Source organism: Pseudonocardia xishanensis (assembly GCF_039541715.1).
GTDB lineage: Bacteria > Actinomycetota > Actinomycetes > Mycobacteriales > Pseudonocardiaceae > Pseudonocardia > Pseudonocardia xishanensis.
Map to the genome: position 1 here is coordinate 55,444 of NZ_BAABGT010000003.1, position 55,340 is coordinate 110,783.

Consider the following 55,340-nt stretch of genomic DNA (forward strand, 5'->3'; position numbering starts at 1 on the left):
CGAGGCAGAGCCGGGAGGGTGTGGCGGAGGATCGACGCGGGGCTAGTGGCCCGGACACGTCCCGCCGTTGATCCGACAGAGGTCGATGTGCCTGCGGCTGGTCAGCCTCATCGCATCGCCCGCAGGGTCTCGTAACCGGAGCGGCCGTCCGTCAGTCGCCACGAGCGCATCCAGGCGTAGGTCTCGGTGAAGCGGCGCTCCGTGAACGGCACCAGGTGCGTGTAGCGGTGGTAGTCCGGGCGCAGCAGGGCCGGCTCGAGGCCGGCCTCGGCGGCGATCGTGGGGGCCCAGCGGGCCCGGTCGCCGTTGATCAGGTCCACGGCCTTGTCGACGGCGCCCCGGTACGCCTCCTGCTGCGCGGCGGTGAGGTGCGGCGCCACGACCTGCGAGCCCCGGTAGGTGTAGGTGCCCAGCACGTGCGCCCCGCGGCTCAGCGCGAGGGACAGGAAGGGCTCCATCAGCATCGTGGCCCGCGAGTCGCCCCCGAGGAGCCGCTCGAGGCGCTGGGCGGGCGGACCGGCGTGCACGAGCGTGATCCGCTCGCGCGGGACCGTCCCCTCCAGCAGGTGCAGGGCCGTGTAGTGCGAGCCGGTGTAGAGGTTCACCGCGAGCGGCACGTCGGCCAGGTCGTGCGGCTCGTTGAGCTCCGGGTCGATGCTGACCAGGGCCTGCGCCACGACGGCCGCGCGCAGGTGCCCGATCCGGCCGCCGCGGGTGTCCCGCTCCAGCCGGTCGATCCCGCCCCACTCACAGACGTTGTAGACATCCGCCTGCGCGGCGGTGAACTGCGACTCCTTGTGCCGGGCCGCGGGGTTGCGCTCGTGGTCGGCCGAACGGTCCGTGGCGTCCGCGAAGCGCACCGCGAGCCCGGCCGCCTCGAACAGCCCCTCGTGCACGGCGACGATCTCGGGGAGGTCGAAGACGACATGGTTCGGCGACACGACGATCTCGTCCGTGCCCATGGTCCTCGCCTCCTCCCGCTCGGGTCGCTCCGAGGTTAGGCATCGCGTTCCGCTGCGGTCAACGGGTCTTTGCAGGATGCGGGAATTTGTTGCGCATCGCGGAATGTCCGGTCAGGAGCTGGGCGAAGCGGCAAATGTCCGGTCAGAAGTCGCTGAACGCGAGGGACACCGGCAGGCCCTCCAGGGCGTCGGCAGCGGCGCGCACGACCGACCCCAGCGCGTCCAGCCGCTCGTCCGGGAGCCTGCTGGTCGGGCCCTGGATCTCGACCCCCATCCGGACGTGCTCGCTCGCCCCGACGACGGGGGCGGCCACGGCCCGCAACGCGGGGTCGTGGGGATCGTCGAGCACCGCGTAGCCCCGGAACTGGGTGGCCAGCAGGTCGACCTCCGCGGCCCACGATTCGGGACCGGCGGCGCCGGCGCGGGAGAGTACCTCCGCGGCCTGCTGCACGGGATCACTGCCGAACGCGACGATCGCGCAGCCGATCGCGGACTCGAGCAGCGGGACCCGCGCCCCCGGGCGCCCGATGTAGCGCAGCGCGCGGGTGGACGGGACGGACAACAGCACGAGGACCTCGTCCCCGCGGCGCATCCCGATGCTCGCGGTCTCCCCGGTCCGGTCGGCGAGCTCCTTGAGCACGTCCGCGGCCTCGGGCACCCCGCTCGCGCCGAGGGCCTTGCGGGCCAGGCGCAGCAGCAGCGGGCCGGGCAGGAAGCGCTCGGCGTCCCGGCAGAGCAGGTTGCCCGCGACCAGGGTATGCGCCAACCGGTGCACGGTGCTCACCGTCAGCCCGGTGGCCTTGGCGATCTCGGTGGTCGTGAGGCCGTCGCCGCTGTCGACGACGACGCCCAGCACCGCCGAGGCCCGCGCCACCGACTGGATCTCCGGCCCGCGGGAGGCCTTCGCCCCCACATCCTGCGCCATGGACAGAACGGTAGCCCGCCTCAGTTCAGGTGGGCGAGGAGCGCGGCCGCCTGGTGGCGGAGGTGGCGGGCGACCTCCGGTGGGTGGTCGCCGCCGTCGAGGAAGGTCGAGATCAGGCGGGCGCCCTCGTCCCAGCGGGCCTGCTCGCCGAGGACCTCGCCCAGCTCGGTGAGGGCGGCGGCGTCGGGGCGCAGGGCGAGGCGCATCCGCAGCACCCACTCCCGGTCCGCGGGCCCACCCCGGTGGCGCTGCACCGTGCGCAGGTTCTCCAGCATCCGCAGCAGGATGTCCCGGGTGGACGCGCGCGGCAGCAGGTGCGCGCCGAAGGGTGCGTCCGAGCCCGTCGCGGCCCGGAACAGCGCCTCGCAGGCCGCGCGGTCCAGCCGCCTGCCGTGGTCGAAGACGTCCAGGTGGTGGCCGGTGTAGGGCACGCGCACGAGGAAGTGGCCCGGCATCCCGACGCCCTCCAGCGCGATGCCCGCCCGCCTGCCGACCTCGATGCACACCACGGCCAGCGTGATCGGGATGCCGGTGCGGCGGGTCAGCACGTCCGGCAGCAGCGAGTTGCGCGGATCGGAGTAGTCGCCGCTGTTGCCGGTGAAGCCCTCCTCCACGAAGAGCCTGCGGACCAGGGCGGGCAGCGAGTCCACGCCCGCGGCGAGCCGGTCCAGCTCCGCGAGCCACGGGGCGGGATCGAGGTCGGGGGCGGCGCCTGCGGCCAGGGCGAGGGCGGCCTCGTCCAGCGGGGGCTCCGGTCCGCGGACCAGGGCCACGAAGCGCGCGACCGCCTCACTCACCGCTGTCGACGAAGAGTCGGACGGTGGTGCCGGTCTCGTCGCTCCACACCTGCAGCACGTCGGTCAGCTCGGAGGCGAGCCAGAGCCCGCGCCCGCGCTCCCCGGACGGGGGTGGCGGGACCATGCCCGGGAACGGCACGTCCATCGACCCGACGTCGAACACCTCCGCGACGGTGCTCGGCCCGCCCCAGATCCGCAGCTCGCCCGCGCCCGGGCCGTGCTCGACGCTGTTGGTGGCGATCTCGTTGACCGCCAGCACGAGATCGGCGGTGTGCTCGGGGTCCAGCCCGGTCCGCGGGCCGGTCTCGGCGACCAGCCTGCGGACGGCCGCCAGGGTGTCGAGGGTGAACGACAGCGCGGCCAACGGCGGCCCGAGGTCGGCCGGGGGCGGCGGCGGGAACTCGGCGACCAGCTCCACCGGGTCCCGCAGCGGGCCCGCGGGCAGGCTCGAGCCCCCCATCCGCAGGGTGGGGTGCGTGGCACGCAGCAGGTCCAGGTCGCCGGTCTCGTGACAGGCGCAGAGCATCGTGATCGGGAGATCGGCGAGCGCGACCGTCAGACCCGCGTCCAGCCGCGCCCAGTGCCCGCGGTCCACCCCGGGCAGCTCGGTGTGCTGGGCGACGACGGTGGTGCGCTGCTCGGGCCGGGCCGCGCGGCGGGTCAGCCGGGCCCAGCGCATCGCCACGGTGAACGCGGGCACCCGGTGCACCTCGACCATGTCCAGCCACTCGACGTCCACGGCGGCGGAGCCCAGCGCCGCGGACAGGGCGGCGCGGTTCTCCGGGTCCAGCACCGCGATGACGGACTCGCCCGCCTCCAGGGCCCGGCCCAGCGGGGCGGCCAGCTCGGCGGCCAACCGGTCCGGTGAGGCGTACGGGACGCCCTCGTGGACCGTGCCCGGGGGCGTCGCGGGAGCCGCCGCCTCCTGGTCCATCCCCTGCTCCACCCCCGCTCAGACCGCCAGCCGCACGATAGTGGGCGTGCCCCGGCAACGCCGAACGGAGCAGCGCCGTCGCGGACGGCGGTCGCTCAGCGGCGCACGCGGCCTGCGGAACGGACGAGCGCGAGGCCGCCGACCACCACGACCAGCCCGGCCGCGAGCCAGAGGGCCGTCGGGTGGCGCCGACCGGTCGGACCCGTGTCCCGGGCCGACGCCGCGGTCTCGACGGCGGGGGCGAGGGTGAACAGGAAGGTCCCGGAGCGGAGGCTCCCGTCCGGGTCCCGCAGCCGCCAGTCGACCGTGTAGCTGCCCGCGGCCAACCCGGGGGTGAGGTCCACCGCCCCGACGGGCCCGTGGACCGCCGGAGCACCGACGTCTCGCCGGACGCCCGCCGCGTCGGTGACGAGGATCTGCAGGTCGGTGACCCGCTCCTCGACGGCGATCTGCACCCGCGCGGGCGCGCTGGTGAGCAGGGCTCCGGGCTCGGGGGTGGACACGGGGGCGGCGGCGGCGACCCCGACCGGCCACAGCAGTGCCACGAGCACGAGCACCGCCAGCCTGATCCACACGCCGCGACTCTAGGAAATCCCCATTTCCCCGGCGTTACGAAACGTGGGGAGATCCGCCGACGAAATGCGAATCCGCAGATTGACCGGAAAGCGGGTGGATCGTGGCACGTTGGGGTGAGAACTGTGATCCAGCAGACGGAGCCCCTGGTGACGACGGGACCCGAACCCGGAACGGGGTCGCCCCTTTCGGGTGGCGGACCCCTCGGCGTCGTCACCGGCTGCGGTCGTGTCCGTGTTTCTCGGCGGGCTGCCGAAAAACCAGCGACCGGGGCCGTCGTTGTCCGTTCCGGGGCGCATGGCGCCCTGTCCGCAGGACGACACGGCCGAGGAGGTGGCGATGACGGCGGAGCTCACCGACCCTCGTTCGCCCGATCCCGGGGCCGCGGCGGTCCACCTGCTCGACGCGCCCGCCGCGAGCGCGGTCGTCCGGCGGCCGCGGGTCGCGGACCTCACCGCCCCCGTCGGCTGGGGGGTGCTCGTGCTGCCCGTCTTCGGGGCGGACCCGGAGCTGAGCGTGGAGTTCTCGGAGCCCGCGGGCGAGGCCGGCGGTCCCGCCGGACCGCGGTGGCTCGCCTGCGCGGACCTGCGTCGGATCCGGCACGACGTCGTCGCCGTCCGGGGGCTGCTGCGCGCAGGCCCCGCGCTGACCCCCGACGAGGAGTCCGGTCCGGAGCCGCCCGAGGGGGCCGCGCACCGCGTCCAGGGGGTGTTCCGGATGCGACCGCTCCCCGGCCGTCGGATCCAGATCGTGCTGCACGCGGTGATCGCCGCGCCCGGCGCGGCCGAGTCGCGAGGGGGTCCGGTCCGGCTGGAGTTCACCGGCGCGTTCGTGCGCTGACCGAACACCTCGTTAGCCGGCCCACGACCGCCCCGCCCGCCCTGTTCGTTGTGGCAGTGTGGCCCCGGACCGACGGCAGTGGGGAAAGGGTGGGTATGCGCGTCTTCAACGGTGTGGACGAGATCAGCGGGCTCGTGGGGGAGCACCTCGGCACCTCCGAGTGGGTGACGGTGGAGCAGTCCCACATCGACCAGTTCGCCGAGGCGACCGGCGACCACCAGTGGATCCACGTGGACGCGGAGCGCGCGGCGCAGGGCCCCTTCGGCACCACGATCGCCCACGGCTTCCTCACGCTGTCCCTGCTGCCCGTGCTCGTCGCGCAGGTCTACCGGATCGACGGCGTGCGGATGGGCATCAACTACGGCCTGAACAAGGTGCGGTTCACCGCGCCCGTTCCGGTGGGCAGCAAGGTGCGCGGCAGCGTCGTGCTGGCCGGGGCCGAGCGGACCAAGGACGGTGCGGTGCAGCTCACCACGACGGTCACCGTCGAGCTGGAGGGCTCCGAGCGTCCCGCCGTCGTGGCCGAGTGGCTGACCCGCCAGTACGTGTGACGAGAGAGGGACAGACATGCGCGACGCGGTGATCTGCGAGCCGCTGCGGACGCCGGTGGGCGGCTTCGGCGGTTCGCTGAAGGCGGTCCAGGCCCACGAGCTGGCGGCGACGGTGATCAAGGCGCTGCTCGAGCGGACCGGCCTGGCCCCGGAGTCGGTGAACGACGTGGTGCTCGGCAACTGCTACCCCACCATGGAGGCCCCCGCGATCGGCCGGGTCGCCGCGCTGGACGCCGGGTTGCCGGTCACCGCGGGCGGCATCCAGATCGACCGTCGTTGCGGATCGGGCCTGCAGGCCGTGCTCTACGCGGCGATGCAGGTCCGGACCGGTGCCTCGGACGTCGTCCTCGCCGGCGGCGCGGAGTCGATGTCGAACGCGCCCTTCTACTCCACCGCCATGCGCTGGGGGGTCAAGGGCGGCCCGGGTGTGCTGCTCAACGACGCGCTGGCGCGCGGGCGGGTCACCGCGGGCGGGAAGAACTTCCCGGTCCCCGGCGGCATGATCGAGACCGCCGAGAACCTCCGGGCGGAGTACAAGATCCCGCGCGAGGAGCAGGACGAGTACGCGGTCCGCTCCCACCAGCGGGCGGCGGCGGCGCAGGCCGAGGGCCGGTTCGCGGACGAGATCGTCCCGGTCACGGTGAAGGGCCGCAAGGGCGACACCGTCGTGGACGCCGACGAGCACATCCGGCCCGACTCGTCCGTGGAGACCCTGGCGGCGCTGCGCCCGATCATGGGCGGGCAGGACCCGGAGGCCACGGTGACCGCGGGCAACGCCTCGGGCCAGAACGACGGCGCCGCGATCGCGGTCGTGACCACCCCGGAGAAGGCCGCCGAGCTGGGGCTGCGGCCCCTGGTCAAGCTGGTGTCCTGGGGGTTGGGCGGGGTCGCCCCGAAGACGATGGGCATCGGCCCGGTCCCGGCCGTCGCGAGCGCGTTGGACCAGGCCGAGGTGGCACTCAAGGACGTCGACCTGATCGAGCTGAACGAGGCCTTCGCCTCCCAGGTGCTGGCCTGCACGCGGGAGTGGGGCTTCACCCCGTCGGACTTCGAGCGGACGAACGTCAACGGCTCGGGGATCTCGCTGGGGCACCCGGTCGGCGCCACCGGCGGCCGGATCCTGGCCACCCTCGCGCGGGAGATGGTCCGCCGGGACGCCCGCTACGGCCTCGAGACGATGTGTATCGGCGGCGGCCAGGGACTCGCCGCACTCTTCGAACGAGTGTGAACGACTACACGACGGACCAGGCGGACGAGCTGGGGACCCAGCTCGCCCGCCTGATCCGGCTGTTCGACCGGATGCAGGCCCAGCAGCTGGCCGAGAACCCCGACGCCGTGGAGCGGGCGGCCTACCTGCTGCTCGTCCACCTCGTGAAGGACGGGCCGCGCAGGCCGGGCGCACTGGCCGAGGCCGTGCACTCCGATCCCTCGACCGTCAGCAGGCAGATCGCGCAGCTCGGCAGGCTCGGGTTCGTGGCCCGCACCCCGGACCCGGGGGACGGCCGCGCCTCGCTGATCGCCGCGACGGACGAGGGCCGCCGCGTGTTCGCGGAGAACCGCAGGCTGCGCAACGAGCGGCTGGTCGCCCTGCTCGCCGACTGGCCGACCGAGGACCGGGACGCGCTGACCCGGCTGCTGGGCCGCTTCACCACCGCGATGGAGGAGGCCTGGACCGCCTGACACCGTGCGCGGGGAGGGTGCCGGAGCACCCACCCACCGCGCACGAGCACGTCAGTGCTGGGACTCCTCCGCCTCGGCCTCGGCGGCCAGGCGGTCCTGCTCGCGCTTGCGGGAGTTCATGATCTCGCGCTCGGCGTCCGCGCGGCCGACCCAGGAGGCGCCCTCGACGCTCTTGCCCGGCTCGAGGGTCTTGTAGATCTCGAAGAAGTGCTGGATCTCCGCCCGGTCGAACTCGGGCAGGTGGTGGATGTCGCGCAGGTGCTCCTGGCGCGGGTCGTCCGCCGGGACGCAGAGGACCTTGTCGTCCCCGCCCTTCTCGTCCTTCATCCGGAACATCCCGATCGCGCGGGAGCGCACGAGGCAGCCGGGGAAGGTGGGCTCCTGGATGAGCACCAGCGCGTCGAGCGGATCGCCGTCCTCGCCGAGGGTGTCCTCGATGAAGCCGTAGTCCGCGGGGTACTGGGTCGCGGTGAACAGAGTGCGGTCCAGACGGAGCCTGCCCGTCTTGTGGTCCACCTCGTACTTGTTGCGGCCGCCCTTGGGGATCTCGATGAGAACGTCGAAGTCCACGGGTGCTCCTCTGGTCGGTGCCTTGCGGTCAGCGATGGTGCATGCACAGGCCGTGCCCTCGGGCCCGGCGCCTACCTCTAGTGTGGGGGACCGCGTCCGGCCGGTCGTGACCGGCCGGTTGGTCCGTGCGCGATCGGGAGAGGGCGGTGGGTGGCGTGGGACTCGGCCGCCGGATCGGCGACACCCTGCGGTTGCCCACGCGCCCGGGTCGCGTCGTCCTCGTCGTGCTGGTGGTGCTCGCCCTGGCCGCCGCCGGGGGCGGTGCCGTCGCCCTGCAGGCCCCGAATGTGTTGTCGGACTTGGGTTTGCGCGCTGCGGCCGTGCCCGAGAAGACGCTCGACGTGCCTGCTCCGGACCTCGTCGCGCTGCCCGCCGCGGCGCCCACACCGAGCTCCGCGGGACTCGGTTCGGTGCTGGACCCGCTGGCCGGATCGACCGCCCTCGGCGAGTTCTCCGGCATCGTCGTGGACCCCGCGGCGCCGCGCGGTGCCGCTCCACTGTGGCAGCAATCACCGGCGCGACCTCTCGTTCCGGGCAGCACGGGCAAGCTGCTGACCGCCGCGGCGACGCTGCTGACCCTCGATCCCACGGACCGGCTGGCCACCCGCGCGGTCGCGGGCGCCGAGCCCGGGCAGGTCGTCCTCGTCGGCGGCGGGGACCCCACGCTCACCGCGCTGCCCGAGGGCCGGACCGGCACCTACCCCGATCCCGCCCGGCTGGACGAGCTGGTCGCCGAGGTGAAGCAGGCGCTGCCGGGCCAGGCGATCACCTCGGTCGTGGTGGACACCAGCGCGTGGACCGGCCCGGAGCTCGCCGAGGGCTGGGATTCGGCGGACGTCGCGGGCGGGTTCGTCGCGCCCATGACCCCGCTCATGCTCGACGGCGGCCGCCGCGACACCGGCGTGCAGGACACTCCGCGGGTCGCCGACCCGGCGCGGGCGGCGGGGCAGGCGTTCGCGGACAAGCTGGGCGCCGCCCGGGTGACCGAGGGCACCGCCCCGCCGAACGCCAAGGAGCTCGGCCGGGTCGTGTCGGCGCCGGTGTCCATCCTCGTCGAGCACCTCATGACCACCTCGGACAACGTCCTCGCCGAGAGCCTCGCGCGCACGGTCGCGCTGAACCGACAGGCCGATCCGTCGTTCACCGGGTCGGCCGAGGCGGTGCTCGCCGCCCTCGCTCAGTCCGGGTTCGACGTCTCCGGCGCCCGGATGGTGGACGGCTCCGGGCTCTCCACCGCGGACGCCGTGCCCGCCACGCTGCTCGCCTCGGTGCTGCAGTCCGCGGCGGCGCCGTCGGGGCCGGACCAGGGGCCGGAGTTCCTGCGGCCGATCGTCACCGGGCTCCCGGTGGCGGGCGGGGACGGCACGCTGGACGACCGCTTCGGCACCGGCGCGGCCGCAGCGGGCCGCGGGGTGGTCCGGGCCAAGACCGGCACGCTGACCGGGGTGAGCAGCCTCGCCGGGGTGGTCACGGACGTCGACGGCAGGCTGCTCGTCTTCGCCCTGATGTCCAACGGGCAGTCCCCGGCCACCGTCCGCCCGCGACTGGACACCATCGCCGCGACCCTGAGCCGCTGCGGCTGCCGGTAGTCGGTGGGTAGCCTCGCGGGGGTGACTGTCCTCGCGGAGACCGACACCCTGCCCGGCCTGCCCGTCAACTGGGCCCTGGCCCGGCGGACGGCCGCGCGGCTGGTGCCCGCGGGGCCCCCGGTCTCGGCCGGGGTGGCCACCGAGCTCGTCGAACGGCTGCGCGCGGACGCCGCCGTCGCCGAGGGGCACGTGCGTGCCGTGACCGGGCTGGGCGGGGGACTACCGCTGCTGCCCGCGGACGTCGTGGACCGGCCGACCTGGGCCGCCGCCGCGATCGACGGGATGGCCGAGCTGACCGCGGGCGCGCGGCTGCCGAGGACGGCCAGGGCGGCCCGCGCGGTCACCGCGACCACCTCGGGGCTTCAGCTCGGCGGGGTGCTGGCCTTCGTCGGCTCCCGCGTGCTGGGCCAGTACGACCCCTTCGGGGGGTCGGACTCCGAGGGCAGGCTGCTGCTGGTCGCGCCGAACGTCTACGCGGCCCAGCAGGCGCTCGACGTGCCCGCCGAGGACTTCGGGCTGTGGGTCTGCCTGCACGAGGCCACGCACCGGCTGCAGTTCACCGCGGTGCCCTGGCTGCGGGACCACTTCGCCGCCGAGGTGTCGGAGTTCCTGTCGATCAGCACCGCGAACGGCGGCGCGATGATCGAGCGGCTGCCCGAGGCGCTCAAGGCGCTCAGGGAGTCCAAGGGTGACTCGCTGGCGCTGGTGGAGCTGCTGCAGGGGCCCGAACAGAAGGCGGTGCTGGACCGGCTGCTCGCGCTGACCACCCTGCTGGAGGGGCACGCGGACCACGTGATGGACGCCGCCGGTCCCGAGGTGGTGCCGAGCGTGGCCACGATCCGAAGGCGCTTCACCGCACGCCGCCGCGGCGGCGGCCTGGTGGACCGGGTGCTGCGCGCGCTGCTGGGGGTGGAGGCGAAGGTCAAGCAGTACGCCGTGGGCGCGGCCTTCACCGACCACGTGGTGCGGGAGGTGGGGATGGCGGACTTCAACGCGGTCTGGCAGTCCCCGGACTCCCTGCCCACCCGCACGGAGCTCGCCCACCCCGAGCAGTGGCTGACCCGGGTCGCCTGAGGGTCGAGGGCGCCGTCCGGGCGGCGCTCTCGCGGCTGCCCGCGGCGGTGCGGGCCGCGCCGCCGGTGGTGGCGTGCTCCGGTGGGGCGGACTCGCTGGCCCTGCTGCTCGCCACGCGCGCCCTGCGCCCGGAAGCCTGCGCCGTGATCGTCGACCACGGGTTGCAGGAGGGGTCGGCGGAGCGGTCCGCGGAGCTGGCCGCCACCCTGCGGGGCCGCGGGATCGCGGCCGAGGTGCGGACCGTCGTCGTCGGGGCGGACGGGGGGCCGGAGGCCGCCGCGCGGCAGGCCCGCTACGCCGCGCTGGCCGCCGCCCGGCCGTCCGCGGACTCGCCGGTGCTGCTCGGCCACACCCTGGACGACCAGGCGGAGACCGTGCTGCTCGGCCTCGGGCGGGGATCGGGCGCCCGGTCGATCGCCGGCATGCGCGAGTGGACGGCGCCCTGGCTGCGCCCGCTGCTCGGCGTCCGGCGCGCGGACACCCGGGCCGCCTGCGCGGACCTCGTGCCCTGGGAGGACCCGCACAACGCCGATCCCCGGTTCACCCGCGTCCGGCTCCGCCACGAGGTCCTGCCGCTGCTCGAGGCGGCCCTGGGCGGCGGCGTCGCGGGGGCCCTCGCGCGCACCGCCGCACAGCTCCGGGAGGACGACGAGGCTCTCACCGCCTGGGCGGACCGGGTGCGGGCCGAGGCGGCGGAGGGGTCCGCGCTGCGGGCGTCGGTGCTCGCCGCGGTCCCCGCCGCGGTCCGCAGGCGCGTGCTGCGGGACTGGCTCGCCGCTGCGGGCGCCCCCGCCCCGACCGACGCCCACCTGCGCGCGGCGGACGCACTCGTCGCCGAGTGGCGCGGGCAGGGCGGGCCCCGCCTGCCGGGCGGGTTGGACGTGGTCCGGCGAGATGGCAGGCTGACGGTGCAAGGCGCCATCTAGGGAAGGGCCGAACCCCGTGTACGACGGCGACATCGCATCCGTGCTGGTCACCGAGGAACAGATCGGGGAGAAGACCACCGAGCTCGCCGAGCGGATCGGCAAGGACTACGCCGACCGCTGCACCGACGGCGGGGACCTGCTCCTCGTCGGGGTGCTCAAGGGTGCCGTGATGTTCATGACGGACTTCGCCCGGGCCCTGCCGTTGCCCGTGCAGCTGGAGTTCATGGCGGTCAGCTCGTACGGGTCGTCGACCTCGTCGAGCGGCGTGGTGCGGATCCTCAAGGACCTCGACCGCGACATCGCGGGGCGGCACGTGCTCATCGTCGAGGACATCATCGACTCGGGCCTCACGCTGTCCTGGCTGCTCAAGAACCTGGAGTCGCGGGGGCCCGCCTCGCTCGAGGTGGTCACCCTGCTGCGCAAGCCGGACGCGATCAAGGTGGACGTGCCGGTCGCCTACGTGGGCTTCGACATCCCGAACGAGTTCGTGGTCGGGTACGGCCTGGACTACGGCGAGCGCTACCGGGACCTGCCCTACATCGGCACCCTGGACCCGAAGGTCTACGCCTGAGCGGTCGTCAGGAGCCTGCGCCCACCGGCGGGCCCGCGGGCGGGGCGACGTCCTGCAGCGGGATCCCCGGCGGGGTCGGGGTGAAGGGCGCGGTGCCGTCGACCAGCCCGATCGGGCCCAGCCCACCGTGCAGGTTGGCGTAGGCGAGGGCTTTGGCCAGGTCGGTGACGCCGTTGCTGACCGGCAGCGGGGCGAGGTTCAGCGTGGACAGCAGTCCGAGGGCGCGCCCCGAGGCGTCCAGGAAGGCGCTGCCGGAGTCCCCGGGGACCCCCGGCGAGACCGTGTAGACCTGGTGCGACCAGCCGCTCGCCATGTCGCCCGCGCTGATGCCCGCCTTCGGGCTGAGCGCCGCCGCCCCGCCCCGGGTGGGCGAGTTGCCGTAGGTGAAGGTCTGCGCCCCCTCCGGGAGCCCGGTCGTGTTGACCCCCGTGGGTCCGCCGAAGAAGGGGACGGTCGGGTTGGTGACGGGGGCGGCGTCCGCAGGCAGCTGGACGAGCGCGAAGTCGTTGTAGCCGCAGGCCACCCGATCGGCCTCGGCCCGCTGCTGCATGGTGATCCACGAGCTGTAGACCATGCGCCCGGTCGTGGTGAAGCCCCGCTCGCCGCGCACGGTGACCGGCGTGCCCAGCGGCATGGTCGACGACGTGCAGCCGTCCGTCTCGGTCACCTGGCCGGTGCCCGCGCAATGCGCGGCCTGGCCGAGGAAGAGCGTGCCGTCCCCGCCGCGGAAGACGAAGTTGCTGGTGCAGGAGCCGCCGCCCTGCGTCACGGTGGTGACCCCCGGGTGCACGCCCGCCGTCTCGCGGGGGGCCCACGCGGGAGCGGGCGCAGCCGCGGGCGCCGGGGCCACCGCGGCCGCCGGTCGGGCGTTCGCGGTGGAGGGCAGGACCACGATCACCGCGGCGAGCGCCGCGACCGTCGCCGCGGGCAGCACGCTCCGCCTCGACCGGACGCCGCTCCACCGGATGCGCATCCGCACCCCACCCCCGCACCCGCTCGCCCACCGCTGACACCCTCATCGGGCCAACGACTCCCGGGGGTGCGGGGATACCCCACCATCCCCGCGAGGTTCGGGGCGAGCCGGGTCACCGGTTCGGTGCGGGGCCGAGACCGGATCGTGAGCGCAGCCGGGAACTCCGGTGCCCGGGCCGCGCGTTGAGCCGGACGGAACACCCCGCCACCGGCCCCGTGAGGCGGTTGGCGCGTGACCGGCCTCCGGCGGCTATCCTGGCGGATCAGGCCGGTCGGCGCGTCGCCGCCCGCGCGGTACCGGCGAAGCTCATCTCGGGAAGGTGAAGGCCACCAGGCCGAAGCTGCATGGACCGCAAGCGCCTGCTCCGTAACCCACTGATCTGGATCCTCGTCGTGGTCCTGGTCTACTTCGGGTTCTCCGTGCTCTTCGACGACACCCGTGGCTACACCCAGGTCCCGACGTCGGTCGGCATCCAGCAGATCGACTCGGGGAACGTGGCACAGGCCACGATCGAGGACAAGGAGCAGCGGCTCCGCCTCGACCTGACCAACCCGGTCGACGGCAGCACGAAGATCATCACCCAGTACCCCGCCGCGTCCGCCAACGGTGTCTTCACCAAGCTGCAGGACTCCGGGGTCGCGAACTTCAACACCGTGGTGCGCCAGGACTCGTTCCTGACGACCATGCTCATCTACCTGATCCCGCTCGGCCTGGTGCTCCTCGTCCTGTTCTGGATGATGAACAACGCCCAGGGCGGCGGGAACCGGGTCATGTCCTTCGGCAAGTCGAAGGCCAAGCAGCTCAACAAGGACATGCCGAAGACCACCTTCGGAGACGTCGCGGGCGCCGACGAGGCGGTCGAGGAGCTGTACGAGATCAAGGACTTCCTGCAGAACCCGGGCCGCTACCAGGCCCTGGGCGCGAAGATCCCCAAGGGCGTGCTGCTCTACGGCCCGCCCGGAACCGGCAAGACCCTGCTGGCGCGGGCCGTCGCGGGCGAGGCGGGCGTGCCGTTCTACACGATCTCCGGTTCGGACTTCGTCGAGATGTTCGTCGGTGTCGGCGCCTCGCGCGTGCGGGACCTGTTCGAGCAGGCCAAGCAGAACAGCCCCTGCATCATCTTCGTGGACGAGATCGACGCCGTCGGCCGCCAGCGCGGCGCGGGCCTCGGCGGCGGGCACGACGAGCGCGAGCAGACGCTGAACCAGCTCCTCGTCGAGATGGACGGGTTCGACGCGCGCGGCGGGATCATCCTCATCGCCGCGACCAACCGGCCGGACATCCTGGACCCGGCACTGCTGCGCCCGGGCCGCTTCGACCGGCAGATCCCCGTCGGCGCCCCGGACCTGGCGGGCCGCAAGGCGATCCTGTCCGTGCACTCCAAGGGCAAGCCCTTCGCGAACGACGTCGACTTCGACGGGCTGGCCAAGCGCACCGTGGGGATGTCCGGCGCCGACCTGGCCAACGTGATCAACGAGGCCGCGCTGCTCACCGCCCGCGAGAACGGGACGCTGATCAACGGCGCCGCGCTCGAGGAGTCGGTCGACCGCGTGGTCGGCGGGCCCCGGCGCAAGGGCAAGATCATCTCCGAGCAGGAGAAGAAGATCACCGCCTACCACGAGGGCGGGCACGCGCTGGCCGCGTGGGCGATGCCGGACCTCGAGCCGGTGTACAAGCTCACGATCCTGCCGCGCGGGCGTACCGGTGGGCACGCGCTCGTCGTCCCCGAGGACGACAAGGGCCTGATGACGCGCTCGGAGATGATCGGGCGCCTCGTGTTCGCGATGGGCGGCCGCTCGGCCGAGGAGCTCGTGTTCCACGAGCCGACGACGGGCGCGTCCAGCGACATCGACCAGGCCACGAAGATCGCCCGCGCGATGGTCACCGAGTACGGCATGAGCGCCAAGCTCGGCGCCGTGCGGTACGGCCGCGAGCAGGGCGACCCCTTCCTCGGCCGCTCGATGGGCAACCAGGCCGACTACTCGCTCGAGGTCGCCCACGAGATCGACGAGGAGGTCCGCAAGCTCATCGAGGCCGCCCACACCGAGGCGTGGGAGATCCTCAACACCTACCGGGACGTGCTGGACGACCTGGTGGTGGAGCTGCTGGAGAAGGAGACGCTCACCCGCAGGGACCTGGAGCGGATCTTCGGCTCGGTGGAGAAGCGGCCGCGGATCACCGCGTTCAACGACTTCGGGGAGCGCACGCCCTCGGACAAGCCGCCGATCAAGACCAAGGCGGAGCTGGCGCGCGAGCGCGGCGAGGTCTGGCCGCCCGAGGTGGAGCGCGAGCCCGCACCGGTCGGCTCGTACCCGGGTGGTGGCGGCGGGGAGGTCCCCGCCCCCGGCCCGAACGGTGGCCCCGGCCCACTGCCCGGCCCACTGCCCGGCCCCGGTCCGAACGGCGGCTACCCCGGTGGCTTCCCCACGGAGCGCAACGGCAACGGCCACGCCCCGAACGGCAACGGCCACGCCCAGCCGCAGCCGGGCGCCCATGCCGCGCCGCAGCCGTCGAACGGCGGCTACCAGGGCCCGCAGCCGCCGAACGCGGTGGCGCCCAACTACGGGGCGCCCGCGGACTGGCGGCCCGCCACCACGCCGGCCGGGCAGACCTGGCCGCCGCCGAACTGGGCCCGGCCCCAGCAGGCGCAGCAGGGCCCGTCGTCCGAGCAGCCCACCCGGGCCCTCGGGCAGGAGCCTCCCGCGCCGCGTCCGGCGCCCGAGGAGCCGCAGGGCCCCGAGTCAGGGAGTTCGCACTGAGCACCGGAACCACCGAGGGCGCTGCCGTGAACGGCCGCGCGGCGCCCACCGGAGTGGATCACGCGCGCGCCGAGGCGGCCGTCCGCGAGCTGCTGCTGGCGGTCGGGGAGGACCCGGACCGCGAGGGGCTGCGGGACACCCCGGCCCGGGTGGCGCGGGCCTACGAGGAGCTGTTCGCCGGGCTCTACACGGACCCGTCCGCGGTGCTGGAGAAGACCTTCGACGAGGGACACGGCGAGCTCGTCCTGGTCAAGGACGTGCCGCTGTACTCCACCTGCGAGCACCACCTCGTGCCCTTCCACGGGGTGGCGCACGTGGGGTACATCCCGTCGGTGGAGGGCAAGGTCACCGGGCTGTCGAAGATCGCCCGGGTGGTCGACCTGTACTCCAAGCGCCCGCAGGTGCAGGAGCGGCTGACCGGTCAGGTCGCGGACGCGCTGGTGCGCAAGCTCAACCCGCGCGGCGTCATCGTGGTGATCGACGCCGAGCACCTCTGCATGGCCATGCGCGGCATCCGCAAGCCGGGGTCGCGCACGACCACCTCCGCCGTCCGGGGGCTGTTCCAGACCTCCCCGTCGTCGCGCGCGGAGGCGTTGTCGCTGATCCGGGGCACCTGATGGCCGTCCCGGTCCCCCATCCGGGCCGGTGCGTCGTGCTCGGGATCCTCAACGTCACGCCGGACTCGTTCTCCGACGGCGGCCGGTACCTCGACCGTGAGCACGCCGTCGCGCACGGGGTCGCCATGCGCGATGCCGGCGCGGATCTCGTGGACGTCGGCGGGGAGTCCACCCGGCCCGGTGCCGTGCGGGTGGACGCGGAGAGCGAGCGGGCGCGCGTCGTCCCGGTGGTCCGCGACCTGGTCGCCGAGGGCGTGCGGGTCAGCGTGGACACCACCCGCGCGTCCGTGGCCGAGGCCGCGGTCGAGGCCGGCGCGAGCGTGGTCAACGACGTGTCCGGGGGGCTGGCGGATCCGCACATGGCGGTCGCCGTCGCGGGCTTGCGGGTGCCCTGGATCCTCATGCACTGGCGCGGGCACAGCGACCGGATGCACGAGCTGGCGTCCTACGAGGACGTCGTCGGCGAGGTGCGCCACGAGCTGGTCGCGCGGGTGGACGCCGCTGTGATGGCAGGCGTCGACCCGGACCGGCTGATCCTCGATCCCGGGCTGGGCTTCGCCAAGACCGCCGCGCACAACTGGGCCCTGCTGCGCAGGCTGGACGTGCTGCTCGCGCTGGGCTTCCCGGTGCTGGTCGGGGCCTCGCGCAAGCGGTTCCTCGGGCAGCTCCTGGCGGACGCCGAGGGCCGGGTCCGCCCTCCCGCGGGCCGGGACGGCGCCACGGCCGCGATCAGCGCGCTCGCCGCGGAGGCGGGGGCGTGGGGTGTGCGGGTGCACGCCGTCGAGCCCACGATGGACGCCATCGCGGTGTCCACGGCCTACCGGCTCGGCGCGTCCCGGGCCCGGACGGAGTCGGGGGACCAGTGACCGATCGCATCGAGCTGACGGGTCTCCGGGTGCGCGGGCACCACGGGGTGTTCGCGCACGAGAAACGGGACGGGCAGGACTTCGTCGTCGACATCACGCTGTGGATCGACCTCGTCGAGGCCGCCGCCACGGACGACCTCACCAAGACGGTGCACTACGGCGAGCTGGCCGAGCTGGCCGCGGGAATCATCGCCGGGCCCCCACGGGACCTGATCGAGACGGTCTCCGCCGAGATCGCCGACGAGGTGATGAAGGACGACCGCGTGCACGCCGTCGAGGTCACCCTGCACAAGCCGCACGCACCGATCCCGCTGGACTTCGCGGACGTCGCGGTGGTGGCACGGCGCTCCCGAGGGGCGGGCCGCGGGCGGATCGTCCCGGCATGAGACACCACCGACCGCACGAACGGCACTCTTGTGCGGACCTAGCGCACAAGAGTGCCGTTCGTGCGGTTCGGGGGGTGCGCTGATGACGCGTGCGCTGCTGTCCCTCGGGTCCAATCTCGGAGACCGGGCCGGGTATCTGCGGCTCGCGGTCGCCGGGTTCCGGGACGTGCTGGTCGCGGCCTCGCCGGTCTACGAGACCCCGGCGTGGGGCGGGGTCGAGCAGCCGGACTTCCTCAACGCCCTGCTCCTCGTCGAGGACCCGGACACCGACCACTGGGGCTGGCTGCGCCGCGCCCAGGAGCTGGAGAAGGCGGCCGAGCGTGTGCGCGAGGTGCGGTGGGGGCCGCGGACCCTGGACGTGGACGTCGTCACCGTCGACTCCGCCGACGGCCCCGTGACCAGCGACGACCCGGAGCTGCTGCTGCCCCATCCCGGCACCCCGGAGCGGGCGACCGTGCTCGTCCCGTGGCTGGACCTCGACCCCGACGCGGTGCTCCCCGGACACGGCAGGGTGGCGGACCTGCTGGCCGCGCTCCCGCAGGCCGAGGTCGCGGGGCTGCGCCGGACGGAGCTGAGGTTGCGGTGACCACGACCCGTCCCCGCGACCTGCTGCTGGCGTTCGTGGTCGCAGGCGTCGTCGGCAACCTGCTGGTCCTGCTCACCTACGGCACGCTGCCGAGCTTCCCCGCGCCCGCGGGCGCCACGCTCGGGGTGCTGGGCCTGGCAGAGGCGGCGGCCGGGTGGGTGCTCAAGGGCCGGGTCGACCGGCGGCCGGGCAGCAAGCCGGTGGAGCCCCTGGTCGCGGCCCGTGCCGTGCTGGTGGCGAAGGCCTCGGCGCTGGGCGGGGCGTTGGTCGCGGGGCTGTGGGCCGGCCTGCTGCTCTACGTCGCCCCGCGCGCGGGATCGGTCACCGCGGCGGCCTCGGACACGGTGGCCGCGGTCGTCGGGCTGGTGTGCGCGCTGGTGCTGGTGGCCGGGGCGCTGTGGCTGGAGCACTGTTGCCGCGCACCGGACGATCCCGAGGACCCCGACGCCGTCCGGTGATCGCGGAGTCCGACGGGCATCCGTAGGCTCCCGGGGTATGGCCTACCCCGTCCCCACCGGAGCGCCACCCGAGCAGACCCGGCACACCCACGCCGCCCGGCGGCGGGGCGTGCTGCTCCCGGTCGTCGGGTTGGTGGCGCTGGGGATCTGCGGGCTGGTCGTGCTCGGCATGGTCGGCAACTCCGTCGGGTTCGGCGGGGTGCTGGTGGGGGCGCTGTGTGCGCTGCTGCCCGTCGGTCCGGTCGTCGCCGCCTTCCTGTGGCTGGACCGCTGGGAGCCCGAGCCGCCGCGGATGCTGCTGGTCGCCTTCCTCTGGGGCGCCTGCTTCGCCGCGCTGTCGGCGCTGCTGATCAACTCCAGTGCCTCGCTGGCGGCGGACTCCCTGCTGGGCCGCGGCTCGGGGGACGTGCTGGGGTCGGTGGTGATCGCCCCGTTCGTGGAGGAGGGCGTGAAGGGCCTGTTCCTGGTCGGGCTGCTGGTCTGGAGGCGCCGCGAGTTCGACGGGATCGTGGACGGCGTGGTCTACGCCGGGATCGTGGCCGCGGGGTTCGCCTTCACCGAGAACATCCTCTACATCGGCCGCGCGTTCGCCGAGGACACGATGGTCGGCCAGAGCGGCGGGGTGCTCGCCGTGCTGCTGCTGCGCGGCGTGCTCTCGCCCTTCGCCCACCCGCTGTTCACCTCGATGATCGGGATCGGGGCGGGAATCGCCGCGGCCAAGCGCAGCGTCGCCGTGCGGGTGCTGGCGGTCCTGGCGGGCTACCTGGTCGCGGTGCTGCTGCACTCGCTGTGGAACGGCGCCGCCTCGATCCTCGGCGGCACCGGCTTCTTCCAGGTCTACGTGCTGATCATGCTGCCGCTGTTCGTCGCGGTGATCGTCGTGGTGGTGTGGCAGCGGCGCCGGGAGGCGCGGACGGTGGCCGAGCAGCTGCCGTCCTTCGCCCAGGCGGGCTGGATCGCGTGGAGCGAGGTCCCGCTGCTGGGCAGCCTGGCCCAGCGCAAGGGCTGGCGCCGCGAGGTCCGGCGCCGGTCCGGCCCGCACGCCGCCCGCGCGGTCGCGGACTACCAGGGTGCGGTCACCGAGCTGGCGTTCCTGCGCTCCCGGATCGCGCGCGGCGCCGTCCGGGACAGCGCCGAGGAGCTGCTGTCCGGGCGGTTGCGGGACCTGGCCAAGGCCCGCGCCCGCGCCCTGGGCATGCCGGACGCCCTCACCGCGGCCTGGGGCGGCGACCACCCGCCGGGCTGGGCCCCGCCCGCCCCCCACACGATCTCCGCGCCGCTGCCGCAGGCCCCGCCGCCAGGCTACGCACCCCCCGCGTACCCGCCGCAGCAGTACCCGGGCCGGCAGTACCCGCCGCCGGGCTACGGCCCCCCGCCGCAGCAGGGCGGCCCGACCTACGGTGCCCCCGGCCTCCCCGAGCCCCGACAGGGCCCGCCCCCGGGCTGGGGCGGCCCGCCACGCTGACCCGCAGACGGTCACGTGCGGGTGACCGGGATGTGACCGCCGCGTCTCGGTGAAGCGGGTCACCTGTGCTCCGCGATCAGAGTGCTCGGGCCTACCCTCGCAACCGTCGTCGATGAGTAGCCGACAGATCGTCCGGTACCCCTGGTGGACTGGAACGACTTCAGGAGCGCGTGATGAGTGCTGCCCGGCCCGCCCGGCTGGCCGTCGGAGTGGTCTCCGCCGGCCGCGTGGGTGCCGTCCTCGGCGCGGCGTTGTCCGCGATCGGCCACCGCGTCGTCGCCACCGCGGCCGTCTCCAAGGCGTCGCTGCACCGCGCCGAGACCCTGCTGCCCGGTGTCCCGGTCCTCCCCCCGGACGAGGTCGCGCTACACGCCGACCTGGTCCTGCTGGCCGTCCCGGACGACGTCCTGCCCGGCATGGTCCGCGGCCTCGCCGCCGCCGGTGCCTTCCGGCCCGGGCAGATCCTGGTCCACACCGCCGGGGCGCACGGGATCTCGGTGCTCGAACCCGCCGTCGAGCACGGGGTCCTGCCGCTCGCGCTGCACCCGGTGCTGACCTTCACCGGCCGCTCCGAGGACGTCCAGCGGCTCACCGGCGCGTGCATCGCGGTGACTGCCCGGGAGGACGACGAGGTGGCCTGGAGCGTCGGCGAGGCGCTGGTCCTGGAGCTGTCCGCCGAGCCCGTCCGGGTGCCCGAGCAGGCGCGCCCGCTCTACCACGCCGCGCTCGCGCACGGGGCGAACCACCTGGTCACGCTCGTGCGGGACTGCGCCGAGCTGCTCCAGCGGGAGGTCCTCGTCGCGACCTCGACCGGCAGCACGGACGAGTCCATGGTCGGTTCCGCGAGCTCCACCTCCGCCGAGCGGGTGATCGGCCCGCTGCTGTCCGCCGCCCTGGACAACGCCCTGCGCCACGGCGACCGCGCGCTGACCGGCCCGGTCGCGCGCGGGGACGTCGGGACCCTCCGCACCCACCTGCGCGAGCTGGACCGGGTGGACCCGGAGCTCGCCGACATCTACCGCGTCCTGGCCCGCCGGACCGCGCACCGCGCGGTCGCGGGCGGACTGCTGCCCGACCATGCGGCTGCCGAGGTCCGCGCCACGCTGGAGGAACACCGGTGAAGACCAGGAACGGCTACGCGCGCGGCGCGCTGACCGTGCACAGCGATCCCGCGGCGCTCACCGCGGTCACCCGTGCCCTGCGCGGCGCAGGCCGCAAGATCGTCCTGGTGCCCACCATGGGTGCGCTGCACGACGGGCACCGCGAGCTGATCCGGCACGCGCGCAAGGTGCCCGGCGCCGTCGTCCCGGTGGTGAGCATCTTCGTCAACCCGCTCCAGTTCGGGCCGAACGAGGACCTCACCCGCTACCCCCGGCCACTGGAGGCGGACCTGGAGGCCTGCCGCGAGGAGGGCGTCGAGCTCGTCCTCACCCCGCAGGTCGAGCACATGTACCCGCCGGGCTCGCAGACCCGGATCGTCGCGGGAGGGCTCGGTGCCGACCTGGAGGGGGCCTCGCGTCCGGGGCACTTCGACGGGGTGCTGACCGTCGTCGCGAAGCTGTTCCACATCGTCGGGCCGGACGTCGCGCTCTTCGGCGAGAAGGACTACCAGCAGCTCGCGCTGATCAAGCGGATGGTCCTGGACCTGGACTTCGGGGTGTCGGTCGTCGGCGTGCCGACGGTCCGCGAGCCGGACGGGCTGGCCCGCTCGTCCCGCAACGTCTACCTGTCCGCCGAGGACCGGGAACGCGCCCTGCTGCTCTCCCGGGCCCTGCGCGCGGGCGCCGCGGTCTCCGCGTACGGCGCGGACGCCGTCCTGGAGCGGGCCCGCGAGGTGCTGGCCGGGCTCCCGGTCGAGTACCTCGAGCTGCGGGACGCCGAGACCCTCGGCGCCCCGGTCCCGGGCGCCCGCGCCCGGCTGCTCGTCGCCGCACGGGTCGGCACCACCCGCCTCATCGACAACGTCCCCGTCCAGCTGTAGAGGAGTCCCCGTGCTGCGCACCATGATGACCTCCAAGATCCACCGCGCCACGGTCACCCAGGCCGACCTGCACTACGTCGGCTCGGTGACCGTCGACCGCGACCTGATGGACGCCTCGGGCCTGCTCGAGGGCGAGAAGGTCGCGATCGTCGACATCACCAACGGCGCCCGGCTCGAGACCTACGTGATCCCCGGCGAGCGGGGCAGCGGGGTGATCGGGATCAACGGCGCCGCCGCGCACCTCGTGCACCCGGGTGACCTCGTCATCCTCATCGCCTACGGGATGCTGGACGACGCCGAGCTGCTCACCTACTCCCCGAAGGTCGTCTTCGTCGACGGGGACAACCGGATCGTCGAGCTGGGCTCGGACCCCGCCCACGCGCCGGAGGGATCGGGCCTGGTGTCCGGCTCGCGATGATCCTCTGCGTCGACGTCGGCAACACCCAGATCGCCCTGGGTGTCTACGACGGCGAGACGCTGGTCCGGGACTGGCGGATGCGCACGGACCCGCAGATCACCGCGGACGAGCTGGAGGTCGCCTTCCGCGGCCTGCTGCGGGAGTACGCGAAGCGGATCACCGGGGTGGCGGCGTTGTCGACCGTGCCGACGTTGCTGCGCGAGCTGCGCCGGTTGTTCGACCGCAGCGAGGTCCCGTCGGTGATCGTCGGTCCGGGGGTGCGGACGGGCGTGCCGCTGCTCGTGGACAACCCCCGCGAGGTCGGTACGGACCGCGTGGTCAACGTGCTGGCCGCGCACCAGCGCTTCGGCACGGCCTGCGTCGTGGCGGACTTCGGGACCTCGACGAACATCGACGTCGTCTCCGCCAAGGGGGAGTTCCTCGGTGGCTCGCTCGCGCCGGGCATCGACATCTCGATGGACGCGCTGGCCGAGCGCGCGGCGGCGCTGCGCGTCGTCGAGCTGGTCCTGCCGCGGTCGGTCATCGGCAAGAACACCGTGGAGGCGCTGCAGTCCGGAGCGCTCTTCGGCTTCGCGGGCCAGGTCGACGGGCTGGTCCGACGGATCCTCGTCGAGCTCGGCCCCGCGGCGGGCCCGGTGACCGTGGTCGGCACCGGCGGGCTCGCGCCGCTGATGGAGGGCGTCTCGGACACCATCACCGAGTACGTGCCCGAGCTGACCCTGGAGGGTCTGCGGCTGACCTACGAGCGCAACGTGCGGAGCACCAGCGTGAAGCCGGGCAGCACGAACGACCCGGAGGCGGTCTCCGGGCGGGTTGCCAGGTAGTCGCGCATCCGGGCGAGCGCGGCCTCGCGGTCCTCCTCGCTGCTCGCCAGCGCCCACGACTGGGTGCGCACCGAGGCGACGAGGTCGTCCGTCGTCGTCAGGCGGTCGTTGCGGAACGTCGCGCGCTCGGTCGGGCCGAACGGCTCGGGGAGGTCGAGCTCCGCCCCGTCGCCGCCGCGCGGGTTCGCCATCCCGTGGGCCAGGGCCGAGGCGTACCCCGTCACCCAGTCGACGGCGCCGTCGTCGCAGTTCCAGAGGCCGGCGAACACCCCGCCCGGCCGCAGGACGCGGGCGATCTCCGGCCAGGCGCGCTCCGGGTCGAACCAGTGGATCGCCTGGCCCACCAGCACGGCGTCGACCGACGCGGTGGGCAGCGGGATGTCCTCCGCGCTGCCCTCCAGGGCCTCGACCTGAGGGAGGTCGGCCCGCAGCCGAGCCAGCATCCCCGGATCGGGATCGACGGCCACGACGTCTCGCTCGAGCAGCCTCGCCGTCAGCTTGCCGGTCCCGGCGGCGAGGTCGAGCACCCGGGGCCCGGGCGTGTGTTCGAGCGCCCACTCGACCGGCGCGGCCGGGTAGTCGGGGCGGTGGCGGGCGTAGTCGTCCGCGGCGGAGCCGAAGACGAGACGGCGTGGGGGCACCCGCCGACGCTAACCCGTGTCGTTCATCTCGACACCGGGGGGAAAGCGCGGAACGCGGCCGTCTAGCCTTTCTCGGCGTGACCGACGAGCCGCGCCTTCCCGTTGACGACCTGCCCGAGCAGATGCAGGTCCGCTCCAAGAAGCGCGCGGACATGCTGGAGGCCGGGCAGGACCCCTATCCCGTCGAGGTCCCCCGCACGCACACCCTCAAGGCCGTCCGCGAGGCGTACCCGGACCTCGAGTCCGGCGCGGAGACCGGCGACACGGTGACCGTCGTCGGCCGGGTGCTGTTCCTGCGCAACACCGGCAAGCTCTGCTTCGCCAAGCTCACCGAGGGGGACGGGACCGAGCTGCAGGCCATGCTCAGCCTGGCGAAGGTCGGCGAGGAGGAGCTGGCGCGCTGGAAGGCGCAGGTGGACCGGGGCGACCACGTGCTGGTCACCGGCGAGGTCGTCGCGTCCAAGCGCGGCGAGCTGTCGGTCATGGCGGACTCGTGGCAGATGGTCGCCAAGGCCATCCGCCCGCTGCCCAACGCCCACGACGACCTCAGCGAGGAGACCCGCGTCCGGCAGCGGTACGTCGACCTGATCCTGCGTCCCGAGGCCAGGGACATGGTCCGCACCCGCTCGACGGTGCTCCGCACGCTGCGCCGCCAGTTCGAGGAGTGCGGCTACCTCGAGGTCGAGACGCCGATCCTGCAGCTGCTGCACGGCGGCGCCACCGCGCGGCCCTTCGTCACGCACACGAACGCCCTGGACGCCGATCTCTACCTGCGAATCGCCCCCGAGCTGTTCCTCAAGCGCGCCGTGGTGGGCGGGATCGAGCGGGTCTTCGAGCTGAACCGGGTGTTCCGGAACGAGGGCATCGACTCGACCCATTCGCCGGAGTTCGCGATGTTGGAGGCCTACCAGGCGTATGCCACCTACGACGACATGGCCATTCTCACGCGCGAGTTGATCCAGGAATGTGTACGCGCCGTGTTCGGCTCGACCATCGTGCGTCACTCCGACGGGTCGGAACACGATCTCGGGGGTGAGTGGCGTTCGGTCACCCTGCACGATTCGGTGGCCGAAGCGGTCGGAGAATCGGTGACGCCGGACACCTCGGCGGAGGAGCTGAGGAAGATCGCGGCCACCCACGAGGTCGCCCTGAAGGATTCCTGGAGCGCAGGCGAGATCGTGCTGGAGCTGTTCGAGAAGCTCGTCGAGCACACCCTGCGGGAACCGACCTTCGTGCGCGACTATCCGGTCGAGGTCCGGCCGCTCACCCGGCAGCACCGAGACGACCCGCGGCTGGCCGAGGCGTGGGACCTCATCGTCTTCGGCCACGAGCTGGCCACGGCGTACTCCGAGCTGGTGGACCCGGTGGAGCAGCGGCAGCGGCTGTACGCGCAGTCCCTGCTCGCCGCGAAGGGCGATCCCGAGGCCATGCAGCTCGACGAGGACTTTCTGCGCGCGATGGAGTACGGAATGCCACCTACCGGCGGCATGGGAATGGGCGTGGACCGGCTCCTGATGACGCTCACCGGAACCGGTATCCGGGAGACGATCCTGTTCCCGCTGGTGCGGCACGAGGCGTAGGGTTCGCGCGCTCGACAACACGCGACGAATAGCAGTACTGTTTCCGCCGACGGCGCTGCCGTAGGAAAAGTCCTGTTTTCTCGATGTGTTGGAGGCTGCGGCGGTGGCGCAGATCCGTGAGATCAAGCTGATCGACGACCTGGACGGCAAGAAGGCCGACGAGACCGTCGAGTTCGGGCTCGACGGAAAGAACTACGAGATCGACCTGTCGAAGGGCAACGCCGACAAGCTGAGGGACGCGCTCGCGTCCTATGTCGGCGCGGCCCGGAAGGCGGCCGGAAGGCGGCGTGCGAGTGCGCCCGCGGGGTCGGCGAGCAGGCGGCCGTCCATCGATCGCGAGCAGAACCAGGCGATCCGGGACTGGGCCCGCAAGCGCGGGATGAAGGTCTCCGACCGCGGCCGCATTCCGGCCGAGGTGCTGGAGGCCTACCACCAGGAGAACTGAGCCCACTCCTGTCGCACGGGGCCGATCGGGGTGCACCCGATCGGCCCTTCGTGTTCGCGTGGCCCTCCGACTTAGGGTTGCCTCTCCACCCCTGCGGCGTAGCGTGGGACGTCGGATCCGCTTCCCCGGAGGTAGCCCATGGCGCGCCGCGTCACCACGCTGACGGTCGCCCGCACCGAGCGCATCACGCCGCACATGGTGCGCGTGGTCGCCACCGGTCCGGAGCTCTCGTCGTTCCCGGACACCGAGTTCACCGACCGGTACGTGAAGATTCTGTTTCCGGTCCCCGGTGTCGAGTACCCGGAGCCGTTCGACCTCGAGGTCGTCCGCGAGCAGCTGCCGCGAGAGGCGCAGCCGCGGGTGCGCACCTACACGGTCCGCGCCTTCGACCCCGCGAAGGCGGAGCTGACGATCGACTTCGTCCACCACGGCGACAGCGGGCTGGCGGGACCCTGGGCGGCGTCGGCCCGGCCCGGGGACACCCTGCGGCTGATGGGTCCCGGCGGCGCGTACGCACCGGACCCGGCGGCGGACTGGCACCTGCTCGTCGGGGACGAGGCCGCGATCCCGGCGATCGCCGCGGCGCTGGCGCGAATCCCCGCGGGCGTCCCGGTGCACGCGATCGTGCAGGTGGAGTCCGCGGCGGACGAGCAGCCCCTCGACACCCCCGGTGACCTGCGGCTGCAGTGGCTGCACCGGACCGGCGAGGGGCAGCTGCTCGAGGCCGTCCGCGGGGTGGAGTTCCCCGCGGGTCGGGTGCACGCCTTCGTCCACGGGGAGGCCGCGGAGGTCAAGGAGCTGCGCAGGCACCTGCTGAACGAGCGCGCCGTGCCCCGGGAGGACCTGTCGGTCTCCGGGTACTGGCGCCGCGGCCGGGACGAGGAGGGCTTCCGCGTGTACAAGCAGCAGGAGGCCGAGCGGGAGAAGATCGGCGCAGGTCGCTGACCGTGCACCCGTTCGCGCAGGGCTGAACTCCCGGGGTCCGGGAAGAGACGCGCAGCTCACATCGTTCTGTCGGGGTGAGTGCGTACCGTGCGCGTTACGTGACACCGCGGCGGAGGCGCCGTGCCGCTGGGGACCGATACAGTGGTAAGGGGCGCCCGCGGCGCAGTGTCACTGGGATGCTGGACGCGCCGCATGTGTGGGCGCAGCAGGCAAGGAGTGCAAATGTTCGAGAGGTTCACCGACCGAGCAAGGCGTGTTGTCGTTCTGGCCCAGGAAGAGGCCAGGATGCTCAACCACAACTACATCGGCACCGAGCACATCCTCCTTGGCCTGATCCACGAGGGTGAGGGTGTCGCCGCGAAGGCGCTCGAGTCGCTCGGGATCGCCCTGGAGGGCGTCCGGCAGCAGGTCGAGGAGATCATCGGTCAGGGCCAGCAGGCCCCGTCCGGTCACATCCCCTTCACGCCGCGGGCGAAGAAGGTCCTCGAGCTCTCGCTGCGCGAGGCGCTGCAGCTCGGCCACAACTACATCGGCACCGAGCACATCCTGCTCGGCCTGATCCGCGAGGGCGAGGGTGTCGCGGCTCAGGTGCTCGTCAAGCTGGGCGCCGACCTCAACCGCGTCCGCCAGCAGGTGCTGCAGCTGCTGAGCGGCTACCAGGGCAAGGAGCCCGCCGAGGCCAGTTCCGGCCGCGGTGAGGGCACCCCCTCGTCCTCCCTCGTGCTGGACCAGTTCGGTCGCAACCTCACCCAGCAGGCCCGCGAGGGCAAGCTGGACCCGGTCATCGGCCGGGCGAAGGAGATCGAGCGGGTCATGCAGGTCCTCTCGCGGAGGACCAAGAACAACCCCGTCCTCATCGGCGAGCCCGGCGTGGGCAAGACCGCCGTCGTCGAGGGGCTCGCCCAGGACATCGTCAAGGGCGAGGTCCCGGAGACGCTGAAGGACAAGCAGCTCTACACGCTGGACCTCGGCTCCCTGGTCGCGGGCTCCCGCTACCGCGGTGACTTCGAGGAGCGCCTCAAGAAGGTGCTCAAGGAGATCCGCACCCGCGGGGACATCATCCTGTTCATCGACGAGATCCACACCCTGGTGGGTGCGGGTGCCGCCGAGGGCGCGATCGATGCGGCGTCCATCCTCAAGCCCATGCTGGCTCGTGGTGAGCTGCAGACCATCGGCGCCACCACGCTGGACGAGTACCGCAAGTACGTCGAGAAGGACCCCGCGCTGGAGCGTCGTTTCCAGCCGATCCAGGTGGGCGAGCCGAGCGTCACGCACACCATCGAGATCCTCAAGGGCCTCCGGGACCGCTACGAGGCGCACCACCGGGTCACGATCACCGACCCGGCGCTCGTCGCCGCGGCCACTCTGGCGGACCGCTACATCTCGGACCGCTTCCTCCCGGACAAGGCGATCGACCTGATCGACGAGGCAGGCGCCCGGATGCGCATCAAGCGGATGACGGCCCCGCCGGACCTGCGCGAGTTCGACGAGAAGATCGCGAACGTGCGCCGGGACAAGGAGTCCGCGATCGACGCGCAGGACTTCGAGCGCGCCGCGCACCTGCGGGACTCCGAGAAGCAGCTGCTCGGCCAGAAGGGCGAGCGGGAGAAGCAGTGGAAGTCCGGTGACCTGGACGTCGTCGCCGAGGTGGACGACGAGCAGATCGCCGAGGTCCTGGCGAACTGGACCGGCATCCCCGTCTTCAAGCTGACCGAGGAGGAGACGACTCGGCTGCTCAAGATGGAGGACGAGCTCCACAAGCGGATCATCGGCCAGGAGGAGGCGGTCAAGTCCGTCGCCCAGGCGATCCGCCGGACCCGTGCCGGCCTGAAGGACCCGAAGCGCCCCTCGGGCTCGTTCATCTTCGCCGGCCCGTCCGGTGTCGGTAAGACCGAGCTCTCCAAGGCGCTGGCGAACTTCCTCTTCGGCGAGGACGACGCGCTCATCCAGATCGACATGGGCGAGTTCCACGACCGCTACACCGCCTCGCGGCTCTTCGGTGCCCCTCCCGGGTACGTGGGCTACGAGGAGGGCGGCCAGCTCACCGAGAAGGTGCGCCGCAAGCCGTTCTCGGTCGTGCTGTTCGACGAGATCGAGAAGGCCCACCAGGAGATCTACAACACGCTCCTGCAGGTCCTCGAGGACGGCCGCCTCACAGACGGCCAGGGACGCACCGTGGACTTCAAGAACACGGTCCTGATCTTCACCTCGAACCTGGGCACCCAGGACATCTCGAAGGCCGTCGGGCTCGGCTTCGCGCAGAGCAACGACGAGCAGTCGAACTACGAGCGCATGAAGACCAAGGTCAACGACGAGCTGAAGAAGCACTTCCGCCCGGAGTTCCTGAACCGGATCGACGACATCATCGTCTTCCACCAGCTCACGCAGCCGCAGATCATCCAGATGGTCGACCTGATGATCCGTCGGGTCGAGGCTGCGCTCGCCAACAAGGACATGGCCATCGAGCTCACGGACGCCGCCAAGGGCCTGCTGGCCCGCCGCGGGTTCGACCCGGTCCTGGGTGCCCGGCCGCTGCGCCGGACCATCCAGCGGGAGATCGAGGACCAGCTGTCCGAGAAGATCCTGTTCGGCGAGATCGAGCCCGGCCAGATCGTGATCGTCGACGTCGAGGGCATCGACGAGGACGCTCCCGAGGGCTCGCCGGCCCACGACGACAAGGCGACGTTCACCTTCCGCGGTGAGCCCCGCCCCCTCGCCGAGGTTCCGGACGCCCCGCCGGTGGACATCGCCGCCGGTGGCGGCACCGCCTCGGAGGAGTCCGCCTGATCGGCTAGCCGACGAGGAACGGCCCGCCTTCCCCACCAGGGAAGGCGGGCCGTCCGCTTTCCCGGACCGCCCGCGAGCCCCACCCCACCGCCCGTGGGTTCGACGACGACCGCCGGGGCGGGAGCGGCTCCCGCGTCGGCTGATCGTGACCGTGGGGGCCATGAGCTCGGTCCGGGCCGTCCCCGAGACCGAGCTGATGTCCGGCGCGCAGCTCTCCGCGGACGACGCCTGGCACACCGTCCGGCGTTCGCCGGGGACCAGCGACCAGCTCGTCGCGCCGCGGCGCAGCCAGGATCACGCGCCGGTGTGCGCGCCACGACCTCGGCTCGCCGTGGGCGCCGCGGTGACGGTCCTGGCCTGGCTCGCGGGTTCGGGCGCACTGGCGCTCTACGTGGTGGTGGGCGCCGACTTCGGCGACACCTACGGCCACTCACGGCGGTCATGGCGCTCTTGCTGTGGGCGAACGTCACGGGGATCGCCCTGCTGGCCCCCGACCACGTCGACGAGCACCCGCGCTCGCCCCGCCGCTGAGATGGCCCTCGTCCCGTACCCCCCTCGAGACGAGGGCCACTTCGACTCAGATCATCAGGGGTCTGCCGGTGATACGGATGTCGGCGAGATCACCCTCCACCCCTCACCGGTCGGCGGGGATCTCCGGGGCGAGCAGAGCGCCCAGCCGCTCCCACACCAAGGGCAGGCAACCCTGCTTCAGATCCGCCTGTTCGGACTGTCCGAAAGTAGGGGTCCGCATCTGCGTGCAACGCTGGTGCAACCCTCGACTTCCTACTGTCCGGCGTCACGAGCTGGACCCACTGTTGTGAAAGGTGAGGACATGGCCAAGTACGCCAACCCCGGGCAGCCGGACAGCGTCGTCAGCTTCAAGCCCCGCTACGACCATTTCATCGGCGGCGAGTACGTGGCACCTGCGAAGGGCCAGTATTTCGAGAACCCGACCCCGATCACGGGGCAGACGTTCACCGAGGTCGCACGCGGCACGTCCGAGGACGTCGAGAAGGCTCTGGACGCGGCACACGCCGCGGCGCCTGCGTGGGGGAAGACCTCCGTCGCCGAGCGGGCCGCCATCCTCAACAAGATCGCGGACCGGGTCGAGTCGAACCTCGAGCTGATCGCCATCGCCGAGTCGTGGGAGAACGGCAAGGCGTGCCGCGAGACCCTGGCCGCCGACATCCCGCTCGCGATCGACCACCTCCGCTACTTCGCGGGCGCGCTGCGCGCCCAGGAGGGCGGCATCTCGCAGATCGACGAGGACACGGTCGCCTACCACTTCCACGAGCCGCTGGGCGTGGTCGGCCAGATCATCCCGTGGAACTTCCCGATCCTGATGGCGATCTGGAAGCTGGCACCCGCCCTCGCGGCGGGCAACGCGGTCGTCCTCAAGCCCGCCGAGCAGACGCCGGCCTCGATCCACGTGCTCAACGAGCTGGTCCAGGACCTGCTCCCGCCCGGCGTGCTGAACATCGTCAACGGCTTCGGCGTCGAGGCGGGCAAGCCACTGGCCTCGAGCAACCGCATCCGCAAGATCGCCTTCACCGGTGAGACCACGACCGGACGGCTGATCTCGCAGTACGCCAGCGAGAACCTCATCCCGGTGACGCTGGAGCTCGGCGGCAAGAGCCCCAACGTCTTCTTCGACGACGTCGCCGCCCAGAACGACGCCTTCTACGACAAGGCGCTCGAGGGCTTCGCGATGTTCGCGCTCAACCAGGGCGAGGTCTGCACCTGCCCGTCCCGCGCGCTGATCCAGGGCGGGATCTACGAGGAGTTCCTCCAGCAGGCGGTCAAGCGCACCGAGCAGATCAAGCAGGGGCACCCGCTGGACACCGACACGATGATCGGCGCCCAGGCCTCGAACGACCAGTTCGAGAAGATCCTGAGCTACATCGACATCGGTCGACAGGAGGGCGCGAAGGTCCTCACCGGCGGCGACAGGGCCGACCTGGGCGGCGAGCTGTCGGGCGGCTACTACATCCAGCCGACGGTGTTCGAGGGTCACAACGCGATGCGGATCTTCCAGGAGGAGATCTTCGGGCCCGTGGTGTCCGTCGCGCGGTTCAGCGACTACGACGAGGCGATCACGATCGCCAACGACACCCTGTACGGCCTGGGGGCGGCGGTCTGGTCGCGCGACGGCAACACCGCCTACCGTGCGGGCCGCGACATCCAGGCGGGTCGTGTGTGGGTGAACAACTACCACGCCTACCCGGCGCACGCGGCATTCGGCGGCTACAAGCAGTCCGGCATCGGGCGCGAGAACCACAAGATGATGCTCGACCACTACCAGCAGACCAAGAACCTGCTGGTCAGCTACTCGCAGAACGCCCAGGGCTTCTTCTGATGGAGCCGGCCACCGGTGTCGAACGGGTGGCACTCACGCCCGCGGCGGCGGAGCTCCTGGCCAGGCTCACGGCGATCCACGGGCCGCTCATGTTCCACCAGTCCGGCGGGTGCTGCGACGGCAGCGCACCCATGTGCTATCCCGAGGGCGACTTCAGGCTGGGGGGCCAGGACGTCCACCTGGGCGACCTGACCGTCCCCGGTCTGGAGAAGCCGATCGGGTTCCACATGTCGGCGTCGCAGTACGAGTACTGGAGGCACACGCACCTCACCGTGGACGTGGTGAAGGGCCGCGGCAGCGGGTTCTCGGTCGAGGCGCCCGAGGGTGTCCGATTCCTGATCCGCTCCCGGCTGTTCACCGACGAGGAGTACGCGGCGCGGTAGTCGAGCGGCCCTTCCGTCCCCGGGCGGAAGGGCCGCCCGCGCGTCACAGGTCGGCGGTCTGCGGGCCGATCTCGGCGGTGACCCCCACGACCAGGTCGGCGGGGAAACCACCGCGCCGGGCGTGCTCGAGCACGGTCTCGGTGTCGTCGGTCTCGTGCACGCAGTAGATCTTGTCCCCCGCGACGTAGCTGTGCCGCCAGGTGTAGGGGACCCCGAGGTTCTCGACGACCTCGTTGGACGTCGCGGCGATCTCCTGCAGCTGCGCCCGCGTCAGCTCGGAGGCGCCGGGGATGTTCCGCTCGATGAGGAAGGTTGCCATCGTCACTGCTCCTGTTCTCCGTGGTCGGTGTGTCCGACTCCGGAACGACGCTAGGAGCGGGCGACGGGCGCCACGTCGGTACGCCTACCTATCTCGGGGCGGCGGCACCCCATCCCGGAGCCGGTCGTCCAGCGCCTGCAACGTTGCCGCGGCGGGTTCGGCGATGCCGACGCCCCGGCCGTGTCGGACCTCCGGCTCGCGGACGTTGATCCGCACCAGCCGTCCGGACGCGGCGGTGGCCAGCTCGGACTCCCGACGCACCGTGGGCACCGCCGTCCCCGCCCCGATCTCGACGACGGCGAGGTCCCGCCGGTGTGTGCGGATCCACTCGTGCAGCTTCTGCAGACCGGGCCCGGAGCGCGCCGGGTCCCACGACCAGTCCCCGAACATCAGGATGTTGGGTCGGGCCAGGGCACCACACCCCGGGCAGCTCGGCAGCGGAGCGCGCGCCCGCATCGTGGTCTCGTCGATCTCGGGGACCTCGTCGGCGGGCCAGATCTCCTGCCCGCAGTCGGCGAGGCACTGCAGGTGGTGGATCGAGCCGTGCACCTCGGCGACGTCCTGCTCGGCGAAGCCGGCGACCTGGAACTGCCCGTCGACGTTCGACGTGAACACTCGCGTCGGCCTGTCCTCGGCCCACCGACGCAGCACGGCGAACCCCGCGTGCGGCACGGTCTGCCGGTACAGCGCCAGCCGGTGACCGTAGAAACCCCAGGCCAGCGCGGGGTCGTCCGCGAAGTGGACGGGATCGGCCAGCTCCTCGAACCGGAGGCCGAGGCGCGCGTACGGCGGGTACGCGCGCCAGAAGCCCTCGGTGCCGCGGAAGTCCGGCAGACCGGAGTCCACGCCCATGCCGGCCCCCGCGCAGACGAGCAGGGCCGAGGCGTCCCGGATCAGCGCGGCGGCCTCCTGAACGCTCAGACCCGATTCCTCGCTTCGCAAGCTCCTCTCAGAGCTCCACGACCTCGAACTCGAGCAGGTCCGCGCCGCTGGCGACCGGCTTGCCGCCCGCGTCCGGGGCACGCGACCCCGCGTGCGCCTCGACGGCGGGACCCTGCCGCCAGGCCTCGAACGCCTCGTCAGACTCCCAGGTGGTGACCACGAAGTAGCGGTCGTCGCCCTTCACCGGGCGCAGCAGCTGGAAGCCGAGGAAACCGGGCTGCCCGTCCACGGCGTGCTTGCGGTTGGCGAACCGCTTCTCCAGCTCGGGGCCCGCGTTCTCGGGCACGTGGATAGCGTTGATCTTCACGACGGCCATGGCCTCCACGTTAGTCTCACCCGCGATGTGGGGGCGGAGATCGGTGCGGACGTCCGACGGGACCTATCTCGCGGTCGTCGAGTTCGGCGGGGAGGGCACCCCGATCCTGCTGCTGCACGGACTGATGGGGCGCGCGAGTACCTGGTGGTCGCTCGCGCGCGGGCTCACCGCGCACGGCAGGGTCCTGGGGCTCGACGCGCGGGGGCACGGTCGGTCCCAGGCCACCGGTCCGTGGACCGTCGAGCGGATGGCGCGAGACGCCGCGGAGGTCCTCGAGCCGCTCGGCCCCGGCCTGGTGGTGGGGCACTCGATGGGCGGGCTGCACGCGCTGGCCCTCGCCGCGACCCGGCCCGACCTGGTCAGCGGCCTGGTGGTGCTGGACATGGGCGCGGACCTCACCGGCCTGCCGCCCGGCACCATGGCGGACGCCGAGGTCTGGTTCGGGGCGGTCCCGCAGCCGTTCCCCTCGCGGGCCGCGGTGGTGGAGGCGTTCGGGCACCCGCGGCGCGAGCTCGGCGAGTACATGGCCGAGTGCGTGGACGAGCGCGCGGACGGCTTCCACCTGCTCACCCGGGTCCGGGACGCCGCGGAGATCGCGGGGGAATGGGTGCGGCGGGACTTCTGGGCGGAGGTCGACGGCGTGCGCTGCCCGGCGTTGTTCGTGGAGGCGGAGGAGTCGGTGGTGCCGAGCGGCCAGATGGCGGAGATGGCGGCACGGACACCGCGCGGTCGGCACGTGCGTCCGGCGGGTACCGGACATCTCGTGCACGCGGACGAAACGGCATTCCTCGATCTCGTCACGCCATTCCTGGCCGACGTGATCGCGGACGCTCCGTAGTCGGCCGACTTTCCCCCGTAGCCGCCATTCTGGCCGAAGATCGTTGTGCCGCAAGGGTCCAAAGCCTGGTTGCGGCCCTCCATGGGCTGTGCAACGCTCGAATCTCCTTAGTGCGGGCCGCGGGAAAGGGGTGGTTCCCGGGTCCCGTCCGAACGTCGAGATCTGCGCGCCACCGGTCGTCGTCGAGACCGGCTGCGGGTTTTCCGTGGGAACGCGTGCCGAGGTGTGCGATGTACCAGGGACAGGAGTCGGCCCGAGCGGGGGACACCGGAGGGGCCGTCGGGGTCGAGGACCGGATCGACCAGCTGGTCGATCCGGCGCGGGCGGGGGACGACGGCGCGCTCACCGAGCTGCTCGAGCTCGTGCGGCCGATGATCGTGCGCTACTGCGAGACCAGGCTGAAGGGGTCCGCGGTGTCGGCCGAGGACGTCACCCAGGAGGTGTGCCTGGCGCTGCTGCGCTCCCTGCCCGCCTACGAGGACCGGGGGCGGCCGTTCCTGGCGTTCGTGCGGACGGTGGCCAGCCATCGGATCGCCAGCGCCTGCACGTCCGCCACACGGACCCACGAGTACGCGGTCGCGGACCCCCCGCAGGAGCTCGCCTGCTGCGACCCGTGCGACGAACCCGAGCAACACCTGCTGGAGCTGGCCACGGGTGACGAGGTCGCCGAGCTGTTGGCGCGGCTGCCCGCCCGCCCGCGGGACATCCTCGTGCTGCGCGTCGCCTGGGGGCTGTCGGCCCGCGAGGTCGCCGAGCTGCTCGGCCTGAAACCGGAGACGGTGCGCCTGGTCCAGCACCGGGCCCTGAACTCGCTGCGCCGCACGCTGTCCGAGCGCGGCGGCCCGGACTGAGCGGACGGCCGTGGAACGCCCGCCACTCGATCTCAGCGCCGTCCTGGCGGACGACGCGCTGCTCGACGCCCTCGGCCGGGACACCGACGCCGAGATCCTGGCCCGCCATTCCGGCGATCCGCTGGTCGAGGCGTTGCTGGAGTGGCGGTCGACGGGCGTTCCGCCGGTCGTGCGCAGGCCCTGCCCGAGAGGGCGCCTGCCCGCCGTGGCGCCGCCCGCCCCATCGGCGGGCGCGGAACGCCGTCGGCCGAGGCTCCCGGTCGCCGGGGCGGTCGCCTCCCTGGTGGCCTGTCTGGTCGGGGTCGGGCTCGTGGTGGGTCCTCCGGACGCCGGCAGGCCGGCGCGCTCGTCCGTGGAGGCGGCGCGGGTGGTCGACGAGCGCCTCGCCCTCGCCGCCGCGGAGCTCGCCACCGGCGACCGCCTGACCGCTCGCACCCAGCTGGAACTGGCCGAACAGGTGCTGCGGACCGTGCGGCCGGAGGACGGGCGGGCGGTGCTGGAGGCGCGTCGGTCCGCCCTCGAACGCGCCACGAAGGACGACCCGCCCGCCGCGCCCCCGAGGCCCGCGGCCCACCGTGAGGGCGGGGGCCGGTCCTCCGCGCCACCGGTCGCTCCCGAGCCAGGGCCCGCGGTGCGGAACACCGGAGCGGCGGAAACGGTGCAGCGGACACCCCACCGCGCCCCCGAGCCGACCGCCGACCGGCACGTGGAGGACCGGCCCGCCGACCATCGCGCGGACGACCGGCTTACCGACCACCCCGCGGACCGCCACACCGAGACCCAGCGCGTCCAGCCCCAGCGCGTCGAGCCCCAGCGCGCCGAGGCTCGCCACCCCGACGCTCAGCAGGCCGACGCTCAGTACCCCGACGCTCAGTACAACGACGTTCACCGCGACGCCCGGCGGGGCGACGCCGAGCGCGGCGACGCCCCAAGCCACGCTCAGCATGGCGACGCCCAGGGCAGCGGGGCCCAGGCCGTCGGTTCCCGGCGCGCCGAGGACCGCCGCGCCGAGGACCGCACCGACGACCGCAGCACGGACGACCACCGCTCCGACGACCACCGCTCCGACGATCACCGCTCCGACGACCACCGCTCCGGTGGGAAGCACGCGAACGACCCCACCGACGCCGCCCGTCCCGCCGACCGCGATCCGGGTCCCGCAGCCGACCCCGCCCCGACCCACAGCACTCCGCCGACCGATCCGACGCCCGTTGGGCGACCACGGTCCCGCCCGGCCGCTCGGCACGATGACACCCCCTCAGAACAGCGACAACGCTCCGCCGAGCACCCCGACAGGACGCAGGACGGTATTGGTCCGTTCGAGTGGGGAAGGACCGAGGCCGCAACGCCCGACCGGTCTGCGGGGCTATACGGGCGCAATCCCGAGATGGGGCACACATCCACTGTGGAGCCCGGATCCGGCGTGCCCGGAACCGCTCCACACCAAGGGGGAGTCGACCATGAGTGACCACGACTGGGGCTGTTACCACGGCAAGAAGCACAAGAAGGACGACCACTGGGGCAGCTGGGGGGACGACGACTGCAAGGACACGTCGAAGGACTGCTGGGGCAGTGACGACAAGTGCGACGACGGCTGGGGGAAGTGGGGTGACTGCCACTGATCCGCAGCACTGAGGCGGTGGCCCCGCGGAGGCGGGGCCACCGCCGTCTGTCGTGAGGCCGTCGCCGAGGGGGGAAACGTGCGCGAGGTCCTGCGCTCACTGCTGAGCCGCGCACCCGTGGACAAGGGCGACCTGGTGGACGCGGCACCGGCCGTGGCCGTCCGGGAGATCTTCCGCCGGTTCGGACCCGATACGCGGCCGTTCCGTCGGCGGATGGCGTTCGTGCTGGTCCTGGTGTGCATCGCGCCGGTGCTCGACGCGGCCGTCGTGTGGCTGTTCAAGCTCGTCATCGACGACGTCCTGGTGCCGCAGGACTTCGCCGCCTTCCCGCGGCTGGCGCTCCTCTACATCGGGGTGACGATCGCCGTCGGGCTGATCGGGGTCTGGTCGACCTACCTGACCGCATGGATCGGCGAGCACTTCCTGCACCGGTTGCGCACCCGGGTGTTCAGCCACGTCCAGTCGCTCTCCCTGGGCTTCTTCGACCGCCGCAGGCTCGGCGACACCCTCAGCAGGCTGACCGGGGACGTCTCGCAGATCGAGGGCCTCGTGCTCTCCGGCGTCACCCGGCTCGTCTCGTCCCTGGTGACGATCGTGGTGTTCGCCGCCGTGCTCTTCTACCTGAACTGGCGCCTCGCGCTCGTCTCGATGCTCACCATCCCGCTGTTCTGGCTGGTCGCCCGGCTGTTCTCGAGCCGGATCCGGAACGCCTCGCGGGACGTCCGGCGCTGGTCCGGCGGCATCAGCGCGGTCACCGAGGAGAGCCTCGGCAACGCCATGCTCATCCAGGCGTACGGCGGCGAGGCCACCGAGTCCCGGCGTTTCGCCGCGCAGTCCCGCGGCGCGATCGACGCCGTCCTGCACACCACCCGGCTCCGCGCGCTGTTCAGCCCGGCCGTGGAGCTGATCGAGGTCATCGGGGTGATGCTGATCCTGGGGTTCGGGATCTGGCAGCTCACCGCGGGCGCGATCTCCCTCGGCGGGCTGCTCGCCTTCCTCGTGTACCTCTCGCAGCTCTACTCCCCGGTGCGCGGGCTGGGCGCCTACTCGAACTCGGTCTACGCGGCCGCGGCGTCCGCCGAGCGGATCATCGAGCTGCTCGACCAGCGCACCTCGGTGCCCGCGCCCGAGAACCCGGTGCCGCTGCGCCGACCCGGCGTCGCCGTCTCCCCGCTGCCCCGCGTCCGCGGCGACCTCCGGCTCGACGGGGTCGGGTTCCGCTACCCGGACAAGACCGTCGACGTGCTCGACGACGTGAGCATCGACGTGCCCGCGGGTTCCACCACCGCGATCGTCGGCGCGAGCGGAGCAGGCAAGACCACCCTGGTCAAGCTGCTGCTGCGGTTCTACGACCCCACCCGCGGCGTACTCACCCTCGACGGCCACGACCTGCGCGACCTGGACCCGGCCGACCTGCGGGCGTGCGTCGCCGTCGTCTTGCAGGAGACCCTCCTGCTCGACGGCACCATCGCCGAGAACATCCTCTCCGGCCGCCCGGGTGCGAGCCGGGAGGACCTGGAACGGGCGGCCCGCGCCGCGGACCTCGACGACGTGATCGCCGCCCTGCCGGACGGGTTCGACACCCGTGTCGGGCAGCGCGGGCGGATGCTCTCCGGCGGGCAGCGGCAGCGGGTCGCGGTGGCCCGCGCGATGATCCGCGACGCCCCCGTGCTGCTCCTGGACGAGCCCACGACCAGCCTGGACGCCGAGTCGACCGAGCGGGTGCTCGGCCCGATGCGCAGGCTGATGGCGGGCCGGACGTCCATCGTCATCTCGCACAACCTGCTCACCGTCACCGACGTCGACCAGATCGCGCACCTCGAGGGCGGTCGGGTCGTCGAGCGGGGCACCCACACCGAGCTGCTGGCCGCGGGCGGGCGCTACGCCCAGCTGTACCGGCTGCACCACGAGGAGCCGGACGATCTCACCGCCCGGCGCCGGAGGAGGGCCGCACGATGAGGATCGTCTGCGTGGGCGGCGGGCCCGCCGCGCTCTACTTCGCGATCTCGGCCAAGCGCCGGGACGCGGCGCACGAGGTGACCGTGCTGGAGAAGGACCCGCCCGGCGCCACCTACGGCTGGGGTGTGGTCTGCCAGGACGGCCTGCTGGACATGCTGTACCGCAACGACCGCGACTCGGCGCAGGCGATCCGCCGCCGCTCCCGGTTGTGGCAGGAGCAGGAGGTACACATCGGAGGGGAGGGGGTCGGGTACCTGCCCGGCTACGGGTTCAGCGTGCCGCGGGCGGGCCTGCTGGAGGTGCTCGCCTCCCGCGCCGACGACCTGGGCGTCGACGTCCGCCACGAGCACCCGGTGCCCGACTCGGCGCTCACCGACGGCACCTTCGCCGACGCCGACCTCGTCGTCGTGGCGGACGGGGCCCGCAGCAGGCTGCGGGACAACGATCCCGAGCGCTTCGGCACCACGACCACCCTGGGCCGCAACCCCTACATCTGGCTCGGCACGGAGAAGGTGTTCTCCGCCTTCACCTTCGCCTTCGAGCGGACCCACGCCGGCTGGATCTGGTGCTACGCCTACCCGACGAGCGCGGGGGTGAGCACGCTGATCGTGGAGTGCGCGCCGGAGACCTTCACCGGCCTCGGACTGGACACACTGCCGCACGAGGACGGGATCGCCCTGCTGGAGAAGGTGTTCGCCGACGTGCTCGAGGGGTGCGCGTTGATCAGCAGCTCGCGGGGCCGCGAGGCGCCGTGGCTGCGGTTCCTGGAGGTCCGCAACGAGACCTGGCGGGACGGGAACGTGGTGCTGCTCGGCGACGCCGCCCACACCACGCACTTCACGATGGGCCAGGGCACGCGGCTGGCGATGGCCGACGCGGTGATGCTGGGGCAGTCGTTGGCCGAGCACCCGTCCGTGGCCGCGGCCCTGGCCCGGTTCGACCGGCGGGGGCGTGAGGCGCTGGGCAGCGCACAGGCCTCGGCCCGGACCGGCGCGGCCTGGTTCGAGCGGGTGGACCGCTACCTCGACCGGGACCCCGTCGAGTTCGCCTACGCCCTCGCCCACCGCCAGGGCTCCCAGCCGGAGTGGCGCTTCCAACAGCACCGGGCGACCCAGTACGCGGCGTACCGCCGCGGCCGCAGGCTCGCCCAGACGGGTCGGCGCTGGTGGCGGGCCCGCAAGCGCGGCGAGTCGCTCTAGTCCGCGAACAGGGGCTCGGCGGTGCCGTCCCGGGTGTCCGCGATCTCCACGCCCTCGATGGCGGCGCGGACCGGGCGGATCGGGTGCAGCAGGGTGAAGGCCTCGGCGGGCTTGTCGTGGGCCAGCACCACGTGCGGCAGCCAGGCGCCGGGCAGGTAGGAACCGAAGGGGGACTTGACCTTCCCGGCCAGTGCGTCGTGCACCGCGTTGTGCACCGCGAGCAGCTCGGTGTCCACGATCGCGGACAGGACGAGATCGTCGTCGTGGCCCGCGACGGAACCGAGGGTGGCCAGCCAGAGCGACGGCAGGCTCAGCCCCCGCAGCGCCTCGGTGAGCTCCACCCGCGCGCCCGCCGGGATCTGCGCGGCCGCGGCGAAGGTCACCGTGGGCAGCTCGTGGGGGATCCGCAGGCCGTGGTCGGACAGGGTCTTGCGCAGCTCGAGGACGCGGTCCTCCGCGGCCATGTCGAGCCGGAACCGGACGATCTGCGCCATCGAGCTCCTCGCACCTGAGTTTCGCGATCAGTGTCCCGCATGCGGCGCGGTGCCGCCCAGTACGAATCGGCCGTCCGGGGTCTGTTCGGCCAGCCCGTCCACCAGCAGGGAGTCCAGACAGCGGTCCCGCTGCGGCCCGTCGGCCCACACGGCGTCCAGCAGCGGCTTGTCGACGGGCGCGTCGGCGGCCCGCAGGACGTCCAGCAGCTTGCCGCGCACCTGCCGGTCCGTGCCCGCGAATCCCTGGACCGGCCGCCGCGGACCGGTGTACTCGGGCCTGCCCGCCGCGACCCAGGCACAGTCCGACTCGACCGGGCAGAGCGGGCAGCGCGGGGCGCGCGCGGTGCAGACGACGGCGCCGAGCTCCATCAGCGCGGCGGAGACGACGGCGGCCTCGGCATCCTCCGGGGGGAGGAGCGCGTCGACGTCCGCGAGGTCGGCCCTCGTCCGGGCCGGGCCTGCGTCCCCGGCGCCGTGCACGGCGCGGGCCACCACCCGTCGGACGTTGGTGTCGACGACCGGCGCGCGCAGCCCGTAGCCGAACGCCGCGACGGCCCTGGCGGTGTACGACCCGATGCCCGGCAAGGACTCCAGGACCGCCACGTCCGACGGCACCCGGTCGCCGTGGTCGGCGGCGATGGCCTCCGCCGCGGCGTGCAGCCGCATCGCGCGGCGCGGGTAGCCGAGCTTCCCCCAGGCTCGGAGCACGTCCGCCCGGGAGGCCGCGGCGAGCGCGGAGGGGGTCGGCCACTCCTCCATCCAACGCAGCCAGACCGGCTCCACACGGGCCACCGGCGTCTGCTGCAACATGAACTCGCTGACCAGTACGCCCCAGGGCGTGGTTCCCGCGCGGCGCCACGGGAGGTCGCGGGCCTGCGCCCGAAACCACTCCGCAGTGCGACCCGCGAGGCCGCCGGGGAGCACAGAGGTCACCCGGTGATCGTGCCATCGCTCTGCGGAGTGGTGCCCGGCAGGGCTGCGAAGAGTCCGACGCGGTCCCCCACACCGGTGGAACGGGCGCGCCGCGCCGGACGAGGTCCAGAGACGTGTAGTAATCACGGTTCTACGCTGCGTGACATGTGGGAGCCGGTGGGACCGCTGCCCGCGCACGTCTACTGGAAACGGCGCTGGTTGGCGCTGGCGGGCGTCATCGGCATGTTCATGGTCATCGGGTTCTCGGTCGCCGCCCTCACCGCGCCGTCGTCGGACCTCGGTCCCCAGGAGGAGCCCACCACCCAGGCCGCCCACCGCTCCGAGCTCTCCGCGAGCGCCGCCGCCGATCCGACCGGCACGGATCCCACCACGACGGACCCCACCACGACGGATCCCACCACGACGGACCCCACCGCGACCTCGACGTCCGGCGCCACGCCGCTGCTCTCCGCCACCGGCGTCCCGGCGGGCACCGGGCCCCTGGTCGAGGGTGCTCCGGAGACCACCGACGAGTCGAAGCGCCCGGACGACACCCCGCGCGCGGCCGTCCCCGTCCCGCCGACCGAGTCCGCCCCGGCGACCGGCCCGCCGGTCTGCACCAACGACATGATCGACGTCGGCGCCGAGATCGACGCGCCGCAGCACACCGTGGGGGACCGGCCCGAGCTGCGCCTGGTGGTCGTGAACGTCTCCCCGCAGGCCTGCGTGCGCGACCTCGACGGGGCGCTGCAGGAGATCGTGGTGTGGGACCGTGCGATCCAGAACCGGCTGTGGTCCAGCAACGACTGCGTGAACCCGTCCACCCAGGACCTCCGCACGCTGGTCCCCGGTCAGCCCGTGGCGTTCGCCGTGACCTGGTCCGGCCTGTCCTCCAACCCGGGCTGCACGGCCCCCCGCACCAGGCTCCCGGCAGGGGAGTACACCCTCCTGACGCGCGTGGCGGACCGGATCAGCGGCCCGACCCCGTTCACCCTCGTGCCGAGGTGACCCTCAGCGCTCCGCGGTCCGTTTCGGGCCGGTGATCCGGGTCAGGACCTGGGTGACGTCGGAGACCTCGGTGATGCGCATCCCGGTGCCGCCCGCGTCGCTGTCCGGCGGGACGAGGGCGTGGGTGAAGCCGAGACGGGCGGCCTCGGCCAGCCGTCGTCGGACGCCGGAGACGCGGCGGACCTCGCCCGCCAGGCCGAGCTCGCCGAGCACGATCAGGTCCGGCGGCAGGGCGACGTCGCTCTTCGCCGACGCGACGGCCATGGCCAGCGCCAGGTCCGCCGCGGGCTCGGTGACCTTCATCCCGCCGACCGTCGCGGTGTACACCTCGGAGTCCTGCAGCCGGATGCCTCCGCGGCGCTCCAGGATCGCCAGCAGCATGGCCACCCGCGAGCTGTCCAGGCCGCTGACGGCGCGGCGCGGGGTGGGCATGGGGGAGCCCGCGACCAACGCCTGCACCTCGGCCAGCAGCGGTCTGCGCCCGTCCATCACGACGGTGACCGCGGTACCGGAGACCGCGGAGGCCTGGGTGGCCCCGAACCGGGCCAGGAACAGCCCGGACGGGTCCGGCAGCCCGACGATCCCCGAGTCCTGCAGCTCGAAGCAGCCCACCTCGTCCGCCGGGCCGAACCGGTTCTTCACCCCGCGCACCATGCGCAGCGTGGAGTGCTTGTCGCCCTCGAACGCCAGCACGACGTCCACCAGGTGCTCCAGCACGCGGGGCCCGGCGATGTTGCCGTCCTTGGTCACGTGCCCGACGAGGAGCACGGGCAGGCCGCGCTCCTTCGCCAGTGCCGTCAGCGCGACCGTCACGGCACGGGTCTGGGTGACCCCGCCCGCGGTGCCGTCCACCTCCGGCGAGGTCATGGTCTGCACCGAGTCGACGATCAGCAGCTCGGGCGCCAGCGCGTCGACGTGCCCGAGGATCGACGACAGGTCCGACTCCGCGGCCAGGTAGAGCCGGTCGTGCAGGGCGCCGGTGCGCTCGGCGCGCAGCCGCACCTGCCCCGCCGACTCCTCGCCGGTGACGTAGAGGACGGTCCGGGTGGCCGCGGCCTGCGCCGCCACCTCCAGCAGCAGCGTCGACTTCCCGACGCCGGGCTCACCGGCCAGCAGCACGACCGCGCCGGGCACCAGGCCCCCGCCGAGGACCCGGTCGAGCTCGTCCACCCCGGACGGTCGGGCCTTCGCCGAGTCCAGCTCGACCTCGGAGATCGGCCGGGCCGGGGTGCTCGGGGCGCCCGCGGCGACCTTCCGCGCGACCGTGGCGGTCGGTGCGGCCTGCTCGGAGAGCGAGCCCCAGGCCTGACACTTCGGGCACCGCCCGGTCCACTGGGCGGCGCGGTGCCCGCACTCCGTGCAGACGTAGGCCGAGCGGGTGCGGGAGCGCGGCTGTGGGCTCAGTGCCCGCCGCCCTCGCCCGCGGGCGCCTCGTCGACCCGCGGGACGGTGGGGCTCGCCACGGGCAGGCCGACCTCGACCCGGCCCGCGTTCTGGAAGTTCAGCACCAGCGGGTAGGTGCGGCCGGACAGGATGTCCTCGCGCAGCCCGGTGATCTCGATCGTCAGCTGCTTGGCACCGGGCAGCGCGGCCAGGTCGTCCTGCGAGCCGGACACGACCGCGAGCGCGGGCGCCAGGGTCTGCTCACCGGTCAGGGTGACGGTGCCGCCCGCGGGGCTGGAGGCCGACAGCAGGCGGTCGGTCCGCGCGCCCTGGTTGACGATCGTCAGCGCCACGGGGGCGGTGCCGCCCGCGCGGTAGATGGCGGCCTCCGGGGACAGCCCGGACGGGTACGCGATCTCGGCGTTCCGCACGGCGATGTCCCCCGCGCTCGCGCTGGCGCCCGCGACCGCGGCGACCTGCTGGGCGGTCTGCGCCTGCTGGCCTGCGCCGCATCCGGCGAGGGCGGCCCCGGCGACGGCTACGGCGCTCACGGCGCCCAGCACGCGGACGAGTCGCGCGGACGGGCGCTGAGTGGTGGACGCGCGGCTCACGGTGCGGTGTCCTTCCTGGAGGCCTGCACTTGCGCGAGCAGCCTAGTCGGAGCATCCGGGACTTCGTGCACTCGGTGCGCATCCGTCACACCGGGGGGTGTGCGGACACCGGTGTGGGCATGTTTTCCGCCAGATGTCAACCCCGTGACCTGCGACGATACGCCCGCCCGGCCGACGGGTGGTGGGTCGGGCGTGTTAACCTGGGTACAGCGAAAGGGGCCAGAGGACACATGGTTTTCAAGGTCGGAGAGACCGTCGTCTACCCGCACCACGGTGCCGCGCTCATCGAGGCGATCGAGACCCGGACCATCAAGGGCGAGGAGCGCAAGTACCTCGTCCTGAAGGTAGCGCAGGGCGACCTGACGGTCCGTGTTCCCGCCGAGAACGCAGAGGTCGTCGGCGTTCGGGATGTCGTGGGCCAGGAGGGGCTGGACAAGGTGTTCGAGGTGCTGCGCACCCCGCACACCGAGGAGCCCACGAACTGGTCCCGCCGGTACAAGGCGAACCTCGAGAAGCTCGCGTCGGGAGACGTGAACAAGGTCGCCGAGGTCGTGCGCGACCTCTGGCGCCGCGAGAAGGACCGCGGGCTGTCCGCAGGCGAGAAGCGCATGCTCGCCAAGGCGCGGCAGATCCTGGTCAGCGAGCTGGCGCTGGCCGAGGGCACCGACGAGGAGCGGGCCGAGGCCCTGCTCGACGAGGTGCTGGCCACCACCAACGCGTGAGCGTCGCGGCGGTCGTCCCGGCCGCCGGATCGGGGACCCGCCTCGGGGCGGGTGCCCCGAAGGCGTTCGTCCCGTTGGCGGGCGTACCCATCGTGGTCCGCGCAGTCGACGGTCTGCTGCGGTCGGGTGCGGTCGACGAGGTCGTCGTCGCCGTGCCCGAAGCGCTGCTCGAGCATGCCCGGGAGCTGCTGGGCGGGCGTCCGGTCGCCGTGCTCGCGGGCGGCGCGGAGCGCACGGCGACGGTCCGCCGTGCGCTCGATCTGCTCCGTCGCCCCCATGATGTGGCGCAACGACAGGGAGGCCCGTCGGGTGACGGTCCGCCGGACATCGTCCTGGTGCACGACGCCGCCCGCCCCCTGACCCCGCCCGCGTTGATCGCCGCGGTGGTCGCCGCCGTGCGTGCGGGGAACCCGGCCGTGGTGCCCGCACTCCCCTTGGCCGACACGGTGAAACGGGTCGCCGGGTCGACCGTGGAGTCCACGGTGGACCGGTCCGCGCTGCGGGCCGTGCAGACGCCGCAGGGCTTCGCCCTCGACCTGCTCCGCGCGGCCTACGCGGCGTCCGGTGTGGACGCGATCGCCACGGACGACGCCGGGCTCGTCGAGCGGATGGGTGAGAAGGTCGTCACGATCCCGGGCGACCCGTTGGCGTTCAAGGTGACCACGCCCTGGGACCTGCGGATCGCCGAACTGCTGCTGGAGGGCTCGTGAGGACGGGAATCGGCACGGACGTGCACCCGATCGAGGCCGGGCGGCCGTGCTGGATCGCCGGGTTGTGGTGGGAGGGCGTCGACGGCTGCTCCGGGCACTCGGACGGAGACGTCGCCTGCCACGCACTGTGTGACGCGCTGCTCTCCGCCGCCGGCCTCGGCGACCTGGGCGCGGTGTTCGGCACCGGTCGTCCGGAGTGGGCCGGGGCCAGCGGGCTCACCCTGCTCGCCGAGGTGCACCGGCTGCTCGCCGCGGAGGGCTGGCGGGTCGAGAACGCGGCGGTCCAGGTGATCGGCAACCAGCCCAAGATCGGCACCCGGCGGGACGAGGCCCAGAAGGTCCTCGGTGAGGTCCTGCGGGCCCCGGTGAGCGTCAGTGGGACGACCACGGACGGCCTGGGCCTGACCGGGCGCGGCGAGGGCATCGCCGCGATAGCGACCGCCCTCCTCGGCGCAGCCTGACCGAGTCGCGCCGGGGTGCGCTCAGGAGTCGAACATCTCCCGCGTACGCCGCTCGATCTGTTCGGGGGTCAGGTCCTCGGTGCGCTGCGCGACCATCCACTGGTGGCCGAACGGGTCGGTGAACCTGCCGGCGCGCTCGCCGTAGGGCTGGTCGGCGATGGGGAAGCGGACGATGGCGCCCGCCTTCTCCAGAGCCGCTCCCACCGCGTCGACATCGTCGACGTAGAGGGCGAGGACGGCGGAGTCGCCCGGGTCGTACTCGTCGGCCTCCTTCACCGCCCAGACGACGGCACCGGCGCGGAGCAGGGCGTGGACGACCGTGCCATCCGGTGCGGCGTAGCGCTCCGCGAGCTCGGCGTCGAAGGCGTCCCGGTAGAAGGCGATCGCCGCGTCGGCGTCACGGACGGCGAGACGCGGGTACAGCTGCTCGAGGCGTGTCATGCCGCCCAGCGTGCCGCGGGGACCGTCCGCCGTCTTGGAGGAATGTGATGCAGACCTGCCGCAACGGCGGTACCTGGGCGTCCGTACCCTGGTAGAGGTGAGCGTCCGACTCTTCGACACCCTGATGCGGAAGCAGCGTGACTTCGTCCCGCTGCGGACCGGAGCCGTGTCGATGTACGTCTGTGGCGCCACGGTGCAGGGCCTGCCCCACATCGGCCACGTCCGCAGCTCGCTGAACTACGACGTGCTGCGCCGCTGGATGGCGCGCGAGGGGTACGACGTCACCCTCGTCCGGAACGTCACGGACATCGACGACAAGATCCTCCGCAAGGCCGCCGACGCGGGTCGTCCCTGGTGGGAGTGGGCGGCCACGCACGAGCGGGCCTTCTCCGCCGCGTACTCGGCGCTGGGCTGCCTGCCCGCCTCCCTCGAGCCGCGGGCCACCGGGCACGTCACGCAGATGGTCACCTACATCGAGCGGCTGATCGACGGTGGCCACGCCTACGCCGCGCGCGGGGACGTCTACTTCGCCGTCCGCACGTTCCCCGGCTACGGGCAGCTGTCGGGCCAGAAGCCGGACGACGTCGCGCAGGGCGAGGGCGAGCTGCCGGGTAAGCGGGACCCGCTGGACTTCACGCTGTGGAAGGCCGCGAAGCCCGGCGAGCCCGCGTGGCCCACGCCCTGGGGCGAGGGGCGGCCCGGCTGGCACCTCGAATGCTCCGCGATGGCCACCGCGTACCTGGGCCCGGAGTTCGACCTGCACGGCGGCGGGCTGGACCTGGTGTTCCCGCACCACGAGAACGAGCGCGCGCAGTCGCAGGCCGCCGGGGACCCGTTCGCCCGCTACTGGCTGCACAACGCCTGGGTCACCATGGGCGGCGAGAAGATGTCGAAGTCGCTGGGGAACACCCTGTCGATCGACGCACTGCTGCAGCGGGTCCGCGGCGTCGAGCTGCGCTACTACCTGGTCGGCCCGCACTACCGCTCGGCGATCGAGTACTCGGACGCGGCACTGTCCGAGGCCGTGGCCGCCTACCGGCGCATCGAGTCGTTCGTGCACCGGCTGGGCGAGCGGGTCGGCGCCCCGGGGATCGCCGACCGGGTGCCCGCCGAGTTCGCCGCCGCCCTGGACGACGACCTGGGCACCCCGGGCGGGCTCGCCGTCGTCCACACCACGGTGCGGGAGGGCAACGCCGCGCTGGACAAGGGCGACCACGAGGCCGCCCTGGCCGCGGGCGAGGCCGTCCGCGCGATGACCGCGGTGCTCGGCGTCGATCCGCTGGACGCGCAGTGGCGCACGTCCTCCACCGGCGACGAGGCGGCGCTGGGTGCGCTGACCGCGCTGGTCGAGGAGCTGTTGGAGCGCCGCCTGGCGGCGCGGAAGGCGAAGGACTTCGCCGAGGCGGACGCGGTGCGCGACCGTCTGTTGGCCGCGGGGATCAGCGTCGAGGACGGCGCCGACGGTCCCACGTGGTCACTCAAGAACAACTGAGCGATAGGGATCATGGCCGGCAACTCCAAGCGCCGCGGTGCGGTGCGCAAGGACGGTACGAAGAAGGGCGCGGTCGTCGGTTCCGGCGGCCAGCGCCGCCGCGGGCTCGAGGGCAAGGGCCCCACGCCGCGCGCGACCGAGCGCAAGGGGCACCCGGCCGCGCGCCGGGCGGCCGCGAAGGACCGGGTCGCGGGCCAGCGGGGCCCCGGCCGCCGGGCGAGCGACGGCGAGGGCCCCGAGACCGTGCTCGGCCGCAACCCGGTCGTCGAGTGCCTGCGCGCGGGTGTCCCCGCGATGTCGTTGCGGGTGGCGGTCGGTGCCACGTCGGACGAGCGGGTCGCCGAGGCGGTGCACCTCGCCGCGGACATGGGACTGCCGATCCTCGAGGTCGAGCGCAAGGAGCTGGACCGGATCGCGGGCGGTGCGCTGCACCAGGGCGTGGCGCTGCAGATCCCGCCGTACGAGTACGCGCACCCGGACGAGCTGCTCGAGGCGGCCTCGGACTCCGGGAACCCGGCGCTGATCGTGGCGCTGGACGGCGTGACGGACCCCCGCAACCTCGGCGCCGTCGTGCGGTCGGTGGGCGCGTTCGGCGGACACGGGGTCGTGGTGCCGCAGCGGCGCTCGGCCGGGATGACCGCCGTCGCCTGGCGCACGTCCGCGGGCACGGCCGCGCGGCTGCCCGTCGCTCGGGCCACCAACCTCACCCGCACCCTGCGCGAGTACGCCCAGACCGGCCTGATGGTCGCGGGCCTCGACGCGGACGGGGACGTCTCGCTGGACGAGTTCGACCTGGCCACCGACCCGCTCGTGGTCGTGGCGGGCTCCGAGGGCAAGGGCCTGTCGCGGCTGGTCCGCGAGACCTGCGATGTGATCGTCTCGATCCCGATGGCGGGCCGCGTCGAGTCGCTCAACGCCTCGGTCGCGGCCGGTGTGGTGCTGGCCGAGGTGGCCCGGCGGCGTCGGCTCAGTTCTTGACCGGCGGCGCCTGTTCGGGCGCCACGTCGCACCGATCCGGCTCCAGCCGGTGCCCGGTGCCGAGGACGACCACCGGCGCGTGCCTGCGGTGCTGCACCACCTCGCGGGCTGAGACGCTAGTGCTGCACGGTGCAGACGGTCGGGTCGACCGTCTGCGCGATCACCCGGTCCAGCTCGTCTCGGGTCTCGATCAGCTCCCGGATCTGCCGGTCCAGCCGCTCCCGCTCGATCGCGAGCCGGGCGCGGGACTCCGGGGTGCTCGTGTGCGAGTCGATGCAGGGCATGAGCTCGGCGATGGTCTTCGACGACAGCCCGGCCCGGTAGAGCTGCTGGACCAGCGCGACCCGTCCCACCGCCGCCTCCGGGTAGCGCCGCTGGCCGCTGGCGCTGCGCATGGCGGGGAGCAGGCCCTGCTCCTCGTAGTAGCGCAGTGACCGCACACTCACGCCCGTCTCACGGGCGAGCTCGCCGATCCGCATGATCTGCCTCACCATCCTCAGCCTCTGACGTCAATGTCAGGTTTTACCGTTGGCGCCATGCAGATCGCAAGCTCCGTCGCCCTCGTCACGGGCGCCAACCGCGGCCTCGGCCGTGCCTTCACCGAGGCCCTGCTCGAGCGGGGCGCGGCCAAGGTCTACGCGACCGCCCGCCGTCCCGAGACCGTGGACATCCCCGGCGTCGAGGTCCTGCCGCTGGACATCACCGACCCCGCGTCCGTCGCCGCGGCGGCCGAGGCCGCCCCGGACGTCACGCTCCTGGTCAACAACGCAGGCATCTCCACCGGGCAGAGCCTGCTCACCGGCGACCTCGCCGAGATCCGCCGCGAGATGGAGGTGCACTTCTTCGGCACGCTCGCCGTCACCCGCGCCTTCGCGGCTCGCCTCGACGGGCTCGTCAACGTGCTCTCCGCCCTGTCCTGGTTCTCCTTCCCCGGCGCGACCTCGTACGCCGCGGCGAAGGCCGCCGAGTGGAGCCTGACCAACGGGCTCCGACTCGAGCTCCCCGACACCCTGGTCACCGGAGTCCACCTCGGCACCGCGGACACGGACATGACCAAGGACGTCGTCGGCTTCCCGAAGCTGGCCCCCGCCGAGCTCGCCCGCATCGTGCTCGACGGCGTGGAGGCGGGCGAGATCGAGATCCTGGCGGACGAGTGGTCGGTGATGGTCAAGAAGGCGCTGCAGGAGCCGGGGGTGTTCGTGCCCTGATCAGGACACGCGGACGCGTCCCCGCGCGCGGCCGACCAGCCTGCAGGCGAGGTAGGCCAGGAACGCCAGCGTGGCGACGTACCCGGAGATCGGCAGGCCGGGGGCCAGGGACAACAGCGTGCCGCCGAGCAGCGAGGCCTCGGCGATCGCCACCGCGAGCAGGGTCGCCTTGAGCGGGTTCGCGGTGACCCTGGCCGCCGCGGCCCCCGGGATGATCGTCACCGACAGCACCAGGATCGCGCCGACGATCGGGACCGCCAGCGCGGTCACCCCCGCGACGAGGACGGCGAACAGCGGCGACAGCGCCCGCACGGGCACGCCCCGCGCGGTGGCGACATCCGGGTCCGCGCTGGCGAACAGCAGTGGCCGGTAGATCGCCGCGAGCACGGCCAGCACCACGATCGTCACGCTGACGAGAACCGTGATGTTGCCGCTGTCCACGGAGACGATCGACCCGGTGAGCAGGCCGAACTTGTTGGAGGCGCGGCCGTCGTAGAGCGCCAGCAGCAGCACGCCGAGGCCCAGCCCGAATGCGAGCACCACCCCGATGACGGAGTCCCGCTCACGCTGGCGCAGCCCGAGCACGCCGAACACCAGGCCCGCGACCACCGCCCCGACGACCGCCCCGACGCTCACCGAGATCCCGGCCAGCAACGCTGCCGCGCCGCCGGTGAAGGCGAGCTCGGCGGTGCCGTGCACCGCGAAGCCCATCCCACGCGCGACGACCAGTGGGGCGAGCGCACCGGCCACGAGTCCGAGCAGGGCGGCGGCCAGGAAGGCGTTCTGTACGAAGGGCAGCGCCACGAGGTCGCCGAGGCCGTCGAACGAGATCAGCGCGCTCACGTGTGTGCCTCGTGGTGGGCGTGCTGGTCCTCCACCCCGACGACGACGAGCCGGTCCCGCACCCGTAGGACCTCGACGTCCGTGCGGTACAGCTCCGAGAGCGTCTCCGAGGTCATCACCTCGTCCGGGGTGCCGATCCGGAACCGGCCGTCCACCAGGTAGAGGACCCGGTCGACGAGCGGCAGCACCGGGTTGATCTCGTGGGTCACGAACACCACGGCGGTGTCCGCGGTGCGCCGCCGGGCGTCGATCAGGGCGCTGACCACGCGCTGGTTGGCCAGGTCGAGGGAGAGCAGCGGCTCGTCGCACAGCAGCACCCGGGGATCGCCGACCAGGGCCTGCGCGACCCGCAGCCGCTGCTGCTCACCGCCCGAGAGCCGCCCGACCGGCTCGTCCGCGTACCCGGTCGCCCCCACGGCCTCCAGCGCCGCAGCGACCCTCCGCCGACGCGCACCCCGTCCGCCGAGGCCCAGGCCCCAACGGTGCCCGTCCAGCCCCAGCCCGACGAGGTCCGCCGCGCGCAGCGGCATGTCCTCCGGCAGCGCCTTCTGCTGCGGGACGTAGCCGATGCCCCCGCCGCCGCGCTGCGCCGGGTGCCCGTCGACGAGCACCTCGCCGCCGGAGAGCGGCTGCAGGCCCAGGAGCACACGGAGCAGGGTGGTCTTGCCGGAGCCGTTCGGGCCCAGCACCGCCAGGAACTCGCCGGGCCGGACGTCGAGGTCCAGCCCCTCCCACAGCACCCGCCTGCCGAACCGGACCCGGGCGCCGCGCAGGGACACGGCAGGGGTCATGGCTGCATTCTTCACGCCGCTCGGTTCAGCGCTCCCGCGAGGGCGTCGAGCTGAGCGGACTGCCAGGCCACGTACGAGTCGACGCCGTCCGGCAGCGTCTCGGTGAACTGCAGCACGGGGACGTTCGCGGCGGCCGCGGCCTTCTCCACCTCCTGGGTGGACGTGCTCTCGGTCTGGGCGTTGGCCACCACGGCCCGTGCCGTCGGCACGACCTGCAGCGTCTCGGCGAGCACCGCCGCGGCCGGGTCGTTCCCCTGCTCGACGGCCTCGGAGAAGGCCTCCGGGGTGACGTTCTGCAGGCCCGCGGCGTCGGTGAGGTAGAGCGGCACGGGCTCGGTCACGGCGATCCGCTCGCCCTGCCGGGCGGCCTTGAGCGCGTCCACCTTCTGCTGCAGGGTGTCCAGCTCGGCGCCGAAGGCCTGGGCGTTGGCGGTGTAGGTGGCCGCGTTGGCCCGGTCGGCCGTGCCGAGGTCGGCGGCGATCGCGTCCGCCACCGTGCGGACGGTGCCGAGGTCGTACCAGACGTGCTCGTTGAACTCGCCGTGGTCGTGGGTCGCCTGGTCCTCGTGTCCGGCGTCGAGCCCGGACAGTGCGACGGCGTCGACCACCGCGGGGTTCGTGCCCGCGGACTCGACCAGCCTGGAGGCGAAGTCGTCGTACCCCCCGCCGTTGATCACCACGACCGTGGCCTCGGCGACGGCGGCGGCATCGGTCGGCGTGGCCTCGTACTCGTGCGGGTCGGCGTTCGGCGAGTCGATGATCGACCGGACGTCGACCAGGCCGCCGCCGACGGCAGCGGCGATGCTGCCGTACACGTCCGTGGAGGCGACGACGGTCGGTCGGCCACTCTCGGCAGCCGCGGGCGTGGCGGCTCCGGAGCCGCAGGCCGCGAGGGTCAGCAGGGCGGCACCGGCGAGCAGGGCGGTGGGCAGGCGGGTCGACATGGACTTCCCATCAGGCTGTGCGCATGGTTTTATTGAAAACCGTTGTCAGTTCACTCTAGCGGGTGGGGTACCCGCCGCCCACCACGGACGGCTACCTTTCTGTGAATGAGCGGTCCACCCCACGTCAGACGGCCCGCGACGCTGGCGTCGCTCGCCGCGGAGCTGGGCGTGTCCCGCACCACCGTGTCGAACGCCTACAACCGCCCGGACCAGCTCTCGGCGCCGCTGCGGGAGAAGGTGCTGGAGGCTGCGCGCCGGCTCGGCTACCCGGGCCCGGACCCGGTCGCCCGCTCGCTGCGCACCCGTCGCGCGGGCGCCGTCGGCCTGCTGCTCACCGAGGCGCTGTCGTACGCCTTCCGCGACCCGGTGGCCACCGGCTTCCTCGAGGGCCTGGCGCTGGCCTGCGAGCGGGCCGGGCAGGGCCTGCTGCTCGTCCCGGTGAGCTCCGAGCACGCGGACGTCGCCGCCGTCCACCAGGCGGGGGTGGACGGGTTCGTCGTCTACTCCGTCAGCGAGGACGACCCGCACTTCCGCGCCGTGCTGGAGCGCCCGGTGCCGACCGTGGTGTGCGACCAGCCCGTCGGCGTCGAGGGAGTGGACCGGGTGAGCGTGGACGACCGCCAGGGCATGCGCGCCCTCGGTGAGCACCTCGTCGGCCTGGGACACCGCCGCATCGGGGTGGTCTGCATGCGGCTCGGCACGGTCCGCCACGACGGGCCCGCGCCGATCGGGCGCCAGGAGGAGTCCACCTATCCGGTGCAGCGCGAGCGGATCGGCGGGTTGCGGGACGCGTTCACCGCCGTCGGCGTGGACTGGTCGCAGGTGCCCGTCGTCGAGCGGTACGAGCACAGCCCGGAGGCCGGGGCGTCCGCCGCCGCGGAGCTGCTCGCCACCCACCCCGAGGTCACGGCGATCGTCTGCACCTCGGACGTGCTGGCGATCGGCGCCCTGCAGCACGCCGCCGAAGCGGACATCGACGTCCCCGGCAGGCTGACCGTCACCGGGTTCGACGGCGTGCCGGAGGCGGACCGCCTCGGCCTGACGACCGTGCGGCAACCCGTGCGCCGCAAGGGTCAGGTCGCGGGCGAGCTGCTGCTGGACCGCGGCGAGCGGAACACCCCGAAGCAGGTCGTGCTGCCCACGGAGCTCGTCATCGCCGCGACCAGCGGACCGGCTAAGCGCCGCGAGGAGTTCTTCTCAGGCTGGTGAGCTCGGTGAGCACGCCGGCCAGCTCCCGAGGGTCGGCGACGCGGTGGGTCGCGGCGGTCTCCCCGTCCCCGACCTTGATCCCGATGTCCCCGGGGCGCAGGCTCCGGAACACGGTCTCGTCCGTCGTGTCGTCCCCGGCGAAGAGCACCGCCTCGACGCCCAGCTTCTCGCGCAGCGCCTCCACGGCGGTGCCCTTGGTGGCCTGCAGCACGGCGAGGTCGATCACGGCCTTGCCCTCGATCGCGTCGACGCCCGCCCACGTGCACGGGCCGCTGCGGACGGCGTCCAGCACGCGCGCACCCACCTCGGGCTCGGCATTGCGCACGTGCACCGCCACACCGGCCGGCTTGTCCTCCAGGGTCACCCCGACGGCCCCGTCCACCAGGTCGGCGAGCGCGTGGGTGAGCTTGTCCTTCAGCGTCTGCTGCTCGGCGGTGAGCAGGGCGTCGTCCTCGTCCGCGAGGCCGGGGCCGAACTCACCGCCGTGGCTGCCGACCAACCCGACAGGCGGCCCGAGGCCGGACACGGTCGCGAGGTCGGCGAGGCCGCGCCCGGAGACCAGCACGACGGTGGTGTCCGGGGCCTCCGCCAGCGCCCGGACGGCCGCCGCGGACTCGGGCAGGGG

59 protein-coding genes and 1 pseudogene (1 of these 60 running past the window's edge) are annotated in these 55,340 nt (G+C 73.2%); 39 read left to right on the forward strand and 21 right to left on the reverse strand.

What is annotated here, in order from left to right:
* Positions 1–107 precede the first annotated feature (107 nt).
* The 5 genes from ABD993_RS00635 to ABD993_RS00655 form a co-directional block, all read right to left on the reverse strand.
* Entirely contained in the window at positions 108–962 is an 855-nt protein-coding gene (locus ABD993_RS00635) for a substrate-binding domain-containing protein (RefSeq protein WP_345411602.1), read from the reverse strand.
* Positions 963–1,104: 142 nt separating this feature from the next.
* The gene (locus ABD993_RS00640; RefSeq protein ID WP_345411604.1) at positions 1,105–1,887 is read right to left on the reverse strand and encodes an IclR family transcriptional regulator; all 783 of its coding nucleotides are present in this window, start codon (positions 1,885–1,887) and stop codon (positions 1,105–1,107) included.
* Between the two features lie 20 nt (positions 1,888–1,907).
* Positions 1,908–2,684 carry a transglutaminase family protein gene (locus ABD993_RS00645; RefSeq protein WP_345411606.1) on the reverse strand — a complete coding sequence of 259 codons (777 nt, stop codon included), beginning with the start codon at positions 2,682–2,684 and terminating at the stop codon, positions 1,908–1,910.
* Entirely contained in the window at positions 2,677–3,618 is a 942-nt protein-coding gene (locus ABD993_RS00650) for an ATP-binding protein (protein WP_345411608.1), read from the reverse strand. Before ABD993_RS00650 ends, ABD993_RS00645 begins: the two co-directional genes overlap by 8 nt.
* 95 nt (positions 3,619–3,713) lie before the next feature.
* Positions 3,714–4,193 carry a copper resistance CopC family protein gene (locus ABD993_RS00655; RefSeq protein WP_345411610.1) on the reverse strand — a complete coding sequence of 160 codons (480 nt, stop codon included), beginning with the start codon at positions 4,191–4,193 and terminating at the stop codon, positions 3,714–3,716.
* Between the two features lie 337 nt (positions 4,194–4,530).
* Between ABD993_RS00655 and ABD993_RS00660 the strand changes: the two genes are divergently transcribed.
* From ABD993_RS00660 to ABD993_RS00675, 4 genes are all read left to right on the forward strand, one after another.
* Positions 4,531–5,031, forward strand: coding sequence for a hypothetical protein (locus tag ABD993_RS00660; RefSeq protein ID WP_345411612.1), 501 nt, complete (start codon positions 4,531–4,533; stop codon positions 5,029–5,031).
* A gap of 95 nt (positions 5,032–5,126) precedes the next feature.
* Positions 5,127–5,582 (forward strand): MaoC family dehydratase, encoded by a 456-nt coding sequence (locus ABD993_RS00665; protein ID WP_345411614.1) that lies wholly within the window; start codon positions 5,127–5,129, stop codon positions 5,580–5,582.
* A gap of 16 nt (positions 5,583–5,598) precedes the next feature.
* Complete coding sequence (locus tag ABD993_RS00670; RefSeq protein ID WP_345411616.1) at positions 5,599–6,810, forward strand: acetyl-CoA C-acetyltransferase; 1,212 nt, start codon at positions 5,599–5,601, stop codon at positions 6,808–6,810.
* Entirely contained in the window at positions 6,807–7,262 is a 456-nt protein-coding gene (locus tag ABD993_RS00675; protein ID WP_345411618.1) for a MarR family winged helix-turn-helix transcriptional regulator, read from the forward strand. The genes ABD993_RS00670 and ABD993_RS00675 overlap by 4 nt, the downstream gene beginning before the upstream one ends.
* Before the next feature lie 51 nt (positions 7,263–7,313).
* Here the strand turns inward: ABD993_RS00675 and ABD993_RS00680 are convergent, their stop codons facing one another.
* Positions 7,314–7,832 (reverse strand): inorganic diphosphatase, encoded by a 519-nt coding sequence (locus tag ABD993_RS00680; protein ID WP_345411620.1) that lies wholly within the window; start codon positions 7,830–7,832, stop codon positions 7,314–7,316.
* Between the two features lie 146 nt (positions 7,833–7,978).
* Between ABD993_RS00680 and dacB the strand changes: the two genes are divergently transcribed.
* From dacB to hpt, 4 genes are read left to right on the forward strand one after another with little or no spacing between them, the layout of a single operon-like run.
* On the forward strand, positions 7,979–9,421 hold the full coding sequence (dacB, locus tag ABD993_RS00685; RefSeq protein ID WP_345411622.1) for a D-alanyl-D-alanine carboxypeptidase/D-alanyl-D-alanine endopeptidase: 1,443 nt from the start codon (positions 7,979–7,981) through the stop codon (positions 9,419–9,421).
* 21 nt (positions 9,422–9,442) lie between these two features.
* Positions 9,443–10,495 carry a zinc-dependent metalloprotease gene (locus tag ABD993_RS00690; protein ID WP_345411624.1) on the forward strand — a complete coding sequence of 351 codons (1,053 nt, stop codon included), beginning with the start codon at positions 9,443–9,445 and terminating at the stop codon, positions 10,493–10,495.
* Positions 10,474–11,421: a tRNA lysidine(34) synthetase TilS gene (gene tilS, locus ABD993_RS00695; protein WP_425568874.1), complete on the forward strand. Its 948-nt coding sequence runs from the start codon at positions 10,474–10,476 to the stop codon at positions 11,419–11,421. The genes ABD993_RS00690 and tilS overlap by 22 nt, the downstream gene beginning before the upstream one ends.
* A gap of 16 nt (positions 11,422–11,437) precedes the next feature.
* Entirely contained in the window at positions 11,438–11,992 is a 555-nt protein-coding gene (gene hpt / locus ABD993_RS00700; protein ID WP_345411626.1) for a hypoxanthine phosphoribosyltransferase, read from the forward strand.
* 7 nt (positions 11,993–11,999) lie between these two features.
* Here hpt and ABD993_RS00705 read toward each other — a convergent pair whose 3' ends face one another.
* The gene (locus ABD993_RS00705; protein WP_345411627.1) at positions 12,000–12,965 is read right to left on the reverse strand and encodes a serine protease; all 966 of its coding nucleotides are present in this window, start codon (positions 12,963–12,965) and stop codon (positions 12,000–12,002) included.
* 344 nt (positions 12,966–13,309) lie between these two features.
* Here ABD993_RS00705 and ftsH point away from each other — a divergent pair, with 344 nt between their 5' ends.
* The 11 genes from ftsH (at position 13,310) to ABD993_RS00760 (ending at position 23,325) form a co-directional block, all read left to right on the forward strand.
* On the forward strand, positions 13,310–15,724 hold the full coding sequence (gene ftsH / locus ABD993_RS00710) for an ATP-dependent zinc metalloprotease FtsH (RefSeq protein ID WP_345411629.1): 2,415 nt from the start codon (positions 13,310–13,312) through the stop codon (positions 15,722–15,724).
* 26 nt (positions 15,725–15,750) lie between these two features.
* Complete coding sequence (folE, locus tag ABD993_RS00715; RefSeq protein WP_345411631.1) at positions 15,751–16,341, forward strand: GTP cyclohydrolase I FolE; 591 nt, start codon at positions 15,751–15,753, stop codon at positions 16,339–16,341.
* Complete coding sequence (gene folP / locus ABD993_RS00720) at positions 16,341–17,207, forward strand: dihydropteroate synthase (RefSeq protein WP_345411633.1); 867 nt, start codon at positions 16,341–16,343, stop codon at positions 17,205–17,207. Before folE ends, folP begins: the two co-directional genes overlap by 1 nt.
* Positions 17,204–17,593: a dihydroneopterin aldolase gene (folB, locus tag ABD993_RS00725; RefSeq protein WP_345411635.1), complete on the forward strand. Its 390-nt coding sequence runs from the start codon at positions 17,204–17,206 to the stop codon at positions 17,591–17,593. Before folP ends, folB begins: the two co-directional genes overlap by 4 nt.
* Positions 17,594–17,675: 82 nt before the next feature.
* Complete coding sequence (gene folK / locus ABD993_RS00730; protein ID WP_345411637.1) at positions 17,676–18,179, forward strand: 2-amino-4-hydroxy-6-hydroxymethyldihydropteridine diphosphokinase; 504 nt, start codon at positions 17,676–17,678, stop codon at positions 18,177–18,179.
* Positions 18,176–18,637, forward strand: coding sequence for a DUF3180 domain-containing protein (locus tag ABD993_RS00735; RefSeq protein ID WP_345411638.1), 462 nt, complete (start codon positions 18,176–18,178; stop codon positions 18,635–18,637). Before folK ends, ABD993_RS00735 begins: the two co-directional genes overlap by 4 nt.
* Positions 18,638–18,674: 37 nt before the next feature.
* Positions 18,675–20,102: a PrsW family intramembrane metalloprotease gene (locus ABD993_RS00740; RefSeq protein ID WP_345411640.1), complete on the forward strand. Its 1,428-nt coding sequence runs from the start codon at positions 18,675–18,677 to the stop codon at positions 20,100–20,102.
* Positions 20,103–20,275: 173 nt separating this feature from the next.
* A complete protein-coding gene (locus tag ABD993_RS00745; RefSeq protein WP_345411642.1) occupies positions 20,276–21,223 on the forward strand; it encodes a Rossmann-like and DUF2520 domain-containing protein in 948 nt (315 codons plus the stop codon).
* Positions 21,220–22,083, forward strand: coding sequence for a pantoate--beta-alanine ligase (panC, locus tag ABD993_RS00750; protein ID WP_345411644.1), 864 nt, complete (start codon positions 21,220–21,222; stop codon positions 22,081–22,083). Before ABD993_RS00745 ends, panC begins: the two co-directional genes overlap by 4 nt.
* A 10-nt stretch (positions 22,084–22,093) precedes the next feature.
* Positions 22,094–22,501, forward strand: a complete 408-nt coding sequence (gene panD / locus ABD993_RS00755; RefSeq protein WP_345411646.1) for an aspartate 1-decarboxylase — start codon at positions 22,094–22,096, stop codon at positions 22,499–22,501.
* Positions 22,498–23,325, forward strand: coding sequence for a type III pantothenate kinase (locus ABD993_RS00760; RefSeq protein ID WP_345411648.1), 828 nt, complete (start codon positions 22,498–22,500; stop codon positions 23,323–23,325). Before panD ends, ABD993_RS00760 begins: the two co-directional genes overlap by 4 nt.
* Here the strand turns inward: ABD993_RS00760 and ABD993_RS00765 are convergent.
* Positions 23,241–23,966: a class I SAM-dependent methyltransferase gene (locus ABD993_RS00765; RefSeq protein WP_345411650.1), complete on the reverse strand. Its 726-nt coding sequence runs from the start codon at positions 23,964–23,966 to the stop codon at positions 23,241–23,243. The two genes, ABD993_RS00760 and ABD993_RS00765, sit on opposite strands and share 85 nt — an antisense overlap.
* Before the next feature lie 122 nt (positions 23,967–24,088).
* Here ABD993_RS00765 and lysS point away from each other — a divergent pair, with 122 nt between their 5' ends.
* The 6 genes from lysS (at position 24,089) to ABD993_RS00795 (ending at position 32,462) form a co-directional block, all read left to right on the forward strand.
* Complete coding sequence (gene lysS / locus ABD993_RS00770) at positions 24,089–25,546, forward strand: lysine--tRNA ligase (protein ID WP_345411760.1); 1,458 nt, start codon at positions 24,089–24,091, stop codon at positions 25,544–25,546.
* Between the two features lie 103 nt (positions 25,547–25,649).
* The gene (locus ABD993_RS00775) at positions 25,650–25,991 is read left to right on the forward strand and encodes a histone-like nucleoid-structuring protein Lsr2 (protein WP_345411652.1); all 342 of its coding nucleotides are present in this window, start codon (positions 25,650–25,652) and stop codon (positions 25,989–25,991) included.
* 138 nt (positions 25,992–26,129) lie between these two features.
* On the forward strand, positions 26,130–26,936 hold the full coding sequence (locus tag ABD993_RS00780) for a siderophore-interacting protein (protein ID WP_345411654.1): 807 nt from the start codon (positions 26,130–26,132) through the stop codon (positions 26,934–26,936).
* Between the two features lie 222 nt (positions 26,937–27,158).
* Positions 27,159–29,723: an ATP-dependent Clp protease ATP-binding subunit gene (locus ABD993_RS00785; protein ID WP_345411656.1), complete on the forward strand. Its 2,565-nt coding sequence runs from the start codon at positions 27,159–27,161 to the stop codon at positions 29,721–29,723.
* Positions 29,724–30,555: 832 nt separating this feature from the next.
* A complete protein-coding gene (gene adh, locus ABD993_RS00790) occupies positions 30,556–32,079 on the forward strand; it encodes an aldehyde dehydrogenase (RefSeq protein WP_345411658.1) in 1,524 nt (507 codons plus the stop codon).
* Positions 32,079–32,462 carry a DUF779 domain-containing protein gene (locus tag ABD993_RS00795; protein WP_345411660.1) on the forward strand — a complete coding sequence of 128 codons (384 nt, stop codon included), beginning with the start codon at positions 32,079–32,081 and terminating at the stop codon, positions 32,460–32,462. Before adh ends, ABD993_RS00795 begins: the two co-directional genes overlap by 1 nt.
* A 43-nt stretch (positions 32,463–32,505) precedes the next feature.
* Here ABD993_RS00795 and ABD993_RS00800 read toward each other — a convergent pair whose 3' ends face one another.
* The 3 genes from ABD993_RS00800 to ABD993_RS00810 form a co-directional block, all read right to left on the reverse strand.
* Positions 32,506–32,781: a DUF4242 domain-containing protein gene (locus tag ABD993_RS00800; protein ID WP_345411662.1), complete on the reverse strand. Its 276-nt coding sequence runs from the start codon at positions 32,779–32,781 to the stop codon at positions 32,506–32,508.
* Between the two features lie 84 nt (positions 32,782–32,865).
* The gene (locus tag ABD993_RS00805; RefSeq protein WP_425568875.1) at positions 32,866–33,723 is read right to left on the reverse strand and encodes an SIR2 family NAD-dependent protein deacylase; all 858 of its coding nucleotides are present in this window, start codon (positions 33,721–33,723) and stop codon (positions 32,866–32,868) included.
* Between the two features lie 7 nt (positions 33,724–33,730).
* On the reverse strand, positions 33,731–34,039 hold the full coding sequence (locus ABD993_RS00810) for an antibiotic biosynthesis monooxygenase family protein (RefSeq protein WP_345411664.1): 309 nt from the start codon (positions 34,037–34,039) through the stop codon (positions 33,731–33,733).
* A 43-nt stretch (positions 34,040–34,082) separates the two neighbouring features.
* On the opposite strand from ABD993_RS00810, the gene ABD993_RS00815 reads away from it, so the two are divergent.
* From ABD993_RS00815 to ABD993_RS00840, 6 genes are all read left to right on the forward strand, one after another.
* Complete coding sequence (locus ABD993_RS00815) at positions 34,083–34,877, forward strand: alpha/beta fold hydrolase (RefSeq protein ID WP_345411665.1); 795 nt, start codon at positions 34,083–34,085, stop codon at positions 34,875–34,877.
* A gap of 230 nt (positions 34,878–35,107) precedes the next feature.
* A complete protein-coding gene (locus ABD993_RS00820) occupies positions 35,108–35,728 on the forward strand; it encodes a sigma-70 family RNA polymerase sigma factor (protein ID WP_345411668.1) in 621 nt (206 codons plus the stop codon).
* A 10-nt stretch (positions 35,729–35,738) separates the two neighbouring features.
* Positions 35,739–37,196 carry a hypothetical protein gene (locus ABD993_RS00825; protein ID WP_345411670.1) on the forward strand — a complete coding sequence of 486 codons (1,458 nt, stop codon included), beginning with the start codon at positions 35,739–35,741 and terminating at the stop codon, positions 37,194–37,196.
* Entirely contained in the window at positions 37,189–37,350 is a 162-nt protein-coding gene (locus tag ABD993_RS00830; RefSeq protein WP_345411672.1) for a hypothetical protein, read from the forward strand. Before ABD993_RS00825 ends, ABD993_RS00830 begins: the two co-directional genes overlap by 8 nt.
* A 78-nt stretch (positions 37,351–37,428) precedes the next feature.
* The gene (locus ABD993_RS00835) at positions 37,429–39,309 is read left to right on the forward strand and encodes an ABC transporter ATP-binding protein (protein ID WP_345411674.1); all 1,881 of its coding nucleotides are present in this window, start codon (positions 37,429–37,431) and stop codon (positions 39,307–39,309) included.
* Positions 39,306–40,508 (forward strand): FAD-dependent monooxygenase, encoded by a 1,203-nt coding sequence (locus ABD993_RS00840; protein WP_345411676.1) that lies wholly within the window; start codon positions 39,306–39,308, stop codon positions 40,506–40,508. Before ABD993_RS00835 ends, ABD993_RS00840 begins: the two co-directional genes overlap by 4 nt.
* Here ABD993_RS00840 and ABD993_RS00845 read toward each other — a convergent pair.
* Positions 40,505–41,002, reverse strand: coding sequence for a 2'-5' RNA ligase family protein (locus ABD993_RS00845; protein WP_345411678.1), 498 nt, complete (start codon positions 41,000–41,002; stop codon positions 40,505–40,507). The genes ABD993_RS00840 and ABD993_RS00845 overlap by 4 nt on opposite strands.
* Before the next feature lie 27 nt (positions 41,003–41,029).
* Complete coding sequence (locus ABD993_RS00850; RefSeq protein ID WP_425568876.1) at positions 41,030–41,935, reverse strand: HhH-GPD family protein; 906 nt, start codon at positions 41,933–41,935, stop codon at positions 41,030–41,032.
* A gap of 144 nt (positions 41,936–42,079) precedes the next feature.
* On the opposite strand from ABD993_RS00850, the gene ABD993_RS00855 reads away from it, so the two are divergent.
* Positions 42,080–42,922 (forward strand): hypothetical protein, encoded by an 843-nt coding sequence (locus ABD993_RS00855; protein WP_345411680.1) that lies wholly within the window; start codon positions 42,080–42,082, stop codon positions 42,920–42,922.
* Between the two features lie 3 nt (positions 42,923–42,925).
* On the opposite strand, the gene radA is transcribed toward ABD993_RS00855, so the two are convergent.
* Positions 42,926–44,326 (reverse strand): DNA repair protein RadA, encoded by a 1,401-nt coding sequence (gene radA, locus ABD993_RS00860; protein WP_345411766.1) that lies wholly within the window; start codon positions 44,324–44,326, stop codon positions 42,926–42,928.
* The gene (locus tag ABD993_RS00865) at positions 44,323–44,916 is read right to left on the reverse strand and encodes a copper chaperone PCu(A)C domain-containing protein (protein ID WP_345411682.1); all 594 of its coding nucleotides are present in this window, start codon (positions 44,914–44,916) and stop codon (positions 44,323–44,325) included. The genes radA and ABD993_RS00865 overlap by 4 nt, the downstream gene beginning before the upstream one ends.
* 230 nt (positions 44,917–45,146) lie before the next feature.
* On the opposite strand from ABD993_RS00865, the gene ABD993_RS00870 reads away from it, so the two are divergent.
* Genes ABD993_RS00870 through ispF form a run of 3 tightly spaced genes read left to right on the forward strand, consistent with a single transcriptional unit; the run spans position 45,147 to position 46,809 of the window.
* Positions 45,147–45,638, forward strand: coding sequence for a CarD family transcriptional regulator (locus ABD993_RS00870; RefSeq protein WP_093083048.1), 492 nt, complete (start codon positions 45,147–45,149; stop codon positions 45,636–45,638).
* Positions 45,635–46,348: a 2-C-methyl-D-erythritol 4-phosphate cytidylyltransferase gene (ispD, locus tag ABD993_RS00875; protein WP_345411688.1), complete on the forward strand. Its 714-nt coding sequence runs from the start codon at positions 45,635–45,637 to the stop codon at positions 46,346–46,348. Before ABD993_RS00870 ends, ispD begins: the two co-directional genes overlap by 4 nt.
* A complete protein-coding gene (gene ispF / locus ABD993_RS00880; protein WP_345411690.1) occupies positions 46,345–46,809 on the forward strand; it encodes a 2-C-methyl-D-erythritol 2,4-cyclodiphosphate synthase in 465 nt (154 codons plus the stop codon). The genes ispD and ispF overlap by 4 nt, the downstream gene beginning before the upstream one ends.
* A gap of 21 nt (positions 46,810–46,830) precedes the next feature.
* Here ispF and ABD993_RS00885 read toward each other — a convergent pair whose 3' ends face one another.
* On the reverse strand, positions 46,831–47,250 hold the full coding sequence (locus ABD993_RS00885) for a VOC family protein (RefSeq protein ID WP_345411692.1): 420 nt from the start codon (positions 47,248–47,250) through the stop codon (positions 46,831–46,833).
* Positions 47,251–47,347: 97 nt separating this feature from the next.
* On the opposite strand from ABD993_RS00885, the gene cysS reads away from it, so the two are divergent.
* Positions 47,348–48,742, forward strand: coding sequence for a cysteine--tRNA ligase (gene cysS / locus ABD993_RS00890; protein WP_345411693.1), 1,395 nt, complete (start codon positions 47,348–47,350; stop codon positions 48,740–48,742).
* 12 nt (positions 48,743–48,754) lie between these two features.
* Positions 48,755–49,720, forward strand: coding sequence for a 23S rRNA (guanosine(2251)-2'-O)-methyltransferase RlmB (gene rlmB / locus ABD993_RS00895; protein ID WP_345411695.1), 966 nt, complete (start codon positions 48,755–48,757; stop codon positions 49,718–49,720).
* A gap of 116 nt (positions 49,721–49,836) precedes the next feature.
* On the opposite strand, the gene ABD993_RS00900 is transcribed toward rlmB, so the two are convergent.
* Positions 49,837–50,214, reverse strand: coding sequence for a MerR family transcriptional regulator (locus ABD993_RS00900; RefSeq protein ID WP_345411697.1), 378 nt, complete (start codon positions 50,212–50,214; stop codon positions 49,837–49,839).
* A 42-nt stretch (positions 50,215–50,256) separates the two neighbouring features.
* Between ABD993_RS00900 and ABD993_RS00905 the strand changes: the two genes are divergently transcribed.
* Positions 50,257–50,928 (forward strand): SDR family oxidoreductase, encoded by a 672-nt coding sequence (locus ABD993_RS00905; RefSeq protein WP_345411699.1) that lies wholly within the window; start codon positions 50,257–50,259, stop codon positions 50,926–50,928.
* On the opposite strand, the gene ABD993_RS00910 is transcribed toward ABD993_RS00905, so the two are convergent.
* The 3 genes and pseudogenes from ABD993_RS00910 to ABD993_RS00920 form a co-directional block, all read right to left on the reverse strand.
* Positions 50,929–51,771 carry a metal ABC transporter permease gene (locus ABD993_RS00910; protein WP_345411701.1) on the reverse strand — a complete coding sequence of 281 codons (843 nt, stop codon included), beginning with the start codon at positions 51,769–51,771 and terminating at the stop codon, positions 50,929–50,931.
* Positions 51,768–52,490, reverse strand: a pseudogene (locus tag ABD993_RS00915) (metal ABC transporter ATP-binding protein); the annotation flags it as partial. The gene ABD993_RS00910 and the pseudogene ABD993_RS00915, both read right to left, overlap by 4 nt.
* An 83-nt stretch (positions 52,491–52,573) precedes the next feature.
* Positions 52,574–53,506 (reverse strand): metal ABC transporter solute-binding protein, Zn/Mn family, encoded by a 933-nt coding sequence (locus ABD993_RS00920; protein WP_345411705.1) that lies wholly within the window; start codon positions 53,504–53,506, stop codon positions 52,574–52,576.
* Positions 53,507–53,611: 105 nt separating this feature from the next.
* Here ABD993_RS00920 and ABD993_RS00925 point away from each other — a divergent pair, with 105 nt between their 5' ends.
* Positions 53,612–54,715 carry a LacI family DNA-binding transcriptional regulator gene (locus tag ABD993_RS00925; protein ID WP_345411707.1) on the forward strand — a complete coding sequence of 368 codons (1,104 nt, stop codon included), beginning with the start codon at positions 53,612–53,614 and terminating at the stop codon, positions 54,713–54,715.
* Here the strand turns inward: ABD993_RS00925 and otsB are convergent.
* Positions 54,681–55,340 carry the 3' portion of a trehalose-phosphatase gene (otsB, locus tag ABD993_RS00930; protein WP_345411709.1) on the reverse strand. The gene runs 96 nt beyond the window's last position, so the window shows 660 of its 756 coding nt (coding positions 97–756); its start codon lies off the right edge, out of view — the gene reads right to left on this strand; its stop codon occupies positions 54,681–54,683. The genes ABD993_RS00925 and otsB overlap by 35 nt on opposite strands.

Excerpts from the sequence above, each read along its gene's own strand:
- ABD993_RS00635 (WP_345411602.1), bottom strand. The coding sequence starts at position 962 with ATGGGCACGGACGAGATCGTCGTGTCGCCGAACCATGTCGTCTTCGAC.
- ABD993_RS00640 (WP_345411604.1), bottom strand. The coding sequence starts at position 1,887 with ATGGCGCAGGATGTGGGGGCGAAGGCCTCCCGCGGGCCGGAGATCCAG.
- ABD993_RS00650 (WP_345411608.1), bottom strand. The coding sequence starts at position 3,618 with ATGGACCAGGAGGCGGCGGCTCCCGCGACGCCCCCGGGCACGGTCCAC.
- ABD993_RS00660 (WP_345411612.1), top strand. The coding sequence starts at position 4,531 with ATGACGGCGGAGCTCACCGACCCTCGTTCGCCCGATCCCGGGGCCGCG.
- ABD993_RS00665 (WP_345411614.1), top strand. The coding sequence starts at position 5,127 with ATGCGCGTCTTCAACGGTGTGGACGAGATCAGCGGGCTCGTGGGGGAG.
- ABD993_RS00670 (WP_345411616.1), top strand. The coding sequence starts at position 5,599 with ATGCGCGACGCGGTGATCTGCGAGCCGCTGCGGACGCCGGTGGGCGGC.
- ABD993_RS00705 (WP_345411627.1), bottom strand. The coding sequence starts at position 12,965 with ATGCGCATCCGGTGGAGCGGCGTCCGGTCGAGGCGGAGCGTGCTGCCC.
- ftsH (WP_345411629.1), top strand. The coding sequence starts at position 13,310 with ATGGACCGCAAGCGCCTGCTCCGTAACCCACTGATCTGGATCCTCGTC.
- folP (WP_345411633.1), top strand. The coding sequence starts at position 16,341 with ATGGCCGTCCCGGTCCCCCATCCGGGCCGGTGCGTCGTGCTCGGGATC.
- folK (WP_345411637.1), top strand. The coding sequence starts at position 17,676 with ATGACGCGTGCGCTGCTGTCCCTCGGGTCCAATCTCGGAGACCGGGCC.
- ABD993_RS00740 (WP_345411640.1), top strand. The coding sequence starts at position 18,675 with ATGGCCTACCCCGTCCCCACCGGAGCGCCACCCGAGCAGACCCGGCAC.
- ABD993_RS00745 (WP_345411642.1), top strand. The coding sequence starts at position 20,276 with ATGAGTGCTGCCCGGCCCGCCCGGCTGGCCGTCGGAGTGGTCTCCGCC.
- ABD993_RS00760 (WP_345411648.1), top strand. The coding sequence starts at position 22,498 with ATGATCCTCTGCGTCGACGTCGGCAACACCCAGATCGCCCTGGGTGTC.
- lysS (WP_345411760.1), top strand. The coding sequence starts at position 24,089 with ATGCAGGTCCGCTCCAAGAAGCGCGCGGACATGCTGGAGGCCGGGCAG.
- ABD993_RS00780 (WP_345411654.1), top strand. The coding sequence starts at position 26,130 with ATGGCGCGCCGCGTCACCACGCTGACGGTCGCCCGCACCGAGCGCATC.
- ABD993_RS00785 (WP_345411656.1), top strand. The coding sequence starts at position 27,159 with ATGTTCGAGAGGTTCACCGACCGAGCAAGGCGTGTTGTCGTTCTGGCC.
- adh (WP_345411658.1), top strand. The coding sequence starts at position 30,556 with ATGGCCAAGTACGCCAACCCCGGGCAGCCGGACAGCGTCGTCAGCTTC.
- ABD993_RS00795 (WP_345411660.1), top strand. The coding sequence starts at position 32,079 with ATGGAGCCGGCCACCGGTGTCGAACGGGTGGCACTCACGCCCGCGGCG.
- ABD993_RS00800 (WP_345411662.1), bottom strand. The coding sequence starts at position 32,781 with ATGGCAACCTTCCTCATCGAGCGGAACATCCCCGGCGCCTCCGAGCTG.
- ABD993_RS00810 (WP_345411664.1), bottom strand. The coding sequence starts at position 34,039 with ATGGCCGTCGTGAAGATCAACGCTATCCACGTGCCCGAGAACGCGGGC.
- ABD993_RS00820 (WP_345411668.1), top strand. The coding sequence starts at position 35,108 with ATGTACCAGGGACAGGAGTCGGCCCGAGCGGGGGACACCGGAGGGGCC.
- ABD993_RS00830 (WP_345411672.1), top strand. The coding sequence starts at position 37,189 with ATGAGTGACCACGACTGGGGCTGTTACCACGGCAAGAAGCACAAGAAG.
- ABD993_RS00840 (WP_345411676.1), top strand. The coding sequence starts at position 39,306 with ATGAGGATCGTCTGCGTGGGCGGCGGGCCCGCCGCGCTCTACTTCGCG.
- ABD993_RS00845 (WP_345411678.1), bottom strand. The coding sequence starts at position 41,002 with ATGGCGCAGATCGTCCGGTTCCGGCTCGACATGGCCGCGGAGGACCGC.
- ABD993_RS00855 (WP_345411680.1), top strand. The coding sequence starts at position 42,080 with ATGTGGGAGCCGGTGGGACCGCTGCCCGCGCACGTCTACTGGAAACGG.
- ABD993_RS00870 (WP_093083048.1), top strand. The coding sequence starts at position 45,147 with ATGGTTTTCAAGGTCGGAGAGACCGTCGTCTACCCGCACCACGGTGCC.
- ABD993_RS00885 (WP_345411692.1), bottom strand. The coding sequence starts at position 47,250 with ATGACACGCCTCGAGCAGCTGTACCCGCGTCTCGCCGTCCGTGACGCC.
- rlmB (WP_345411695.1), top strand. The coding sequence starts at position 48,755 with ATGGCCGGCAACTCCAAGCGCCGCGGTGCGGTGCGCAAGGACGGTACG.
- ABD993_RS00900 (WP_345411697.1), bottom strand. The coding sequence starts at position 50,214 with ATGGTGAGGCAGATCATGCGGATCGGCGAGCTCGCCCGTGAGACGGGC.
- ABD993_RS00905 (WP_345411699.1), top strand. The coding sequence starts at position 50,257 with ATGCAGATCGCAAGCTCCGTCGCCCTCGTCACGGGCGCCAACCGCGGC.
- ABD993_RS00920 (WP_345411705.1), bottom strand. The coding sequence starts at position 53,506 with ATGTCGACCCGCCTGCCCACCGCCCTGCTCGCCGGTGCCGCCCTGCTG.
- ABD993_RS00925 (WP_345411707.1), top strand. The coding sequence starts at position 53,612 with ATGAGCGGTCCACCCCACGTCAGACGGCCCGCGACGCTGGCGTCGCTC.